Source organism: Mesorhizobium sp. WSM4308, from assembly GCF_002294905.1.
In the GTDB taxonomy this organism is placed as follows: Bacteria; Pseudomonadota; Alphaproteobacteria; order Rhizobiales; family Rhizobiaceae; genus Mesorhizobium.
Genome location: NZ_NSFW01000011.1, coordinates 56,102 through 112,603, shown reverse-complemented (window position 1 = coordinate 112,603; position 56,502 = coordinate 56,102). Strand labels below are relative to the sequence as shown.

Sequence of the window (56,502 nt, the reverse complement as noted above, 5' to 3'; positions counted from 1 at the left end):
CCATGCCTTTGCCTGGATCGCCGGCGATCTCAACCCGAACGGCGTGGTTGGCGACGCCGGCATCGCGACATCGGAAAAAGGCCGGCTGACGGCAGAGCATCAGGCCGACGGTTTCATCAGCCTGCTCAGGGATGTGCACAAGGCGAAGCTCGCCGACTGGCTGAGATAGCCGCTTTTAGCCGTCGATCTTCAGCGCGAACGGCGCGCCTTCGAAGGCGTCGGCGCCACGCCCGATCGACTGGATCGCCTCGATCATGCGGCCGTTGCGATCCAGCAGCGCGTCGGCCACCGCAATGAGCCGTGGATTGGGTGTCGCCGACGGCGACAGCGCCCGCAATGTCCGGGCCAGTTCGGCCTCGTCGCGTTTCGGCGCCAGAGCGGCTGCGATGATGTAGGCCGAAGCGGTCGAGCGGCTGATGCCGGCATAGCAATGCACGACCATGGGCTTCGCCCGATCCCAGCGGCGCGCGAAATCGAGCACGTCGCGGACATGCTCCTCGCCCGGCATCGTCATGCCCTCCTGCGCCACCGCTATGTCGTGCATGACCAGATGCAGATGGTTTTCCCGGGTGATCGAGGCCGGTCGCACCACCTCGGTTCCGGCGGCGAGCAGCGACAGCATGCGGTCGGCGCCGCTCCTTGCGACCGTTTCCTCGACCTTTGCCAGCGAGCAGACATGGATCATTGCTTCGAGCCCTTCGATTGATCCTCGCGCCGCGCCGCCCATTCGGCAAGGGCGGATTCGAGCCGCTCCCATTCCACCTCGCCCCCCGGCAGGCCGGCCCGCAACACAAACGGCCGGTCGTTGAAGTGGCGAAGCAGAATGCCCCTCGCGCCAAGTACCGAAAACAGGCCGGCGGCATCCGGAAGACCGATATAGCGAAATAGCGCGGTGCCGCCCACGACCGGCACGCCGAAACGGCCGAACAATGCGTCCAGCCGCGCGGCTGCCTCGGCGAGCGATGCCCGCATCGCGTCCTGCCAGCCAATATCGGCAAGCGCGCGAATGCCATAATCCAGCGCTGGACCGGCCACTGCCCACGGCCCGAATTGCCTTTGCAGCAATTCCACCGTTGGCCGATCGGAAAGCGCGAAGCCAAGCCGCAGCCCGGCCAGGCCAAAGAACTTGCCGAAGGAACGCAGCACGACGATGCCGCCCTGATCGACGTCGCCGGCGAGGCTGTGCTGGCGCGGGCCGACATCCATGAACGCCTCGTCGACGACCAGCAGCCCGCCTCCGGCGCGCAGCCCGGCGGCCAATGCCAGCAACCGGTCGCGCTCGACGACGCGCCCATCCGGGTTGTTCGGATTGACGATGATGGCAAGGTCGGCCTGCGCCAGCGCGGCAAAATCGCTGACTTCGCTCACCTGGTGCCCGGCGATCGCCGCGGCTCGCGCATGTTCGGCATAGGTAGGCCCCAGCACCAATGCCTTGCCGGGTCTCACCAGCGATGCCACGCGCGGCAGCAGGATCTGTGTGCCGGGCGCCGCGACGACGTTGGCCGGCGACGGCGCGCTATAGGTACTGGCCGCGATCTCCGTCAACTCCCGCGCCCGCCCCGCTTCCGGCAATCGCGACAGCGAGGTGGCGGGCAGGTTGAAAAGCGGGTAGGAGTGCGGATTGATACCGGTCGAAAGGTCGACGAACGGCAGAGGAGCGCTGGGGAAAAGCGCCCTCGCCCGGCCAAGACTCCCACCATGGTCCACCGCTCCATCAAGAAGCTTCATGTCAGTCCTGATCGCTTTCCTGTCACTGGCCGTCGAATTTGTCCTGGGTTACCCGGACTGGCTCTTCCGCGCCATCGGCCATCCGGTGACGTGGTTCGGCAGGCTGATATCCTTTCTCGACTTGAGGCTCAACCGCGCCACTGATCCCGACGCGTTGCGTCGCCAACGTGGCGTCCAGGCGCTGCTGGTCATCGTGCTGGTGCCGGCGGTGATCGGCCTTTGCGTGCAGCTTGTCCTGCTCTGGTTCGTTCCGCTGGGGTTTTTCATTGCCGCCCTTCTGGCGACATCGCTGCTGTCGCAGAAGAGCCTCCACGAACACGTCGAGGCCGTGGCTGACTCGCTCGAATCGGGCGGCCTCGCCATGGGCCGGGTCGCCGTCTCGCGCATAGTCGGCCGCGATCCCGAAGCGCTCGACCGCGCCGCCGTCTGCCGCGCGGCGATCGAGAGCCTGGCCGAGAATTTTTCCGACGGCATCGTCGCCCCCGCCTTCTGGACCGGTGTTGGCGGACTGGCCGGCGGCGCTGCCTACAAGGCTGCCAACACCGCCGATTCGATGATCGGCCACCGCACCCCACGCCACGAGGCTTTCGGCTGGGCGGCGGCGCGCTTCGACGACTGGATCAACCTGCCTGCCTCAAGGCTGACGGCGCTGCTGATCGTGTTGGCGGCTTTCCTGGTCAAGGACGCCGATCCCCGCAGTGCCTGGCAGGCGGTGTGGCGCGATGCGAAAAGGCACCGCTCGCCCAATGCCGGCTGGCCGGAAGCGGCCATGGCCGGCGCGCTTGGCCTGGCGCTTGCCGGGCCGCGCAGCTATGGCGGCATCGTGGTCGATGACGTCTTCATGGGCGAAGGGGGCCGCCGCGACGTCGACAGCGGCGACATCAGGCGGGCGCTGAAACTCTACCGCGTCGCCGATTATTTGCTGATCGCGTTGTTCGCCGTGGTTTCGGTCATCGCCGTTGTTGCGTTCTAGAACTCGATCCCCTGCTGCGCCTTCACGCCTGCCGAAAAGTGGTGCTTGGTCACGCCCATCTCGGTGACCAGATCGGCCGCCTCGACCAGCGCCGGCTTGGCGTTGCGGCCGGTGACGACGACATGCAGTCCCTCGCGGCGCGCCTTCAGCGCCGCAACTACCTTGTCGAGATCGAGATAATCATAGCGCAGCGCGATGTTGAGTTCGTCAAGCACGACAAGGCTGATCGAGGGATCGGCGATCAACTCCAGCGCCTTGGTCCAGGCAGCCTCGGCGGCAGCGATATCGCGCTTCAGATCCTGGGTCTCCCAGGTAAAGCCCTCGCCCATTGCGTGCCAGACGACGCGGTCGCCGAAAGCGGCAAACGCATCCTTCTCGCCGGTGTGCCATTTGCCCTTGATGAACTGCACGACGCCGACGCGCTTGCCGTAGCCAAGCATCCGCAGCGCCAGGCCGAAGGCAGCCGTGGTCTTGCCCTTGCCCGGACCGGTGTTGACGATCAGCAGGCCCTTTTCGACCGTCTTGCTCGCCACCTCGGCATCCTGCACCGCCTTGCGCTTGGCCATCTTGGCGCGATGGCGCTCTTCGTCCTTATTGTCGATGTCGGTCATGTCACTTCACCTTCAGCGGTAGCCCCGCCACCATCAGCAGCACCGTATCGGCGATCGCCGCGACCTGCTGGTTGAGCCGGCCGGCGTCATCGCGAAAACGGCGCGCCAGGGCATTGTCCGGCACGATGCCTTGGCCGACTTCGTTGGAGACCACGAACCATGGGCCGCGCGGCCGCGACAGCACATCCGCCAGCCGCCGGCACTCGGCGCCGACGTCGTGATCGGCCAGCATGTGATTGGTCAGCCACAGCGTCAGGCAATCGACCAGCACCGGCTGGTTGTCGGGCAAGGCCTCAAGGGCGCCGGAAAGGTCGAGCGGCGCGTCGATGGTCGTCCAGCCCGCGCCGCGCCGCGAGCGGTGCAGCGCGATGCGCTCGCGCATCTCGTCGTCATAGGCCTGCGCCGTGGCGATGTAGATCCATGGCGAAGGCAAGGCCGTCGCCAGGATTTCGGCGTGCGCGCTCTTGCCGGAGCGGGCACCGCCGATGATGAAGGTCAGCGAGCTTCGATCAGGCAAAGCTGTCGCGCAGGCTGGTCGCGGTGCCGGTGAAGCGTCCGCGCACAACGCCGACGACAGCGCCGAGCACCAGCCAGAACACTAGACGGGTGAGCGTTGAGGCCACGATGAACTGGTGATGCAAGCCTTCGGGGATTGGCGTCACGAAGCTATCGGGTTGCGGCGCGCCAACGATATGCGGCGCCACGATAAGAGCAATGCCAAGAAGGGCAAGAGGCAGTGACTTGCGGAACGCGATGAGCCCAAGGCCGGCGGCAGTCGCCACCACTGTCAAAGTCCACCAGATTTGGCGCTGCAAGAGATCGGCGTCAGGCATTGCCGGCAGTTTCGGCGGTAGGCCGAGCCCAGGTGCCAAAGTGAATATAGCGAAGCCAGCTAGGCCCCAGAAGACACCCTGCCGCCAGTTGCCGATACCGCCCATGAATTCGGAGACAGCGACCAGGATCAGCGCAAAACCGATACCGCTGACGATGTTGGCAAGGACATTGAAGGCGAAGCGCTCGAAACCGTCGGCCGGAGCCCAGCCTTCGTCCTCGACCGGGGCGGCCGCTTCCGCAGGAGCCGGGGCCGCGCCGCTCATGGCATTGTCAGCCGGAACGGCCGAGCTCATGGCGTTGTCGTTTGTGGTAACAGCGGCGTGGTCGTGGTGATGGCCGCCGCCGGCCTTTTCATAGACTTCCGCCTTCAGGATCAGTGGGTCGGTCGCGTAGGCTTGCATGCAGGCGAGCGCAATGCCCCCCACGAGCCCTGCGATCGCCGCGATGAACACGACGTTGCGAAACAAATTCATGATGTCAGGCCTTCGTCAGTGGCAGGGAAAACCCATCGAATGGCGATAGTCGTGAGCCGCATTGTGGACCGCATCGATATGCGAGAAGCCGACAAAGCCGATGATGAACGTGCCGAGCAGCGCGGCAAGCGCCAGCTGCATGAAGCGCGACTGCGAGGAGACGGAGGCGCCGAGGGAGACGGAAGCGGTATTCATATCTTGTCCTTTCACCCTCCACCCGAGGGCCTGTCAGTTTTGCCGTCGTCGGCAGGTCTCCTGGCTCACGGATCAGCGCCCTTCCCCACCTTCCCGAAGACGAATCTTCAGTGGCATATGGAGAGGACTACCGCACACAGTTGCGGGGGCAGCCACGGCATTGGGCAAGAATTTCGCCCGCACCGCATTCCCTCTTGGCTCCAAAACGGAACCGACGACTGCATGACTATAGGGAAAATCGCGACACGCGGCAAACCAAATTCCGCCGGCAAACAGCGCGATTGCGCCATGCCGTCTCCAGGCACGACAATTGACAATTCTCCTGACCGGGTGTCGGCTGGCCGCTTCACAGGAAGCCAGCCATGCAGCCCATTGCCGGTGAGCGCGCCCCTTACAATGGCCTGACCCAGGCCGAGCCGACCCTGCCCTCGTCGGCCTATTGGGACGGTGAGAGCTACCAGCGCGACCTCGACGCCATCTGGTACAAAAACTGGCTGCTCGTCTGCCGCGAGGCCGATCTGGCCCAGCCGCTGGCCTTCCGCAGGTTTCGCATCGGCACGCAGGACATCATCGTGCTGCGCGACGACACCGGCGCCCTGCGCGCCTTCCACAACACCTGCCGGCATCGCGGTTCGCAGCTTTGCCAGGAGAGCGAGGGCCGGCTGAAGGCGCGGCTGATCACCTGCCCCTATCATGCCTGGTCCTATTCGCTGCGCGGCGACCTCGTGCGCGTGCCGTCGAAATCGTTGCCGGACGGCTTCGACAAGGCCGACCATCCGCTCTACCGCGTCGCGCTCTCGGTGTGGCGCGGCTTCGTGTTCATCAATCTGCAGGAGGGTGCGGCGGACTCCGCGCAGGCATCCTTCGATCCTGCCTCCGGCAATCTCGGCAACTGGCCGCTGGAAACGCTGGTATCGGGCCATGTGCTGCGCAAGGTGATGCACTGCAACTGGAAGATCTTTTGGGAGAACTTCAACGAGTGCCTGCACTGCCCGGGCATCCACAAGGACCTGTCGCGCCTGGTGCCAATCTATGGCCGAGGTCTGATGAGCCGGCACGACGATCCCGAATGGACGCGCCACGCCGACAATGACGCGCCGGAGTTTTCCGGAGGCCTGCGTGCCGGCGCCGAGACCTGGTCGCGCGACGGCAAGACGCACGGGCCGGTCTTCTCCGGGTTGACGCCGGCCGAACGCGTCGCCGGCCAGACCTACGCCACCAGCCTGCCCTCAATGTTCATCGTCGGCCATGTCGACTATGTCAGGACGGTACGCCTGGTGCCGCTCGGTCCCGAACAGACGGAGCTTATCGCCGAATGGCTGTTCGCGCCCGAGGCGCTGGCCGCGACCGACATCGACAACATCGTCGCCTTCGGCACACAGGTGCTGGAAGAGGACGCCGCCATCTGCGAGGTCAACCAGAGGGGCCTGCGCTCGATGCGCCACCATGCCGGCGTGCTCATGCCCGAGGAGTATGACCTGCACCGTTTCCACAACTGGGTGCGCGAGCGCCACGCGGCACTTTGACCATGATCCTCACAGAGACTTCGGCAGGTAACGCCAAGTCACGAACCCGCAAACCGCCGCGAGCAGACCAAGCGTGACGAACACCGAGCCCAGCCCGAAGAAGGCGAGCACTACCGAATAGACAAGCGGCGGCGTCAGTTCGGAAAAATCGAGATAGGTGCGGTAGACCGCCGCCATCTGCGCCCGTTCATAGGAGCGCACCGAACGCATGAAGGCGGTCGAGCCCAGTGCGTCGAGCGCAATAGTGAAGAAGGCGCCGCACAGCAGGAAGACGCCGGTGAGCAGCGGCACGCTCTCTCCGACGACACCCGCCGCCAGAAGCATCGCCGACATGGCGAAATAAGCGAATGTCATGGTGCGCCGGCCGCCAAAGCGTTTTCCGGCCTTGCCCCAGAAGATCGCCATGAAGAGCAGTGCGTTGCCCCCCGAAACCAGCAGGCCGCCGGCCAGCTTGCCCTCGCCGGTGATCACCATGAACAGCGGCCCATAGACGAAGAACGTCGTCCAGAAGCAGGAGCGGCCGAAGGCGATCAGCCAGGCAAGCCTCAATCTGGGCTGCGCGACGAAGCGGCCGATATTGGCGAGCGGATTGGCTGGCCGTGTCTTGCCGGGCCGGATCGATGGGTTGTCGCCCAGGCGATAGGTCCAGAACAGCGCCAAGAGCGCCAGCGCGAACACCGCCACCGCACCATGCGCGGCATAGATGCCGAAGCGCGTGTAGAGGAAGATGCCGAGCGTCGGCCCACCGGTCCAGGCAAACATCGACCACGCCATGCGCAGCGATTCGGCCTGCATGAAGTCGGTCTTGCGGATGTGGTCCATGATGTAGAGGTTGAGCGTGATCGAAAGGGCGCTGGCGCCCATCACCCGGCAAAGCATGCCTGCCAATTGCCCGGCCAGCGTGTGGGTGACGAAGAACAGCGAGCCGATGGCGAGCAGGCAGGCGCCGGCGGTGTAGACCCAGCGCCGGGCAAAGCGGCGGATCAGCATCGGCATGAACAAGGTTACCGACAGGCCGAGCAGCGCCACGATGGTGTAGAGGATCGAGACGATCTGCTCATTGTGCAGGATCTCGTAGGCCTGGATCGGGATGACGCTCGACACCGTGGCGCGGGCAAAGGATTCGACCGCATAGAGCGAGGCGAAGGTGCGCGCATCCGCGGCCCTGAGGGCCGGGAGCCAGATTGGATGGCGCACATGGGTGGACATTGCTTCCCCAAAGCAGAATCACCGGCCAAATCTGCCTTGGCCGTTCCCGGACGATTAAGAGGAAACCGACGCATAGGCCGTGAAAAGCGAAGTCGGTCAACGACTTCCCGGCACTGGCCTAAAGCGTCGCTTGATCCAACGCCCCGGCTTCTTCTGTCCGGTCCAACCGTGATAGTTCTCACGCGGGGCTGAATCAGATCGCGAGACCATGACCATCCATACGCCGACCGCACCCGCTCCGGAGCCATCCAGGCGCATCGTCGCCATCGACATCGTGCGCGGCATCGCGCTGCTGGCCATGGCGAGCTACCATTTCACCTGGGACCTGGAATTCTTCGGCTATACCGATCCAGGCCTCACCGCCTTCGGCTGGTGGAAGATCTACGCGCGCTGCATCGCCTCGACCTTCCTGTTCCTGGTCGGCGTCAGCCTCTACCTCGCGCACGGCCAGCAAATTCGCTGGAACGGTTTCTGGAAGCGTTTCGCCATGGTCGCCGGAGCGGCGATCGCCATTTCGGTGGTAACCCGTATCGCGACGCCGGACGGATTCATCTTCTTCGGCATCCTGCACGAGATCGCGCTCGCCAGCCTGCTCGGCCTCGCCTTCCTGCGGCTGCCCGCCCTGCTGACCCTTGTCATTGCCGCGCTGGTCATCGCCGCGCCCGTCTATCTGCGCTTCGAAGCGCTGGACCATCCCTGGCTGTGGTGGATCGGCCTGTCGGCGATCAACCCACGCTCCAACGACTATGTGCCGCTGTTTCCGTGGTTCGGCGCGGTGCTTGTCGGCATCGGGGTAGCGAAACTCGCCTCAGCCTCCGGCCTGCGAGCCCGCCTGGCGAGCCTCATGCCGGGCCGCTGGGCCAATCCGCTGGTCTTCATCGGCCGCCACAGCCTCGCTTTCTACCTGATCCACCAGCCGCTGCTGATCGGCTGCGTCTGGCTGTTCTCGCAAGTCATGCCGGCTCAGGTCGAAACCGTGCAGGTCAATTTCCTGAAAACCTGCCAGCGTTCATGTGAGCAGACGCGCAACGCGACCTTCTGTTCGAGCTATTGCAGTTGCATGCTGACGACGCTCGAGGGCGAGGCCGCGCTTGATCGGCTCGAGAACAACGACCAGACTGCGGAATTCCGAGCGCATCTGGGCGATCTGGCCGCCAGCTGCACGGGCCAGACCGAGGACAAGATGAACGAGGGAGGAACGCAATGACCGGAACCCAGCCGAAGCCCGGCGTGATACCGTGGCCGCCGGTGATCTACGTCGCAGCAATCGCCATCAGCGTCATTCTCGGCCTGCTCTATCCGCTGCCCTGGATCGGCGATCTGCTGGGCGACCTGCTGTTCGCGGCCGGCTGGGTGGCACTATTCGCCGTCGCGGCGCTCTGGTTCACCGCCATTCGCACCATGGTCCGAGCCAGGACGACGCTCAACCCCAATGCAGTGCCGGACCACCTCGTCACCACAGGGCCATTCGGCGTCACCCGCAACCCGATGTATCTCGCCAACACGCTGCTACTAATCGGCGTCGCCTTTGTCACGGGGATCGTATGGTTCCTGCCGCTGGCGTTCATCGCGGCCTTCGCCACGCAGAAGGTCGCGATCGAGCGTGAGGAAAAGATCCTGGCGGCGAAGTTTGGGAAGAGATATCGCGATTACGCCAAAAGGGTGCGGCGCTGGATCTGAGCGGCGTTACGTATTGACGCCGAGCTCAACCAGCCGCTCGACGCAGGACTCCTCCGCCTGGTCGAGTTCGGCCAGCGTTTCCTCGAGGTCGCGGCGTTTTTGCCTGAGATCCTCGCGCTTTTCCTCGATGCGCTTGATCATCAGCTTCAGCTGCCCGACCTCGCCCGGCGGCTCCTTGTACATCTGGATGATTTCGCGGATCTCGTTGATCGAGAAACCGAGCCGCTTTCCGCGCATAATCTGCCGGATGAGATGGCGGTCGGACGGGCGAAACAGCCGCGTACGGCCACGCCGCACCGGCTGCACCAGCCCCTCGTCCTCATAGAAACGCAGCGTCCGCGTCGACACGTCGAATTCGCGGGTCAGTTCGGTGATCGAGTAATATTCCCGCATTGTCGCTCCATGCCCGAACCCCGGGGCAACGCCAGGCGGCGCTGCCTCCCGTCCCGAACCAAACCCTTGCCCGCCGGAATCGACATGGCCCCCGCACGAGCCTCGCACGGCATTTACGTAAAAGTCAATTGAGGCTACCTGACGCCGAACCACCAGCTTGCGAGGCCGAGGAAGGCGAAAAAGCCGACGCAGTCGGTGACGGTGGTGACGAAAACCGCCGACGCCACGGCCGGATCGATCTTGAATCGGTCGAGCATGAGCGGGATCAGGATACCGGCAAGGGCGGCCGCGAACATGTTGATGATCATCGCCGCGCCGATGATCCCGCCCAGATTGGCATCACGAAACCACAGGGCGGCGACGATGCCGATCAAAACGGCAAAGACAGCGCCATTGATGAAGCCCACACCCACTTCGCGGCGGATGATTCGGGCGGCGTTGTAGATGTCGAGATCCTTCGTCGCCAGCGCCCGCACGGTGACGGTCATGGTCTGCGAACCGGCATTGCCGCCCATGCCGGCGACGATCGGCATCAGCACGGCGAGCGCCACGATCCGCTCGATCGTGTGGTCGAACAGCCCGATCACCGATGCCGCCAGGAATGCCGTGACAAGGTTGACGAGCAGCCAGGGAACCCGCGAACGCGAGGTTGCAAACACCGTGTCGGAGAGTTCCTCGTCGCCGACGCCGCCCATGCGCAGCAGATCTTCCTCGGCTTCCTGCTGAATGACGTCAACGACATCGTCGATGGTCAGCACGCCGACCAGCCGTTCGTTCTCGTCAACGACGGCGGCCGACAAGAGGTCGTACTGCTCGAATTCGCGCGCCGCCTCTTCCTGATCCATGGTCGCCGGAATGGCGTGGCGCGTCTCATGCATGACATCCTCGACCTTGACCGCGCGCTTGGTGCGCAGGATCTGGTCGAGATCGATGGCGCCGACGAGCTTGAAGGTCGGATCGATGACGAAGATCTGGCTGAAACGGTCGGGAAGGTTCTTGTCCTCACGCATGTAGTCGATGGTCTGGCCGATGGTCCAGAACGGCGGCACCGCGACGAACTCCGTCTGCATGCGCCGCCCGGCGGTCTCTTCGGGATAGTCCAGCGAACGGCGCAGCCTGATCCGTTCGGTGAACGGCAGTTGCGACAGGATCTCGTCCTGGTCTTCCTTTTCAAGGTCTTCGAGAATGTAGACGGCGTCGTCGGAATCGAGTTCCTGCACCGCCTGCGCGATCTGCGCATTGGGCAGGTGATCGACGATCTCCATGCGGATCGCCTCGTCGACCTCGGTCAGCGCGGAGAAGTCGAAATCGGCGCCCAGCAGTTCGACCAGCGCGCGCCGCTGTTCGGGATGCAGCGCCTCGATCAGGTCGCCGAGTTCCGACTGGTGGAGATGGTCGACTTCATGCTTGAGGGTCAGCGTATCGCGGTCGGCGATCGCGGCGCCGATCTGGGCAAGGAAGGACGAAAGGACCGCACCGTCCTCGCCATAGATATCAGCGTGGATGTCGTCGGCCGCCTTGGCGGAGATCGTCTGCTTGTCCTCCAACAGCGCCTCCCGCCATTCCCGGAAAAATCGTGTCTCAGGTCTAGAGCATCGGACCTTAAAGCGGAAACCGGTTTCGCGAAAATTCGATGCACCTCGCCTGCAGACGCGATTCGATTTGAGAACTTATCGCTCTAAGGCATGGAATATCAAACGAAACGCTGGTTCCATGCCACGTGGTGAGCGTATCGCCGGATGTCTGCCCTGGCGGCGCCTGTCCCATCAGCAACCAGCGAATCGTGGCTTCAGACGGCGCGACAGCCGATGTCGCTGGGGAAAGAGCACCCCCGCGCGATTGGGGCAGAATTGTCATGGTGCGGGTCCAGGCCTGAAGCCTGACCTTTGAGTTGCGGCACAACCACCCCAGGACAAAAACGGCCCTTGAACAGCAAGCCCGGGAAAACGAGCAAGGCAATTGGCGACCGGCGCATGCGCATTGTCGTCGCCGAACGCAATCCATTCGTCATATCGGCGCTGCGCGAGATGCTCGAATGCGATGGCCGGTTCGACTTGTTGGGCAGCGTGCAGAGCGGCAAGCAATTCCTGGATCTGGCGGCGAAGGGCGGATTCGACGTCGCAATCATCGGCTGGAAGCTCGCCGACATGGACGGCGCGGATGTGCTGGCCGAGGTCCAGAGCCGCAAGCTCGACGTGCGCATCACCGTCTTTTCCAACGACCATGACATCGGCATCCTGAAGCAATGCGTACGGCTGGGAGCGCAGGGCTATTGTTTTCAGTTCGACGATCCGGCCATCATCTTCGACACGATCCTGGCAGTGGCGCATGGCCGCATCTGCATCCCCTATATCGACATCAACAAGGTCAACGACACGCCGCTCGCGCAGCTCACGGTGCGTGAGCGCGAGCTGCTGGCGGTGCTTTCCGACGGCTGGACCAATCTGCAGATCGCCACGCGCACCGGCATTTCCGAGAACACGGTGAAGTACCACCTGAAGAATCTCTACGACAAGCTCGACGTCCGCAACCGGGCGATGGCCGTCGCGCTCTATGCGCGCGAGAGGCGCACCCAGAAGCAGCCTTTCGGGTAGGCCAACCGGGTAGGCCCGCCCCACCCGCTCGCGGCGAGATCTTACCCGCCAAGGTGTTGTTGGCTTTAGCCGTCGAAACGAAACTCCCCCCACCGCTTTGCTGGATCAGGAGGAGTTCGCACCATGGCCGGTTTCACCCATCTCTTCATTCCCGGACCGACCAACATCCCCGAACAGGTCCGGCAGGCGATGAACCTCCCAATGGAGGACATGCGCGCCGCATCTTTCCCGGATCTGACTTTGCCGCTGTTCGAGGACATCAAGACAGTCTTCAGGAACGAGACCGGCCGCGTCTTCATCTACCCGTCCTCGGGCACCGGCGCCTGGGAAGCGGCGATGACCAACGTGCTCAGCCCCGGCGACCGCGTGCTGATGTCGCGCTTCGGCCAGTTCTCGCATCTGTGGGTCGACATGGCCGAGCGCCTCGGCTTCGAGGTCGATGTCATCGACTGCGAATGGGGCACCGGCGTGCCGCTCGAGCTCTATGCCGAGCGGCTGAAGGCGGACAAGGCGCACCGTATCAAGGCCGTCTTCTGCACGCAGAACGAGACGGCGACCGGCGTGACCAGCGATGTCGCCGGCTGCCGCGCCACGCTCGACGATGCCAACCACCCTGCCCTGCTCTTCGTCGACGGCGTGTCGTCGATCGGCTCGATCGATTTCCGCCAGGAGGAATGGGGCGTCGACTGCGCCGTCAGCGGCTCGCAGAAAGGTTTCATGCTGCCCGCCGGCCTCGGTTTCCTTTCCGTCAGCAAGAAGGCGCTTGTCGCTTCGCGAACCGCCACCCACCGGCGCTGCTTCTTCTCCTTCGAGGACATGATCCGCGCCAACGATGCCGGTTATTTCCCTTACACGCCGGCGACGCAGCTGCTGCGCGGCCTGCGCGCCTCGCTCGACCTGATCGCCGAGGAAGGGCTGGGCAACATCTTCGCCCGCCATCATCGCCTCGCCGAAGGCGTGCGCAAGGCGGTCGACGCCTGGGGCCTGAAACTCTGCGCCAAGGCGCCGAAATGGCACTCCGATACGGTCAGCGCCATTCTGGTGCCGGAAGGCATCGACAGCGCCGACATCGTCAAGCGCGCCTACCGTACCTACCAAACCTCGCTCGGCGGTGGCCTCAACAAGGTGATGGGCAAGGTCTTCCGCATCGGCCATCTCGGCTGGCTGAACGAGGTGATGGTGCTCGCCTCGCTGTCGGCGGCCGAAATGGCGCTGCTCGATTGCGGCGTCAGGCTGGCGCCGGGCTCCGGCGTCGGCGCCGCCATCCAGCATTTCCGCGCCTCGGCCGCCGTGCCGGTCGCCGAAGCCGCCTGAGGGAGCCGACGATGAGCCACACCATCAACCATTTGAAGAAATTGCGGCTGCAGCGCAGCGAGCTGGCGGTTCCCGGCTCCAGCCCGGAAATGATCGACAAGGCAGCCAACAGCGCCGCCGACTTCGTCTTCCTCGACATCGAGGACGCGGTCGCCCCGCCCGACAAGGAACGCGCCCGCAAGAACATCATCCAGGCGCTCAACGACATCGACTGGCGCGCCAAGGGCAAGACCGTCTCGGTGCGCATCAACGGGCTGGATACGCACTACATGTACCGCGACGTGGTCGACGTCATGGAACAGGCCGGCGACCGCCTGGACACCATCCTGGTGCCGAAGGTCGGCGTGCCGGCCGACCTCTACATGGTCGAGGCCATGGTCAACCAGATCGAGATGGCCAAGGGTTTCAAGACCCGCGTCGGCCTCGAAGCGCTGATCGAGACGGCGCTCGGTATGGCCAATGTCGAGGCGATCGCCGCGACGCCCGGCCGGCTGGAAGCCATGCATTTCGGTGTCGCCGACTATGCCGCAAGCTGCAAGGCGCGCACCGTCAACATTGGCGGCCTCAACCCCGACTATCCCGGCGACCAGTGGCATTTCGCCCTGTCGCGCATGACGGTTGCCTGCAGGGCCTATGGCCTGCGCGCCATTGACGGGCCGTTCGGCGATTTCTCCGATCCCGAGGGCTACATCGCCGGGGCCAAACGCGCCGCGGCGCTGGGCATCGAAGGCAAATGGGCGATCCACCCCTCGCAGATCGCGCTCGCCAACGACGTCTTCTCGCCGCCGGAAAAGGAGGTCGCGCGGGCCAGGCGCATCCTTGAGGTGCTCAAGGAAGCCGAGGCTCTGGGCAAAGGCGCCGCCGCACTCGACGGCAAGATGATCGACGCCGCGTCGGAGCGCATGGCGAGGAACGTTCTGGTGGTCAACGAAGCCATCGAACGCGCCGGCCAACTTAACCAACGGGAGCCGCGCGTCGCCGCGCATTGAAAGTTACGGGAGGACAACAATGGACATCCACGAATATCAGGCCAAGGAACTGCTCGCTCGCCACGGCGTGCATGTGCCGCGCGGCGGGCTGGCCTACAGCCCCGAACAGGCGACCTACCGGGCGCGCGAGATCGGCGGCGGCAAATGGGTCTTGAAGGCGCAGGTTCATTCCGGCGCGCGCGGCAAGGCCGGCGGCATCAAGCTGTGCGCCAATGACGAGGAAATCTCCAGCGCCGCCGAAGCCATGCTCGGGCGCAAGCTGGTGACGCAGCAGACCGGACCGCGCGGCAAGCTGATCTCCAGGCTCTACCTCGAGGAGGCCGTCGATATCGCGCAGGAACTCTATGTCGGCTTCGTGCTCGATCGCAAGGAAGAGCGCGTCATGATCGTTGCGTCGGCCGCCGGCGGCATGGAGATCGAGGACATCGTCGAGAAGGCCCCCGATTCCATCCTGCGCACCACGGTCGATCCCGGCGTCGGCATGCAGCGTTTCCAGGCCCGCGAGATCGCCTTCGGGCTCGGCCTCGACCACGACCTGATCGGCAAGGCCACCGAGACCATCTTCAGCTGCTACCAAGTGTTCCGCGACTACGACGCCTCGATGCTCGAGATCAATCCGCTGGTGGTGACCCGCGACGGCAATCTCGTGGCGCTCGACGCCAAGATGTCGTTCGACGAGAACGCCCTGTTCCGGCGGCCGGAAATCTCCGAACTGCGCGACAAGAGCCAGGAAGACCCGCGCGAAACCTTCGCCAGCGACCGTGGCCTCTCCTATGTCGGCCTGGACGGCAATATAGGCTGCATCATCAACGGCGCCGGTCTCGCCATGGCGACGATGGACATGATCAAGATCGCCGGCGGCGAGCCGGCCAACTTCCTCGACATTGGCGGCGGCGCCTCGCCCGAGCGGGTGGCGAAATCCTTCCGGGCAGTGCTGGGCGACAAGAATGTCGAGACCATCCTGGTCAACATCTTCGCCGGCATCAACCGCTGCGACTGGGTCGCCGAGGGCGTTGTCAAGGCGATCCGCGAGGTCGGCGTCACCGTGCCGCTGGTGGTGCGGCTCTCCGGCACCAAGGCCGAGGAAGGACGCCGCATCCTGGCCGATTCCGGCGAGGCGGTGATCGTCGCCGACACGCTGGCCGAAGCCGCCGAAAAAGCCGTCGCCGCCTGGCGCGCGGCCGCCAAGAAAAAAGCAGCCTGAGGGAGGTCGAGAAAATGGCAATCCTGCTCAACCGCAGCACCCGCGTCATCGTCCAGGGTTTCACCGGCAAGATCGGCAGCTTCCATGCCGAGGACATGAAACGCTACGGCACCAAGCTGGTCGGTGGCGTCACCCCCGGCAAGGGCGGCCAGACGCATCTCGGCCTGCCCGTCTTCAACACGGTCAAGGGCGCGGTGCGCGAGACCCGCGCGGAGGCGAGCATCGTCTTCGTGCCGCCGCCCTTCGCCGCCGATTCGATCATGGAAGCCGCGGATGCCGGCATAAAACTCTGCGTCTGCATCACCGACGGCATCCCCTCGCAGGACATGATGCAGGTCAAGCGCTACATGCGCCGCTACCGCTACGAGGACCGCATGCGGCTGATCGGCCCGAACTGCGCCGGCATGATTACCCCTGGACAGGCGCTGATGGGCATTATGCCCGGCAACATCTACTTGCCCGGCCGCGTCGGCATTGTCGGCCGCTCCGGCACGCTTGGCTACGAAGCCGCCTCGCAGATGAAGGCGCTCGGCATCGGCGTGTCCACCAGCGTCGGCATCGGCGGCGACCCGATCAACGGCTCCTCCTTCAAGGACATGCTGAAACTGTTCGAGCAGGACGACGAGACCGACGCCGTGGTGATGATCGGCGAGATCGGCGGACCGCAAGAGGCGGAAGCCGCGATTTGGGCACGCGACAACATGCGCAAGCCCCTGATCGCGTACATCGCCGGCCTCTCCGCCCCGAAAGGCCGCCGCATGGGCCACGCCGGCGCCATCATCTCCGCCTTCGGCGAGTCGGCGCAAGAGAAGGTCGAAATCCTGAAGGAGGCAGGCGTCATTATCGTGCCGACGCCGTCGTCGTTTGGCGAGGTGGTTGCCGATACGCTGGCGCGGATGAAGAAGGCGGCATAACCTCCACCAACACTCGGCCCTGCGGGCCGTTGCCGGGCACGGGGCGGGACCGGAATACGCCGCCCAATGGTCTCTTCCAAACATTCGAGCGGCCTACAGGAGCCAAGATCAGGCCAAGATTGCGCAACAAGACTTAACATCACTTCACGCATGCAGCCATTTTCACCTGAAATAGTCCGGATCATCGGGGGCTCTTACTGCCTCTCTGCTCTGGAGCATGCATGTTCAAAATGGTTTCTAGACTCTTCGCCGGCCGGGCCTCTCTCGCGGCGATGGCAATCCTGTTTTCAACGCAGTCGCAGATCGCGCAGGCGGCGGACGCCATCGCCGTCGACACCGAGGATCTGACCCCGCCGCCCGATCCTTCGCGTTTCGGGCGCTTCGAACAGAAACTGGCCGACTGGCATGTCGTGCTGGGCGGCGGCGCCATCATCGTCCCCAAATATGAGGGCAGCAACGAGTTCAAGGTCATGCCGGTGCCTTTCATATCGGCGACATTCCTCGACACGGTGAGAATCGATCCGACGGGCGCCAACATCGCCCTCTATCAACACGGGCCGTTCGAACTCGGCGCGCGGCTTGGGTACGACATGGGCCGCAAGGAGGACGTTGCCGATCATCTGCGCGGCCTGGGGGATGTCGACATGGGCGCGGTCGTCGGCGCCAAGGCGGCGGTGAAATTCGGTCCAGCGGAAATCTTCGCGCAACTGGACAAGACCATCGGCGGCAGCGACGGCGTGCAGGGCACGCTTGGCATCGAGGTGACGCGGCCGCTCTCCCAATCGTTGATTGTCGGCGCCGGCGCATCGGTCATCTTCGCCGACGAGAAATACATGCAGGCCTATTTCGGCGTCACGCCGGAGCAGTCGGCTCGCTCAGGGCTGGCGCGTTATGATGCCGGCGCCGGGTTGAAGCGCGCCGATTTTTCGATTTCCGCCACATATATGCTCAATCGGAACTGGATGGTGCGTGGCCAGGCGGGGGTCGGCATTCTTATGGGGGACGCTGTCGACAGCCCTGTTGTCGCCGACAAGGTCCAGCCCTCGGGGATGCTTCTCGTCGGATATCGGTTTTGATGGCCACACATAATACAATGCAGGCCGCGCTAGGCTCCAGCCGGATCGATCTGGACGCCGAGTTCAAATCGCCGAGGCAAGGCCCGTATATCCTCATTGTCGAAGACGATATCGAGATCGCCCGCATGCTCGGCGAGACGCTGACGGAAAACGGCATGATCGTGGAAATCGCCGCCAACGGCGTCCGCATGAACGCCGCGCTTCGCAACCAGAAATTCGATCTCATCGTGCTCGACATCATGCTGCCTGGCGAGAACGGTCTCAGCATCTGCCGCCGGCTTCGTGCGCAAACGAACGTTCCGATCCTGATGCTGACGGCGCTTGGCGAGGAAATCGACCGCATCTTCGGACTGGAAATCGGCGCCGACGATTACGTGACCAAACCGTTCAGCGCGCGCGAACTGACGGCAAGGATAAGGGCGTTGCTGCGCCGCACGGCTTACGCTCCCGACGAACGCGACCGCACAAAGGTGCTTCGCTTCAACGGCTGGCGCCTCGATCCCGTTCGCCGGCAACTGCATGATCCCAGCAATGCGCGGGTTGCGACCACGACGCATGAATTCGACCTGCTGCTGGCGTTCTGCCGCAATGCGGGCCGGGTTCTGTCGCGCGAGGAGCTTCTCAGCGTCACCCATGCCGGGCTTGCCGGCCCGATCGAGCGAAGCGTCGACGTCCATGTCAGCCGGATCCGCCAGAAGATCGAAAAGGACGCGCGCGATCCGGTTCTTCTCAAGACTGTACGGCTGGGTGGCTACATCTTCACCGCCACGGTGGAGGAAGCGTGAGGCGCTTGGTCCGCCGTTTCCTGCCGCAGTCGGTGCGTGGGCAGTTCGCGGCGATCATTTTCATCGCGGTGATCGCGATCATGTCCGTCGGATCGGTCGTCGAGGGTTTGATAGCGAATATCGACCTTCCTGTCGTTGAAGATAGCGCCAGGCGGGCTGCGGTTGTCGCTGCCTTGTTGCGCGAAACGCCAGCCGAAGCCCGCGGCGCCGTTCTGGCCGCGGCGACACGCGCGGGCTTTGATTTCAAGATCCTGCCCAGGCAACAGATCAGCGATATTCCAGATTCCTATCTGCAATGGCGAAGCATCGGATGGCTTCTCCAGATCGAGAGCGGCTCGATCCCTGGGCGCTGGAAAAGGATCGGCGGCCAATACGCGTTTGTCATCGATCTGGACCGGCAAAGCGTCCTGGCGCATTTCGGCATGCCCGATTCCTGGCGGACATCAGGCTTCGTCCGTGTCTCGTTCTACAGGTTCATGGCTTTCATCGCCTTGCCCGTGCTGATCTGGCTGTTTGCGGTCTGGGCCGTGACGGAGCCGTTGAAGCGCATCTCGAACGCAGTGGGGGAAGCCGAGATCGAGAATGGCAACGAGCTTTTCGCCGAGCGCGGCTCCATCGAAATGGTCGGCCTGGCGCGCGCGCTGAACAGGATGCGAACGCGCATCCGCACCATGATCGAAAACCGCACCCGCATGCTGCGCAGCGTCAGTCATGATCTGCGCACGCCGTTGACCCGGCTGCGGCTTCGCGCCGAGCGCATGGATGACGGCCCCGTTCGAACCGGCATATTGTCCGACGTTCAGCACATCGAAGATCTGATCGACGAAACCCTGACCTATCTGCGCAACGACGTCTCGATGGAAAAGCTGCAGCGGGCCGACATTGCCAGCGTGCTGCAAACCGTCTGCGCCGAATTCTCTGATGTCGGGTTTTCGGTTTCCTATTCCGGGCCGGACAGGCTTCTGGGCTGGTGCAAACCAAATGCGCTGGCGCGCGCCATCACCAATTTGTGCGACAACGGGGTCAAATTCGCCGGCAACGTCACCGTCGCATTGACGCAGACCGACACGGCAGCGCGCATCGCGGTGGGCGACGATGGGCCTGGCATCTCGATGACGGCGCGCTCCCGCGTTTTCGAACCCTTCTTCAAGGAGGACATGTCGCGCGGCGTCGCGTCGAAACACGGTTTTGGTCTGGGTCTCTCGATCGTGGCTGACATCATCCAGGGCCATGGCGGCAAGATCGAGTTGCGCGACAATCAGCCAAGCGGCCTCGTCGTGACCGTCGATCTGCCGAATGGGCCAGAGGTCCGGCCCTTATAGGAAGGGCGGCGCGCCCTATTCAGGGTCTGATGATCCCAGATTGCCGGAGGTTATCTCAAGGCGTCCGAAGGCTTGCTTCAGGAAATTTGGTGCGGTCGAGAAGACTCGAACTTCCACGGGTTGCCCCACAGCGACCTCAACGCTGCGCGTCTACCAATTCCGCCACGACCGCACGTGGTAGGAGCCGGAACCGACCGGCTCGCGGCGTGTAGCAAATCGTCTCCGGCGAAACAAGTGCGCGATGCGCAATAATCTCAACCGATTGGCATATCGGCCCACAGGATCGGAATGAGCATGCGGAACTGGACGTTTGCACCCGATATCGCCATATGGAAGGCGGATGCATGTTGCCCAAAAGTGCGAGGCGGTTTTGGGATCGCGGCACGCACGAACAAAAACGAAGACCCATGACAGAACGCAGCCAGATCGCCACGTCGTTCCTGCCTCTCCCCGGATCGGCGCCGGTCGAGTGGCGCATCGAGCCAGGCCTGACCGCCTACCCCGATGCGCTGGCCTTCATGGAAGCGCGGGCCGAGGCGATCCGCAGCGGGGCCGCCGGCGAAATGGTCTGGCTGGTCGAGCATCCCCCGCTCTACACCGCAGGCACCAGCGCCCGCATCGAGGACCTGATCGAGCCCGATCGCTTTCCGGTCTTTGCCGCCGGGCGTGGCGGCGAATACACCTATCATGGGCCAGGCCAGCGGGTCGCCTATGTCATGCTCGACCTGAAACGGCGGCGCGAGGACGTGCGCGCCTTCGTTGCCGCGCTCGAGCAGTGGATCATCGGCACGCTCACCGCTTTCAACGTGCGCGGCGAACGCCGCGAGGACCGGGTTGGCGTCTGGGTGGTGCGGCGCGATCGCCCTGCCCTGCCGGACGGCTCGCCGGCGGAGGACAAGATCGCGGCAATCGGCATAAGGCTGCGGCGCTGGGTGAGCTTTCACGGCATCGCCATCAATGTCGAACCGGAGCTCGAGCATTTCGGCGGCATCGTGCCATGCGGGGTTCAGGACCACGGGGTCACCAGCCTCGTCGACCTCGGCCTGCCCGTCGGCATGGCCGATCTGGACCTGGCGCTGAAATCAGCCTTCGAGGATGTTTTTGGTCCCGTGGCGGCTTTGCCGGCCAAGGCTGCCCGCAAGACGGGTTGATGCTTTCGGGCCCAACCAGTTCAGAGCAACTGCGCCGACGCCCACAGAACGCCGCAGCCATGGATGACGAACACCGCCAGCAGCGCGCCGGCGATGGCGAAGCGGTCGAAGGTACTGATAGGCTTCAGCTCGTAACGCGGCTTTACCCCGCTGCCCATCGTCAGCAGGCTGAGGATTGAAAAGACCGCTCCGGTCGCCAGCAGGAAGCCGGAGGAAAAGCCGGCCTGCCAGCCCACCGCCAGGAACGCCGAGAGCAGGAAGAACGAGGCCAGCGCCAGCACGACCGGCCCCGGGCAGATCTGGCGCAGCACCTGGCCGCCGTCGAACTTCCACACCGGCACCAGATTGGCGATGTTGAACAGGGCCGCACAGCCTGCCAGCGCCGCCAGCAGCGCTGCAGCGCCCTTATGCCCCTCGCTGCCGGCCAGCGCGCTGGCGGCGATGACGATCGGCACCAGGAAGGCGGAAAAACCCGCCCCCATCAGCGCCACGAAGGCCACTTCGAAACGGCTGTTGTAGGGCCGGCCGCCAATGGCGATGCCGCCGAGCAACGGGATGAAGATCATCCGCGCCTTGCGGTGGCCCATCAGTCGGAATGCCGCCATGTGGCCGAGTTCGTGCAGGGCCACGACGGACGTCAGGATGGCGGCCAGCGCTAGCCCGCCGAGATGGAGGCCGAAGAACGGCCACAGGATCAGTGCCGACAGCACGGCAAAGCCGACCTGGCTCAGCGGATGCTCGAACCAGCCGCCCTTGCGGTACTGCCCGGTCATCGCCCAACATTGCAACTTGGACAGTTCGCGGCGCATGGCGAAGTAGCGGAACACCAGAAAGGCAACGCCGCGGTAACGATCCGTCCGGCCAAGCGTCACCCGCGTGCCACTGCCTTCGGAAACCAGCTCTGCGGTTTCGCGATAGTCTTTCCAGAACGAGGCATCGAGCGCGGTATCCTCGAGCACGCGCATCGAGAAGCGGCTGCCCTCGACGACATCGTCAAACCGCGCCCTGCGCTCGATCGGCTCGCCGTCGCGGCCTTCCCACGACAGCATGATGCGGGACACACCCTCCCCGTCCAGCGGCTCGGCCGACAGGATCTCGCCGGACCAGCCGGCATCGCTGCCAAGCGGCCACAGCGCCTGCCAGAGGCGCTGGCGGTCCATCGCAATCAACCGGCTTACCCTGACCGTGCGCAAACCAAGCGGCACGGTCATCAAGAGAAAGATCAGCCCGAGATTGCTGGCCACAAGAATGGCCGTGACGATGGGCGACACCTGAATGTTGCTCCCTGCCTGAGTGGCGCACCTTAGCGCCGCGGCGGCAAGAAAGGCTTAACGGGGAAGCGGGTTTCACCCGCCAGGAACCACGGCGGCGAGAGCCGCCAGATCACATGGCGCCGATCCAGATCGCCATGGAAATGAGGAAAGTGCTCATGCAAACCAGTGAGATGACATCCTGAACCAGATCGGTCATAACTCTCTCCTGTTGTTGATATGTTCGCAATTTGTTCTAATTTTGTTTCAATGTCAACGCGCAGAATCCGGCCTCGCCCAGAATCTCCGGGCGATCGGATTGGCAAGGTTAAGGAAAGGTTGACGGCGCGGCGCTTATCAACAGGCCACGACAATGCGTGACGACAGGCCCTCGGCGAGGTTCGACAAACCTGATGAAATTCGTCGAACCTATCTTCGCTGAATCGCCGCTAGATCTGTCGATCTTCCGGTCCGTTCGCCTGAATGTCGGCACAGCCTAAAGCGGAACGACCTTGCCGTCGGCGAGGGTGACGCGCCGGTCCATGCGTGATGCCAGCTCGTGATTGTGGGTGGCGATCAGCGCCGCGAGGCCCGATTGCTTGACCAGCGCGCCCAGCGCCTCGAAGACATAGGAAGCGGTGACCGGGTCGAGATTGCCGGTCGGCTCGTCAGCCAGCAGCACCAGCGGGGCGTTGGCGACGGCGCGGGCAATGGCTACGCGCTGCTGTTCGCCGCCCGAGAGTTCGGACGGCCGGTGCGTGGCGCGCTTGCCGATCTGCATATAGTCGAGCAGTTGCGCGGCGCGCTCGGCCGCTTCCTTGCGTGGCAGACCCTTGATCAGTTGCGGCATCATGATGTTTTCCAGCGCGGAAAACTCCGGGAGCAGATGATGGAACTGGTAGACGAAGCCGACATCGTTGCGGCGGATCGCTGTGCGTTCGTCGTCGGAGAGCCGCCCGCAGGCGCGGCCGGCCAGGATCACATCGCCGGCGTCAGGGCGTTCCAGCAGGCCGGCCGTGTGCAGCAGCGTCGACTTGCCGGTGCCGGACGGCGCCACCAGCGCCACCATCTCGCCGCGCTTCAGCGAGAAATCCGCGCCGTTCAGGATGGTGAGCTTGCGCGGCCCCTGGACATAGTGCCGCTCGACGCTCTTCAGCTCGATAATGACCTCGGCCACTACTCGTACCTCAAGGCTTCGACCGGATCGAGGCGAGCCGCCCGCCATGCCGGAAACACCGTTGCCAGGAAGGACAGGCCAAGCGCCATGATGATGACATAGGTCGTCTCGCGCGGATCCATCTTCGCCGGCAGCTGGCTGAGGAAATAGAGTTCCGGGTTGAACAGCACCTTGCCTGTCATCCAGGAGAAGAACTGGCGGATCGATTCGATGTTGGTGCAGATGACGACGCCGAGCAGCACGCCGGCAAGCGTGCCGGTGACGCCGATCGCAGCCCCCGTCATCAGGAAGATGCGCAGGATGGCGCCGCGCGAGGCGCCCATGGTGCGCAGGATGGCGATGTCGTGCCCCTTGTCCTTCACCAGCATGATCAGTCCCGAAATGATGTTGAGCGCCGCCACCAGCACGATCAGCGTCAGGATCATGAACATGACGTTGCGCTCGACCTGCAGGGCGGAAAAGAAGGTCTCGTTGCGCTGGCGCCAGTCGACCATCTCGATGGGCCGTTGCGCCGCCTCTTCCACCTTCGGTTTCAGCGCGTCGACATTGTCGGGATTGTCGACATAGATCTCGATCGTCTGTGCGCGGCCATCCATGTTGAAATAGAGCTGCGCTTCGGAGAACGGCATGTAGACGATGGACGTGTCATATTCCGACATGCCGACTTCGAAGATCGCCGCGATCTTGTAGCCTTTCATGCGCGGCGTCGTGCCGATCGGCGTCACGTCGCCATCGGGCGAGATGAGCGTAATGGTGTCGCCCAGCGTCAGGCCGAGATTCTCGGCCATGCGCTTGCCGATGGCAACGCCCTCGCCCGAATCGAAACCGGCGAGCGAGCCCTGCTTGATGTTGTTGGCGACGATGGCGATCTTGCCGAGATCTTCGCCGCGTATGCCGCGCACCAGCGCGCCGGTGCCGCCGCCGACATTGCCTTGCGCCAGCACCTGGCCGTCGATCAGGGGAATGGCGTATTTGACGCCGGGCACGCCATTGATGCGGCCGGCGACCTGGGCGTAGTCCTCAAGCGGCGAATCGAGCGGCTGCACGATCAGATGGCCGTTGACGCCAAGGATGCGCGTCAACAGTTCGGCGCGGAACCCGTTCATCACGGCCATGACGACGATCAACGTCGCCACCCCCAGCATGATGCCGAGGAAGGAGATCGAGGCGATGACCGAGATCACCGTCTCCTTGCGCCGCGAGCGCAAATAGCGCCAGGCAACCGTGCGCTCGAAGAAGGAGAACGGGCCAGCGCCCGCCGATCTTGCCGCCGCCGCCTCGCTCATGCGGCGACACCGAAGCGTTTTTTCGCATCGGCGATCGGCAGCGTCTCGCGCTCGCCGGTCCTGCGATTCTTGATCTCGACCTCGCCGGCGGCCACGCCGCGCGGTCCGACGATCACCTGCCAGGGCAGGCCGATCAGGTCGGCGGTGGCGAACTTGCCGCCCGGCCGCTGGTCGGTGTCGTCGTAGAGCACATCCTTGCCGGCGGCGGTGAAGGCGGCATTCAGCTCATCGCTGACACGGTCGCAGTCGGCGTCGCCCACCTTCATGTTGATCAGGCCGATGTCGAACGGCGCTACGGCGTCGGGCCAGATGATGCCGTTCTCGTCATGGCTGGCTTCGATGATCGCCGCGACCAGGCGCGACGGGCCGATGCCGTAGGAGCCGCCGGAAGCGAAATGGTCCTTGCCGTCCGGGCCGGTCACCTTGGCGCCCATCGGCTTGGAATACTTTTCACCGAAATGGAAGATGTGGCCGACCTCGATGCCGCGTGCCGAAACCTTGTCGCCCTCGGGGACCTTTTCCCAGGCGGCCTCGTCATGCATCTCGTCGGTGGCGGCGTAGGGCGTCGTCCACGTCTTGACGATGTCTGATATCTCGCCGTCATTGGCGAAGTCGGTGTCGGCGCCCGGCACGGCAAGCGAAAGATAGTCGCGATGGCAGAAAACCTGGCTTTCGCCGGTATCCGCCAGGATGATGAATTCATGGCTGAGGTCGCCGCCGATCGGCCCGGTGTCGGCGCGCATCGGAATCGCCTGCAGGCCCATGCGCGTAAACGTCCTGAGGTAGGAGACGAACATCCTGTTGTAGGCAGCCCTCGCGCCCTCGAAGTCGAGGTCGAAGGAATAGGCGTCCTTCATCAGGAACTCGCGCGAACGCATGACGCCGAAGCGCGGCCGCACCTCGTCGCGGAATTTCCACTGGATGTGGTAGAGGTTGAGCGGCAGATCCTTGTAGGACTTCACATAGGCGCGGAAGATCTCGGTGACCATTTCCTCGTTGGTCGGACCGTAGAGCATGTCGCGGTCCTGGCGGTCCTTGATGCGCAGCATCTCCTTGCCATAGTCATTGTAGCGGCCGCTTTCGCGCCACAGATCGGCCGACTGGATGGTCGGCATCAGGATCTCCAGCGCGCCGGCGCGGTTCTGCTCCTCGCGGATGATCTGGCAGACCTTGTCCAACACCCGCTTGCCGAGCGGCAGCCAGGAAAAACTGCCCTGCCCCTGCTGGCGGATCATGCCGGCACGCAGCATCAGCCGGTGCGAGACGATCTCGGCTTCGCGCGGATTTTCTTTGAGGATAGGCAGGAAATAGCGCGACAAACGCATGGACTGGTCCGTGAATGAGAACGGCCACGCCAGAATCGGCGCGACGCAGGCTTGCTTGCCCCGGCTTCATAGCCATTTCATGACGGAATGGAAACCCGGGCATGGCGGCACATCAGCGCGCCACGGCCCGGAATCCTCCGGTTTCCGGACCAGGCCGTGCCGGCATTCGGCGTGCCGAACCTCTTCGGTTTTGGCCGTCAATTCTTTGCGCGCGTCAATCCGGAACATGCCGCAAAGGCTCCGTCGAGCCTTGCTGGTCGTTTCCCAAGCAATGCATGCCATACTATTGTGCAGTGCAGCACGAGAATGCCTGTTTCGAGGCAAAATTCTTCGTGACATTTTCATTCGGCTTGGGCTAGTGTGCCGCGATAACCGAGAGGGCGGAGAAAAATCTGCTCTCCTACGCGGTCAAAGTCTTGGGAGGATGCGATCTAGGCGCGGTTACTCGCTGCCGCCGGAAACCGGAAACAGATCGGACGCGTTTAATTGCAAGGCCTCGTGCCTTGCATTTTTTTTGTGCAATCATCTGGTTAGCGCGGCGTGCTGCAAGGTCACATGACCCAGCGTCAGCAAGCGGTCAGTCGTGAAATATGGCGGCATCTCGATCCGCGTCAGTGGCGCATCGACGTCGTCGCGGCACTCTTGCCGGGCGATCTATTTCGCCGGGGTCTGGCCGAAATCCGGCACGATATGCGGGATGTCGTTGAGGCTGTAGCCGAGCCCGTGCGTCAGCCCATAGAAAATGCCCATGAGGATCGCCGTGGCGATGGTGGTGCGGATCACCGCGCGCAGCATGTGCGGCCCGCGCGGCGCGCTTGGAACCGTGCCCAGTGTCACGTCATGATCGTCGTCCTGCGTCCTGACGCTGAACGGCAGTACGGCGAACAGCACCACCCACCAAGTCGCGAAAAACAGGGCGGTGAACGAAACCCAGCTCATGATTGCTCCAGTTCGATCAGCGTGCCGAAGAAATCCTTCGGATGCAGGAACAGCACCGGCTTGCCATGCGCGCCGGTTTTCGGATTTCCGTCGCCCAGCACGCGCGCGCCGGCGGCCTTGAGCTGGTCGCGCGCGGCCAGGATGTCGTCGACCTCGTAGCAGAGATGATGCATGCCGCCTGACGGGTTCTTCGCCAGGAACGCGGCGATCGGCGAGCCCTCGCCCAACGGTTCCAGCAATTCGATCTTGGTGTTGCCGACATTGACGAACACCACCGTGACGCCATGCTCCGGCAAAGCCTGCGGCTCCGTCACTTCGGCGCCAAGCGTGTTGCGGTAGGCGGCAACGGCAGTAGTCAGATCCGGCACCGCAAGCGCGACATGGTTCAGCCGTCCGAGCATGAGCGAGCTATCTCTCTTCTGTCACTGGCTGGCGTCATACGTCAAATCAGCTGAGATCAACAGCCATTCACGAGGCGCGCACTGTCGCACGTTGGTGAACATTCTGACGAATCACGATCGAGGCTATTCCGGCCCGCAACCGCAAAGTACAAACGGCAATGTCTTACATCCGCCCTGCCCGCGCCCGCGTTTTCACCTTCGATCTCGGCTCATTCAAGATTGCCGCCTTGCTCGACGCTGTCGATGTTCGCGACAACCTCGCGGCAGCGTTCGCGGCCAGACAGCCGCCAACCGCGGTGCATCAACTCGCGGTCTCGAACTTCATCGACCGGGATCGATTCGAACATTGTTTCATCCCGACGCTGATCGACACCGGATCCGAAAGGATCCTGTTCGACACCGGATGCGGCGATGAGGGCAGTTCACTCCTGGACTGCTTGAAGGACCTTGGACTCGGGCCTGATGATATCGACGTGGTGGTCATCACCCACGGGCATCCGGACCACATCGGTGGGCTTGTCAGCAACGGCAAACCCGTTTTCGGCCGGGCACGCTATGTGTTCGGCAAAGCTGAATTCGCTTTCTGGACCGAGGCAAGAGCGGTGCGCCCGGCCAGGTTGGCCAACCGTGATCTGTTCCGGCGGATTTGCACCGGACTGGCCGACCGGGCAACGTTCATAGCGCCTGGAGATGAGGTGCTGCCGGGCATTACCGCCGTCGACGCGTCAGGCCATTCCCCCGGCCTGCTGGCATTTCTCGTCGAAAGCGGCGGCCAGCGATTGCTGATCTGGTCGGATGCGTTCCTGCACTATGTCGTGTCCATCCAGCATCCGGAGTGGCATGCGGATTTCGATGATGACAAGGAACGGGCGATCGACACCCGCAAACGTTTGCTGAAGATGGCGGCGGAACAGCGCCTGCTGGTCGCCGGCCATCACATGCCGTTTCCTGGCTTGGGCTACATCGAATCGGTGAACGGCTCTTGTCGCTGGCTTCCGGTCAGCTACCAACTGAACGTCTAGACCAGCGAACCGACGCTACCGTCATCTGGTGACAAACACCGTTACCAGCGGTTTCTTGCCCCAGGCTTCGTTGGCGGCGCCACGCACCGCGCGCCGCACCGCTTCCTGAACCAGGTCGAGGTCCTTTCGCCGCTGGCGGGGAATCGAGTCCACCGCGCCGACAGCCGCATCGATCATCAAATCCTCCAGCGGCTCGCCGCTGGCGTCGGCCTCGGCGACGCCGATGGCGACCAGATCGGGATCACCGGCCAGTTCATATTTGTCGTCGAGCACCACATTGACCGCGACATGGCCGGCAAAGGACAGTTTGCGCCGGTCGCGAATGCCCATCGCCTGGTCGGTGCCGATCAGATTGCCGTCCTTGTAGATGCGGCCGAACGGCACCTGGTCGATAATGGTGGCGGGGCCGGGAGCGAGCCGCAGCATGTCGCCGTCGCGCACCTGCGCCACCTGGCCGATGCCGGAGGTCGACATCAGCGAGCCCTGCGCCACCAGATGCGCCGCCTCGCCATGCACGGGAACGCCGATCCGCGGGCGCACCCATTCATACATCTTGCGCAATTCGCTGCGCCGGGGATGGCCGGAGACATGCACCAGCGCGTCGCCGTCCTCGATGATCTTGATGCCGAGATCGATCAGGCGGTTCTTGATCTCGAGGATCGCCTTCTCATTGCCGGGGATGGTGCGCGAGGAAAACACCACCGTATCGCCCGCCGTCAGCGAAACCGATTTCATCTCGTCGCGCGACAGTTTCGCCAGCGCCGCCAGCGGCTCGCCCTGGCTGCCGGTGCAGATGATGACCAGGTTTTCGCGCGGGATGAAGCCGAAATCCTCCTCGGCAATGAATTCCGGCAGGCCGTCCATATAGCCAAGCTCGTCCGCCACGTCGATGACGCGCTTCAGCGAGCGGCCGAGCACCAGGCACTGGCGGCCGGCATCGCGCGCCGCCTTGGCGATGGAGACGATACGCCCGACATTGGAGGAGAAGGTCGTCACGGCGACCCGACCGACGGCACTCTGGATGACGCCCTTGAGCCCCTCGCCAACCGCCACTTCCGACGGCGATTCCCCTTCCCGCAGCGCATTGGTCGAATCGCAGATCAGCGCCAGCACGCCCTTGTCGCCATAGGCACGGAAACGTGCCTCGTCGGTCTTCGGCCCGATCGTCGGTTCCGGATCGATCTTCCAGTCGCCGGTGTGGATGACGGTGCCGGCCGGCGTGGTGATGGCAAGCGACATCGGCTCCGGGATCGAGTGCGCCACCGGAATGGCTTCTATCTCGAAGGGGCCGACGGTGAATTTCTCCCCGGCCCGGTAGATCGTCAGGGGAATCTTCGGCGCCCCCTGCTCGCCCTGCCGCTTGGCTTCCAGCAGCCCGGCACTGAACGGCGTCATCCACACTGGCGCTTTCAGCCTCGGCCAGATATCGAGCAGCGCGCCATAATGGTCCTCATGCGCGTGAGTGATGACGATGCCGCGCAGATTGGCGAGGTTTTCCTCGATGAAGCGCGTGTCGGGCAGGATCAGGTCGACGCCCGGATGCGCCGCGTCGGGAAAGGTGACGCCGACATCGATGACGATCCATTCGCGCGCGCTCGGCGGGCCGTAGCCGTAGAGGGCGAAGTTCATGCCGATCTCGCCGACGCCGCCGAGCGGCACGAAGACGAGTTCGGCGTTTTCCGCTTTCGCCATGATTTTTCCCTTCCTGGCCCTCAGGCCAAGCCGTTAAAGCAATTCCAGGAAACGTGTCTAACGGTTTTCCGTCCGGAATTGCGCAGAAATAAACTATACTTGAGCGGACGCGACCGCGCCGAAATGCACGTCGCCAGCCGCGATTGTCAGCACCGACCCCTCATCGTCGCGGATCACGAAACGGCAGTCCTCGTCAATGGTCTCGAACACCCCACGCACCACATTACCGTCAATTCTGACGGCTACCTCGCCGCCAAGCCCCGCCGCGCGCGCCAGCCAGCGCCGCCTGACAGTGGCGAGGCCGCGGCCTTCATCCCACAGCCGGGCATTCTCGCTCCAGGCATCGGATAGCGCCAGGAACAGCGTTTCGGCATCGCATGTCGCGCCCAGAGCTTGCAGCGATGTCGCGGGATAAGGCAAATCCGCGGGGTGCGCCACGACATTGACGCCGATGCCGACCGCCACCGCGAAGCGGCCGCCCTCCAGTATAGCCGACTCCAGCAGGATGCCGGCAAGCTTCGCGCCCGAAGCAAGCACATCGTTCGGCCATTTCAACTCGAAACGGTTTTGGCCCTGGCCCGCGCCATCGAGTCCCACGGCAATGCGGCCCTTCGGGACCACGGCATCCAGTGCGTCAGCAAGCGACAGGCCGGCGACGAAACCCAGAGTCGCGGCAAGGCGTAGTTCACCACCGGTGATGACGAGCAAGGTCGCCGCCAGGTTGCCATCGGGCGACACCCAGGCGCGGCCGCGCCGGCCACGCCCGCTTTCCTGCTTCTTGGAAACGACCCACAGCCTGCCCGGGTCACCGGCCCGGGCGTGATCCAGCGCCACCGTGTTGGTGGAGCCGACGCTGTCATGGGCCTCGAGCCGGAACCCTTCCGACGCCGAGGTTGGGGCCAGCCGAAATGCCATCCCGTCAGAAAAATGTCTTGGCGGCGGCTTCGGCATAGGTGCCGATCGGTCCGCCGATCAGCACATAGAACAGCACGAAGGCGCCGCAGACGCCGAGCACGACACGCAATTCGCTGGCCATCGGCACGAAGCCGCCGACCGGTTCGTCGAACCACATGATCTTGATGATGCGCAGATAGTAATAGGCGCCCACCACCGACGCCAGCACGCCGATGATCGCCAGCGCGTAGAGGTTGGCGTTGATGGCGGCGAGGAAGACGTACCACTTCCCCCAGAAGCCGGCGAGCGGCGGAATGCCGGCCAGCGAGAACATCAGGATGGTGAGGATGGTCGCCATGATCGGGTTGGTCGAGGAGAGCCCGGCCAGGTCGCTGATCTGCTCGACATTGCCCTCCTTGCGCCGCATGGCGAGGATGAAGGCGAAGGTGCCGAGCGTCATCACCAGATAGATCAGCATATAAATGGCGACACCGCGCACGCCGGCCTGGCTGTTGGCGGCAAGGCCGACCAGCGCGTAGCCCATATGGCCGATCGAGGAATAGGCCATCAGGCGCTTGATGTTGGTCTGGCCGATGGCGGCAAAGGCGCCGAGCGCCATCGAGGCGATCGAGATGAAGACGATGATCTGCTGCCAGTCGGCGGCGATCGGCTTGAACGCGCCCATGGTGACGCGCACGATCAATGCCATCGCCGCCATCTTGGGAGCCGCCGCCAGGAAGGCCGTCACCGGCGTCGGTGCGCCTTCATAGACGTCGGGCGTCCACATATGGAACGGCACCGCCGAGATCTTGAAGGCGAGGCCGGCCAGCACGAAGACCAGGCCGAAAACAAGGCCGAGCTGCCGCCCGCCGCTGCCGAGCGCCGAGGCAATTTCCTGGAAGCCGGTGTTGCCGGTGTAGCCGTAGACCAGGCTGATGCCGTAGAGCAGCATGCCCGACGACAGCGCGCCGAGGACGAAGTATTTCAGCCCCGCCTCGGTCGAACGCAGATTGTCGCGGTTGATCGCCGCCAGCACGTAGATCGCCAACGACTGCAGTTCGAGGCCGAGATAGAGCCCGATCATGCCGTTGGCCGAAATCATCAGCATCATGCCGAGCGTACACAGCAGGATGAGCACCGGATATTCGAACTTGTCGAAACGCTCCGCCTTGGCAAAGCGCATCGACATGACGAGCGTCACAGCCGAGCCGACCAGCGCCAGCACCTTCATGAAACGGGAGAATGGATCCTGGATGAAGGCGTTGCCATAGGCGCTGCCCTGCCCCGTGGAGAGGATCAGCCAGACGCCGGCGATCACCAGCACCGCGACGGCAAGCCCGGTCACGGTATTGGCGGTGTTGGCGCGCGAATAGGCTCCGACCATCAGCAGCGCGAGCGCGCCGAAGGCAAGGATCAGCTCGGGCGTCGAGAGCGACAGGCTAGAGAGAAGGTCCGGCGTCATGGTTCGCAAAACCCCTGGGTCAGTTCGCCGCCGCGGTCTGCGCGGCGCCGATGGATGCGGTGACATTGGTGACGAGCGATTTGACCGACTGGGCCGTCGCGTCGAAGACGGGAGCGGGATAAACGCCGAAGAAGATGACCAGCGCGACCAGCGGGTAGATGATCACCTTTTCGCGCAGCGACAGGTCGAGCAGCCCTTTCAGGCTGTCCTTGGTCAGCGCGCCGAAGATCACCCTGCGGTAGAGCCAGAGCGCGTAGGCGGCCGACAGGATGACGCCGGTGGCGGCGAAGAACGCCACCCAGGTGTTGACCCGGAAGACGCCGAGCATGGTCAGGAACTCGCCGACGAAGCCACTGGTGCCGGGCAGGCCGACATTGGCCATGGTGAAGACCATGAACACGGTGGCATATTTCGGCATGTTGTTGACCAGGCCGCCATAGGCAGCGATCTCACGCGTGTGCATGCGGTCGTAGATGACGCCGACGCACAGGAACAGCGCGCCCGAGACGAGGCCGTGGCTGAGCATCTGGAAGATCGCGCCCTGCACACCTTCCTGGTTCATGGCGAAGATGCCCATGGTGACGAAGCCCATATGGGCGACCGAGGAATAGGCGATCAGCTTCTTCATGTCCTCCTGCATCAGCGCCACCAGCGAGGTGTAGATGATGGCGACGACCGACAGCGTGAAGACCAGCGGCGCGAACATCTCCGACGCCAGCGGGAACATCGGCAGCGAGAAGCGAAGGAAGCCGTATCCGCCCATCTTGAGCAGGATTGCGGCCAGGATCACCGAACCCGCCGTCGGCGCCTCGACGTGCGCGTCGGGCAGCCAGGTGTGCACCGGCCACATCGGCATCTTCACCGCGAAGGAGGCGAAGAAGGCGAGCCACAGCCAGGTCTGCATGTTGGCCGGGAAGCTGTGCGTCAGAAGCGTCGGTATGTCGGTCGTGCCGGACTGGAAGAACATCGCCATGATGGCGAGCAGCATCAGCACCGAACCGGCGAGCGTATAGAGGAAAAACTTGAACGAGGCATACACGCGCCGCTTGCCGCCCCACACGCCGATGATGATGAACATCGGGATCAGGCCGGCTTCGAAGAAGACGTAGAACAGCACGATATCCAGCGCGCAGAACACGCCGATCATCAGCGTCTCGAGCAGCAGGAAGGCGATCATGTAGGCCTTGACGCGCTTGTCGATCGCTTCCCACGACGCCAGGATGCAGAGCGGCATCAGGAACGTCGTCAGGATGACGAACAGCATGGAAATGCCGTCGACGCCCATATGGTAGGAAATGCCGGAGTCGAGCCAGGCGAATTTTTCGACGAACTGGAAGCCGGCCTGCGAATTGTCGAAGCCGGTCCAGATGAACAGCGAGACGATGAAGGTGAACGTCGTCGTCAGCAGCGCGATGGCGCGGATGTTGCGGCGCGCGTTTTCGCTGTCATCCCTGATGAACAGGATCAGCAGCGCACCAACCAGCGGCAGGAAGGTGACCAGCGAGAGGATTGGCCAGGCGGTCATCAGAGCATCATCCAGGTGACGAGTGCGGCAACGCCGATCAGCATGGCGAAGGCATAATGGTAGAGGTAGCCGGTCTGCAGCTTGACGACGCGGTTTGTGACATCGACGACGCGCGCCGAAATGCCATCCGGCCCGAGACCGTCGATGACGGTGCCGTCACCGATCTTCCACAGGAAATGGCCGAGACGCTTGGCGGGCCGCACGAACAGGAAGTCGTAGAGCTCGTCGAAATACCACTTGTTGAGCAGGAAAGCGTAGAGCAAGCGATGGTTCGCGGCGACGCTCGGGGGCAATTCCGGTGAGCGGATGTAGAACTTCCAGGCCACCGCGAAGCCGATCAGCATCGCGACGAATGGCGACAGTTCGACCCACAGCGGCAGTTCGTGGATTTCGTGCAGGATGTGATTGTCCGGCAGCGTGAACAGCGACGCCTTCCAGAACTCGGCATAGCCTTCGCCGATGAAGGAATTGTGGAAGATGATGCCGGCGAACAGCGCTCCGGCGGCCAGCACGAACAGCGGCACCAGCATCACTGGCGGCGATTCATGCACATGGTGCATCACCTCATGGCTCGCCCGCGGCTTGCCGTGGAAGGTCATGAAGATCAGCCGCCAGGAGTAGAAGGAGGTGAAGCAGGCGGCGATGACCAGCAGCACGAAGGCGAGGCCGGCAACCGAATTGTGGCTGGCAAAGGCGCTTTCGATGATGGCGTCCTTGGAGAAGAAGCCTGCGGTGCCGATGACAGTCACGGGAATGCCAACGCCGGTCAGCGCCAGCGTGCCGATCACCATCATCCAGTAGGTGCTCGGGATCAGCTTTCTGAGGCCGCCCATCTTGCGCATGTCCTGCTCGTCGGAGACGGCATGGATGACCGAGCCCGAGCCGAGGAACAGCAGCGCCTTGAAGAAGGCATGCGTGAACAGATGGAAGATCGCCGCGCCATAGGCGCCGACGCCGAGCGCCACGAACATGTAGCCGAGCTGCGAGCAGGTCGAATAGGCGATGACGCGCTTGATGTCGTTCTGGACGAGGCCGACGGTGGCCGCGAAGAAGGCGGTGAAGGCGCCGATGAAGGTCACCACGGTCAGCGCCGAATGCGACAGTTCGAACAGCGGCGACAGCCGCGCCAGCATGAACACGCCCGCCGTCACCATGGTGGCGGCATGGATGAGCGCTGAGACCGGCGTCGGGCCTTCCATGGCGTCCGGCAGCCAGGTGTGCAGCGGCACCTGCGCCGACTTGCCCATGGCGCCCATGAACAGCAGCAGGCAGACGACGGTCATGGCCGCCTGCTTGTCCAGCGCATGGCCGAGGAAGGTCAGCACGGCAGCACCTTGCGGCGCGCCTTCGGCCGGAACGAACGTCGCCGCATTGGCGAAGATGGTGCCGAGATTGACCGAGCCGAACAGCACGAACACGCCGAAAATGCCGAGCGCGAAGCCGAAATCGCCGACGCGGTTCACGACGAAGGCCTTGATAGCCGCAGCATTGGCCGACGGCTTCTTGTACCAGAAGCCGATCAGCAGGTACGAGGCGAGACCGACGCCTTCCCAGCCGAAGAACATCTGCACGAGGTTGTCGGCGGTCACAAGCATCAGCATGGCGAAAGTGAAGAGCGACAGATAGGCGAAGAAGCGCGGCCGGTTCGGATCGTGGTGCATGTAGCCGATCGAATAGATATGGACCAGCGCCGACACGGTGTTGACCACCACCAGCATCACCACCGTCAGCGTGTCGATGCGCAGCGCCCAGGACGCTTCGAGCCCGCCCGACTGGATCCAGCGCAGCACCGGCACGGTGAACACCTCGCCGTGGCCGAAGCCGACGGTGAAGAAGGCGACCCACGACAGTATCGCGGCGATCACCAGGAAGCCTGAGGTGATGTATTCGGACGCCTTGGCGCCGAGCGCCGTGCCGAACAGGCCGACGATCAGGAAGCCGAGCAGGGGAAGGAAGACGATGGCCTGATACATGGTGGTTCCGTCAACCCTTCATCATGTTCACGTCTTCGACCGCGATCGAGCCGCGGTTGCGGAAGAAGACGACGAGAATGGCAAGTCCGATTGCCGCTTCAGCCGCCGCGACCGTCAGCACGAACAGCGCGAACACCTGGCCGACCAGATCGCCGAGCGCCGCCGAAAAAGCGACGAAGTTGATGTTGACCGCAAGCAGGATCAGCTCGACCGACATCAGGATGACGATGACGTTCTTGCGGTTCAGGAAGATGCCGAACACGCCGAGCGTGAACAGAACAGCCGATACGGTCAGATAATGTGCGATACCGACGACCATCTCAGACTCCTTCGCCCGACTTGACCTTGCGGATTTCCATGCCGGTGGCTGGCGTGCGGCCGACCTGGGCTGCGATCGACTGCCGCTTGATCCCTTCCTTGTGGCGCAGCGTCAGCACGATGGCGCCGATCATGGCAACCAGCAGGATGAGGCCCGAAATCTGGAAGTAGTAGAGGTAGTCGGTATAGAGGATGTCGCCGAGCGCGGCCGTGTTCGAGCGCGTGGCGAGATCGGGAATGGGCTTCGACACCGTCGCGGCCAGCTTCGGCGCGAATGTGTAGCCGCCGAGCACGACAATCAGCTCCGCCGCCAAGATCAGCCCGACCAGCGCGCCGATCGGCGCGTATTGCAGCGCGCCCTCTTTCATTTCAGCGAAGTCGACGTCGAGCATCATGACGACGAACAGGAACAGCACCATGACCGCGCCGACATAGACGACGAGCAGGATCATCGCCAGGAACTCGGCGCCGGTCAGCATGAACAGGCCGGCGGCGTTGAAGAAGGTCAGGATCAGGAACAGCACCGAATGCACGGGGTTGCGCGATGAAATGACCATGAACGCCGACGCCACGGCGACAAAGGCGAAGAGGTAGAAAAAGGCCGCCTCTAGTCCACTCAGCATTGGGGTTCCCCCGGGTTCCTATCCCAAACAGGACGTTCGTCCTGTTTGATTTTTGCGACCGCCTCCGGCCGGCAAGTTTCGTTGTGTCCTTAGACGAGGGCCCTCGCCTCGTCCATGCGTCAAATATCAGCGGTACGGCGCATCCAATGAGATATTGCGCGCGAGTTCGCGCTCCCACCGGTCGCCATTCGCCAGCAGCTTGTCCTTGTCGTAGTAGAGCTCCTCGCGCGTTTCCGTCGCGAATTCGAAATTCGGCCCCTCGACGATGGCGTCGACCGGGCAGGCTTCCTGGCAGAAGCCGCAATAGATGCACTTTACCATGTCGATGTCGTAGCGCACCGTGCGGCGCGTGCCGTCATTGCGGCGCGGGCCGGCCTCGATGGTAATTGCCTGCGCCGGGCAGATGGCCTCGCACAATTTGCAGGCGATGCAGCGTTCCTCGCCATTGGGATAGCGGCGCAGCGCATGCTCGCCCCGGAAGCGCGGGCTGACCGGCCCCTTCTCGTGCGGATAGTTGATCGTCTCCTTCGGCGCGAAGAACTGGCGCATGGACAGGAAGAACGCGCTGACGAAATCTTGCAGCAGCAGCGATTTTGCGGCCTGGGACAAAGCGGACATCACGCAAACCCCGTGATCTTGAGGAAGGCTGCGGTGGCGACCACCATGAACAGCGAGATCGGCAGGAACACTTTCCAGCCCAGCCGCATCAGCTGGTCGTAGCGATAGCGCGGCACGAAGGCCTTCACCATCGAGATGCCGAAGAACACGAAGCAGACCTTCAGCACGAACCAGATGACGCCGGGCACCCAGGTGAAGGGCGCGAAGTCGAAGGGTGGCAGCCAGCCGCCGAGGAACAGGACGGTGGCCAGCGCGCACATCAACACGATCGCGACATATTCGCCGAGGAAGAACAGCAGGAACGGCGTCGACGAATATTCGACCATGTGGCCGGCGACCAGCTCCGATTCGGCTTCGACCAGGTCGAAAGGCGGCCGGTTCGTCTCGGCCAGCGCCGAGATGAAGAAGATGATGAACATTGGGAACAGCGCCAGCCAGTTCCAGTCGAGGAAGGTGTTGGGCAGGCCAAGCCTGGTGCCAAGCCCACCCTGCTGCGACAGCACGATATCGCTGAGGTTGAGCGAGCCGGCGGTGAGCAGCACGGTGACGATGACGAAGCCGATCGAGACTTCGTAGGACACCATCTGTGCCGCCGAACGCAGCGCGCCGAGGAAAGGATATTTCGAGTTCGACGCCCAGCCGCCCATGATCACGCCGTAGACTTCGAGCGAAGAGATGGCGAAGACATAGAGGATGCCGACATTGACGTTGGCGATCGCCCAGCCCTGGTTGACCGGAATGACCGCCCAGGCCGAGATCGCCAGCACCGCCGACACCAGCGGCGCCAGAAGGAACACGCCCTTGTTGGCGCCGGATGGGATGACCGGCTCCTTGAAGACGAATTTCAACAGATCGGCAAAGGCCTGCAGCGTGCCCCAGGGGCCGACGACGTTCGGACCGCGGCGCAGTTGCACCGCCGCCCAGATCTTGCGGTCGGCGTAGAGGATGTAGGCCACGAAGATCAGCAGCACCACGATCAGCACGACCGACTTCAAAAGGATCAGCAGCGCCGGCAGCACGTAGAAGGAGAAAAAGGTGTCCATGCTTATTCCGCCGCCTGCTTGAAGCCGCTCTTGGCCAGTGCCGAGCATTCCGCCATCACGGCCGATGCCCGCGCGATCGGGTTGGTCAGGTAGAAATCCTTGACCGGCGAGGTGAAGGTGCCCTTGTTCAGCCGCCCGCCGAGCTTCGCCACGCCGCCGATGTCCTCGGCATTGCCGGCCGCGACCTGATCGATGCGGGCCAGATGCGGGTACTCGCCATAGAGTTTGGCGCGCAGCTGCGGCAGCGAATCGAACGGCAGTTTCTTGCCCAGCACATCGGACAGGGCCCTGAGGATCGCCCAGTCCTCGCGCGCATCGCCAGGCGCGAAGCCGGCGCGGTTGGTCTGCTGCACACGCCCTTCGGTGTTGACGTAGGTGCCCGACTTTTCCGTGTAGGCAGCCGCCGGCAGGATGACATTGGCGCGGTGCGCGCCGTGGTCGCCATGGGTGCCGATATAGACGACGAAGGCGCCGCCGGTCTTGCCCATGTCGATCTCGTCGGCGCCGAGCAGGAACAGCACGTCCGTTTCGCCCAGCATGGCGGCGACGTCCTTGCCGCCCTCACCCGGCACGAAACCGAGATCGAGGCCGCCGACGCGCGCCGCCGCATTGTGCAGCACGGCAAAGCCGTTCCAGTCGGCGCGAGCGGCATTGACGGCAGCGGCGAGCTTCGCCGCCTGGCCGAGCACGGCCGCGCCGTCGCCCCGCGCCAGCGCGCCCTGGCCGATAATGATCAGCGGATGCGTCGCCTTCTTCAGCGTCTGGAAGAACTTGCCATTGCCGTCGGCCAGATCCTTCAGCGAATCCGGCCCGGCACCGAGCAATTCATACTCGTAGCGCGTGTCGCCGATATCGCCGATGACGCCGACCGGCAGATTGCCGACCCGCCAGCGCTTGCGGATGCGCGCATTGAGTACCGAGGCCTCGAAGCGCGGATTGGCGCCGATGATCAGCACCGCGTCGGCCTGCTCGATGCCTTCGATGGTCGGGTTGAAAATGTAGCTGGCACGTCCGAGCGCCGGATCAAGCGCGGCGCCATCCTGGCGGCAGTCGACATTCTTGGAACCCAGCGAAGCCATCAGCAGCTTCAGCGCGTAGATTTCCTCGACGGCAGCGAGATCGCCTGCAATGGCGCCGATCTTCTCGGGCGAGGTCTTCGACACCGCGTCCTTGATCGTCGCGAAGGCTTCGGCCCAGCTTGCCGCAACCAGTCTGCCGTCCTTGCGCACATAGGGGCGGTCGAGGCGCTGCGTGCGCAATCCGTCCCAGATGAAGCGGGTCTTGTCGGAAATCCACTCCTCGTTCACCTGCTCGTTGACGCGCGGCAGGATACGCATCACTTCACGGCCACGGCTGTCGATACGGATCGCCGAGCCGACCGCATCCATCACGTCGATGGATTCGGTCTTGGTCAGTTCCCAGGGCCGCGCCTGGAAGGCGAAGGGCTTGGAGGTCAGCGCACCGACCGGGCACAGATCGATGACATTGCCCTGCAGTTCCGAGGTCATCGCCTGTTCGAGATAGGTGGTGATCTCGGCGTCCTCGCCGCGGCCGATCAGGCCGAGTTCGGAAATGCCGGCGACTTCCGTGGTGAAGCGGACGCAGCGAGTGCAATGGATGCAGCGGTTCATCACCGTCTTGACCAGCGGCCCGATATACTTGTCTTCGACCGCCCGCTTGTTCTCATGATAGCGCGAGGAATCGACGCCGAAGGCCATGGCCTGGTCCTGCAGGTCGCACTCGCCGCCCTGGTCGCAGATCGGGCAATCCAGCGGATGGTTGATCAGCAGGAACTCCATCACGCCTTCCCGGGCCTTCTTGACCATCGGCGTGTTGGTGAAGATTTCCGGCGGCTCGCCATTGGGGCCGGGGCGCAAATCGCGCACACCCATGGCGCAGGACGCCTGCGGCTTGGGCGGCCCGCCCTTCACCTCGATCAGGCACATGCGGCAATTGCCGGCGATCGACAGCCGCTCATGGAAGCAGAAGCGCGGCACTTCCGCGCCCGCGTCTTCCGCCGCCTGCAGCAGCGTGTAATGGTCGGGTACAGTGATCTCTTTCCCGTCGACCTTGAGCTTTGCCATTCGCTTCAAACCCCTGCGGATTTCCCGCAATCTCATTTCCCGGGCGCGACAGACGCGGCGCCCGGCATTGCATTCACTTCTTCGCGGCCAGCACAGCCGCCTGCGCAGTCCAGTCGTCACGGCCGATTCGGCCGTTGAACGACAGATAGTCGTCGACCCAGGCGATCTCCTGCGGCGACCAGACGGCGATCTGGGCATAGGTCCAGATGCCGAGCCCGTTCAGCACCTTTTCCAGCTTCGGGCCGATGCCAGATATCGCCTTGAGGTCGGACGGTTTCGCCGGCTTGTCGATCGCCTTGGGCTGCCTGAAATCCTCGGGCAGCAGCACATCCGCGGTCTCGCCGGCCGCCGGAGCGACATTCACCGCCGGCGCCGTGGTCGCGGCTTCCTTGGCGGCGATGTCGGTGACCTCCTGCGCGAAGGACTGCGCCTCGGCAATCATGGTCTTGGCCGTCGCCCGCGCCCTGACGGACGACGAACTCGCGTCCTCGAATTGCTCGACGCGTGCCTCGAAATCCTCGATCAGCGGCTGCATGAGGCGCTGTGATGCCTCGGCGGCGCCCGAAAGCGCGCCCAGCCAGACGCCGAACGCATGATTGGCAAACCCAATGCCAAGTGCCGACATCGCCGCCGCGCCCGCGACAGGGTGCACGAAAAGGTTGATGGCGCTGGCCATCTCCTTCGGCATCATCCTGGTCAGGTCCTGGTTCATCTTCTCGATCTGGTCCAAATTGGGCATCAATGGGTAGGGTGTCGAATACGGCGCCATAGAGTTCTCCCGGTCGTTTCTTCGTTCGCCCCGCCCCGTTATTCCAGCATTCAAAAATCTACTATTCCGCCGCCACCATCACCGGTTCGGCCCGATGCGCGTTGCGCGAAAACTCGTCGATACGCCGCTCCACCTCGCCGCGGAAGTGCCGCATCAGGCCCTGGATCGGCCATGCCGCCGCGTCGCCCAGCGCGCAGATCGTGTGGCCCTCTACCTGCTTGGTGACGTCGAGCAGCATGTCGATCTCGCGCTTCTGCGCCTCGCCGCGCACCAGCCGCTCCATCACCCGCCACATCCAGCCGGTGCCTTCGCGGCACGGCGTGCACTGGCCGCAGCTCTCATGCTTGTAGAAGTAGGACAGCCGCGCGATCGCCTTCACGATATCGGTCGACTTGTCCATGACGATGACGGCGGCCGTGCCCAGGCCGGATTTGAGGTCGCGCAGCGCGTCGAAATCCATCGGCGTGTCGATGATCTGCTCGGCCGGCACCAGCGGCACCGAGGCGCCGCCGGGAATGACCGCCAGCAGATTGTCCCAGCCGCCGCGAATGCCGCCGCAATGCGTCTCGATCAGCTCGCGGAACGGGATCGACATCGCCTCCTCGACGGTGCACGGATTGTTGACGTGGCCGGAGACGCAGAACAGCTTGGTGCCGACATTGTTGGGCCGGCCGAAGGACGAGAACCAGGCAGCCCCACGGCGCAGGATGGTTGGCGCCACCGCGATCGATTCGACATTGTTGACCGTGGTCGGGCAGCCATAGAGGCCGACATTGGCCGGGAATGGCGGCTTCAGCCTGGGCTGGCCCTTCTTGCCCTCAAGACTTTCGAGCAACGCGGTCTCTTCACCGCAGATATAGGCGCCGGCGCCGTGATGCATGTAGACGTCGAAATCATAGCCGGACGTGTTGCCCTTGCCGATCAGCTTGGCCTCATAGGCCTCGTCGATGGCGCGCTGCAGCGCCTCGCGCTCCCTGATGAACTCGCCGCGCACATAGATGTAGGCGGCGATCGCGCCCATGGCGAAGCCGGCGAGCAGCGCTCCTTCGACCAGCGTGTGCGGATCGTTGCGCAGGATGTCGCGGTCCTTGCAGGTGCCAGGCTCGGATTCATCGGCGTTGATGACGAGGTAGCTTGGCCTGCCGTCGCTCTGCTTAGGCATGAACGACCATTTGAGGCCCGTCGGGAAGCCGGCGCCGCCGCGACCGCGCAGGCCGGACGCCTTCATCTCGTTGACGATCCATTCGCGGCCCTTGGCGACGATGCCGGGCGTGTTGTCCCAGGCGCCGCGCGCCATCGCGCCGGCCAGTGACTTGTCGAAGAGGCCGTAAATGTTGGTGAAGATGCGGTCTTTATCCTGAAGCATTTTTCGTCCCTCAGACCGGCTTCTTGCCGAAGACGCGGATGTATTCGGCGACGCCGCCCTTGGCGAGCGCCTTGGCCTGCTTGACCCAGTCGTCGCGCTCGATACGGCCCTGGAAGGAGAGATAGCCGTCCACCCACTCGCGCTCGGCCTTCTTCCAGGAAGCGACCTGCGCGAACGTGAAGATGCCCAGCGTATGCAGGACGCCCTCTATCTTCGGGCCGACGCCGGAGATCAGCTTGAGATCGTCCACCGCGGTCGGCCTGTCGATCCCGGCCGGGCGGTTCTTGTCTTCCAGCGACGGTTTCGTCGGCTTGGCGGCCGGCGCCTTGGCTTCCGGCGCCTTGAAGGCAGCGGCCGGTTCGGCCTTGGATCTGGGCCCGTTGCGCTGCTTGGAGACCTTCTCGACTTCCGGCGCTGCCTTATTGGCATTGGCGGCCGAATGCAGCGGCGCCGAAACGCTCGCCGCCTTTTCCGCCGCCGGTGCCACCTTGGTCTTTGAGGGTGTCTTCAGCGCCGGGCTGGTCTCGAGCGCGTCGGTCTTCGGCTTGCTGGCTTTGGACGGCGCGACCGGAGCGGCAGCGGGCGCCGGAACGGGCGCGGCGATGATCGCGTCGGGTGCCGCCTTGGCGGCCTTGGCTGCTTCCCTGGCCTCGCGGTCGCGGGTCGACTTGAGGATCGCCTTTTCGCTTTTCAGCGTCGTCAGGCCGGAGGCCGGCTCCGAGCCGGTGCGGCCGTTCTGCGGTCCTGGCGCCACCGAAGCGCCCTTGCCCGCATCATAGAGATCGATGATTTCGGCCAGCCGTTCCGGCGTCAGGTCCTCGAACGTATCCTTGAAGATCATCACCATCGGCGCGTTGACGCAGGCGCCGAGGCACTCGACCTCTTCCCACGACAAGGTGCCCTTGTCATTGGTGTGGAACTGGTCGTGATGGATTTTCGAGCGGCACATATCCATCAGCGCTTCCGAGCCGCGCAGCATGCAGGGCGTGGTGCCGCAGACCTGGATGTGCGCGCGGGTGCCAACGGGATTGAGCTGGTACTGCGTGTAGAAGGTCGCGACCTCGAGCCCGCGAATCCTGGGCATGCCGAGCATGTCCGAAATCGTCTCGATCGCCGCCTTGGTGACCCAGCCTTCCTGCTCCTGCGCCAGCATCAGCAGCGGAATGATCGCCGACTGCTCGCGGCCCTTCGGGTACTTCTTGATCCATTGCTTTGCCGCTGCCGCGTTCGCCCGGTTGAAGGCGAAGGATGCTGGCTGGACGCTGGCTTCTGCGAGACGGCGGACTGACATTTAGCGATCGACCTCACCAAACACGATGTCGAGGGAGCCAAGAACGGCGGTGACGTCGGCCAGCATGTGGCCGCGGCAGAGGAAATCCATGGCCTGAAGATGCGCGAAACCGGGCGCGCGCAGCTTGCAACGGTACGGTTTGTTGGTGCCGTCGGAAACGAGATAGACGCCGAACTCGCCCTTCGGCGCCTCGACGGCCGCATAGACCTCGCCGGCCGGCACGCGATAGCCCTCGGTGTAGAGCTTGAAGTGGTGGATCAGCGCTTCCATCGAGCGCTTCATCGCCTGCCGCTTGGGCGGCACGACCTTGCCGTCGAGGTTCGACACTGGGCCGGTGCTTTCCTTGCCGAGCAAGAGATCGACGCATTGCCGCATGATCCTGGCCGACTGGCGCATTTCTTCCATGCGCACGAGATAACGGTCGTAGCAGTCGCCGTTCTTGCCGATCGGAATGTCGAAATCCATTTCCGAATAGCATTCGTAGGGCTGCGACTTGCGCAGGTCCCAGGCCGCGCCGGAACCACGCACCATGACGCCCGAAAAACCCCAGGCCCAGGCATCGGCCAGCGAAACAGTACCGATATCGACATTGCGCTGCTTGAAGATGCGGTTGCCGGTCAGCAGACGATCGAGGTCATCGATCGATTTCAGGAACGGGTCGATCCACTTGCCGATGTCCTCGACCAGCTGGCGTGGCAGGTCCTGGTGGACACCGCCGGGGCGGAAATAGGCGGCATGCATGCGCGAACCGCTGGCGCGCTCATAGAACACCATCAGCTTCTCGCGCTCGACGAAGCCCCATAGCGGCGGGGTCAGCGCGCCGACGTCCATCGCCTGCGTCGTCACATTGAGGATGTGCGACATGATGCGGCCGATCTCGCAGTAGAGCACGCGGATCAGTTGGCCGCGCTTCGGCACCTCGATGCCGAGCAGGCGCTCGGCGGCCAGCGCGAAGGCGTGCTCCTGGTTCATCGGCGCGCAATAGTCGAGCCGGTCGAGATAAGGGATGGCCTGCAGATAGGTTTTTGCCTCGATCAGCTTTTCCGTGCCGCGGTGCAGCAGCCCGATATGCGGATCGACGCGATCGACGACCTCGCCATCGAGCTCCAGCACAAGGCGCAAAACGCCATGCGCCGCAGGGTGTTGCGGGCCGAAGTTGATGTTGAAATTGCGGACGGAGGTTTCAGCCATTCTGGCGCCTCAATTCGTCTTGGCTTTTTCATCGCCCGGCAGGACGTAATCCGTCCCTTCCCATGGCGAGAGAAAATCAAAATTGCGGAATTCCTGCTTGAGTTCGACCGGCTCGTAGATGACGCGCTTGGCTTCGTCGTCGTAACGCACTTCGACAAAACCGGTCAGCGGAAAATCCTTGCGCAGCGGATGGCCTTCGAAACCATAGTCGGTCAAAAGGCGGCGCAGGTCGGGATGACCGGAGAACAGCACGCCATAGAGGTCGTAGGTCTCGCGCTCGAACCAGTCGGCTCCGGGATAAACGCCGGTGATCGAGGGCACCATCGTCTCCTCGTCGGCCTGCACCTTGACGCGGATGCGCACATTCTGTTTCGGCGACAACAAGTGATAGACGACGTCGAAGCGCTTGGCCCGCGACGGATAGTCGGCGCCGCAGACATCGATGATCGAGATGAACTGGCAGCGCGCATCGTCGCGCAGGAAGGTCACGACTTCGATGAGGTCGCGCGGCTCGACATGGATGGTCAGCTCGCCATAGGCGAGCACCGCGTCATTGACGCGACCAATCAGCCTTTCGCCGAGATAGGTCGACAGTTCGCTAAGGGATGCGGCCATGGATTTACCGTTCGATCGTGCCGGTGCGGCGGATTTTCTTCTGCAGGAGAAGAATGCCGTAGAGCAAAGCTTCGGCGCTCGGCGGGCAGCCGGGCACATAGATGTCGACCGGCACGACGCGGTCGCAGCCGCGCACCACCGAATAGGAATAGTGGTAGTAGCCGCCGCCATTGGCGCAGGAGCCCATCGAGATGACGTAGCGCGGCTCGGGCATCTGGTCGTAGACCTTGCGCAGCGCCGGCGCCATCTTGTTGGTCAGCGTGCCGGCGACGATCATGATGTCGGACTGGCGCGGCGACGCGCGCGGCGCGACACCGAAGCGCTCCGAGTCATAGCGCGGCATCGAGGTGTGGATCATCTCGACTGCGCAGCATGCCAGACCGAAGGTCATGAACATCAGCGAGCCGCTGCGCGCCCAGGTGATCAGCGCCTCGGTCGAGGTGACCAGGAACCCCTTGTCGGCGAGCTCATTGTTGATTTCGAGGAAGAAGGGATCGTCCTCCCCCACCGGCCGACCGGTGTTGGGATCGATGATGCCCTTCGGCTTCGGCGCGACGAGGGTGCCTGAACTGTCGTTCAATCCCATTCCAGCGCTCCTTTTTTCCATTCATAGGCAAAGCCGATGGTCAGCACTGCCAAAAACACCATCATCGACCAGAAACCGAGCATGCCGATCTTCGAGAAGGACACGGCCCAGGGAAACAGGAAGGCCACCTCCAGATCGAAGATGATGAACAGGATCGACACCAGGTAGAAGCGGATGTCGAATTTCATGCGGGCATCGTCGAACGAGTTGAAACCGCACTCGTAGGCGGAAAGCTTTTCGGGATCGGGATTGCGGTAGGCCACCAGGAACGGTGCGGCCAGCAGCGCCAGGCCGACGACCAGCGCCACGCCGATGAACAGGACGATGGGCAGGTACGAACTGAGAAGTGCGTTCATGCAGCGGCTTTCCGTTGGCGCCAATCCACTTTGATTACAGCACCGGACCTTAATGCGGAAGCGTGACAGATTAACCGCTGAACCGTTTTAAGGGGCCTATGCTGCAACGCGGCGAGGGTTAGCGCAGCACTTCCAGCGAAGCAAGTCAAACCTTGTTCAAAACGCCGGCCTGGACGGCATATCCGGAGAAACTGGTCCGATCCCCTCCTGTTTGATTTCCTTCGCCTTTTACTCCACTTTTCTCTCCTGACAGGGTTGCCGCAAAAACCCTGCTAGCATGGGCTGGAATCACCCGTCGGACCTCGGTCGAAACGCCCCTAGAGTGACAGTTGCATGAAGGAAAAGATCTCGCTTGCCGCCGCCCGGCGTATTGCGCTCGCCGCACAGGGATTTCTCGATCCCCGCCCAAATGGCACACCCGATCGCCGCCACTTTGCCCGTGTGCTCGCCCGCACCGGCCTGCTGCAGATCGATTCCGTCAGCGCGGTGGTACGCGCGCATTACATGCCGCTCTATTCGCGGCTCGGCCCCTACCCACTCGCTCTACTCGACAATGCCGCCGTGACGCGCAAGCGCACGGTCTTCGAATACTGGGCGCATGAGGCCTCGTTCCTGCCGGTCGAGACCTACCCGCTGATGCGCTGGCGCATGCAGCGCGCCGAGCAGGGCGACGAGATGTATCTGGGCCTGGCCAAATGGGGCCGCGAGCATGCCGCCTACATAGAAGAGATCTACCGCGAGGTCGTCGCGCGCGGCCCGATCGCGGCTTCGGCGCTGGAAGGCCAGAAAGGTTCGGGCGGCTGGTGGGGCTGGAGCCATGCCAAGCACGCCTTCGAATGGCTGTTCTGGGCCGGCCGCATCACCACGGCGCACCGCCGCGGCTTCGAGCGCTTCTATGATCTGCCCGAGCGCGTGCTGCCGCAGGCGATCCTCGACCTGCCCGTGCCGCCAGCCGAGGACGCGCACCGCGAATTGCTGCGCATTTCCGCCCGCGCCCATGGGGTGGCGACATCGGGCGATTTGCGCGACTATTTTCGGCTGTCGCCGGCCGACATGAAGGGCCGGCTGGAGGAACTGGTCGAGTTAGGTGAACTGCTGCCGGTGCGCGTCGAAGGCTGGGACAAGCCGGCCTACCTTCATAAGGACGCCCGCCTGCCCCGGAAGATCGAGGCCCGCGCCGTGCTGGCGCCGTTCGACCCGGTCGTCTTCGAGCGCTCGCGCTCGGAGCGGCTGTTCGATTTCCACTATCGCATCGAGATCTATACGCCGGCCGAGAAGCGCCAATACGGCTACTACGTCCTGCCTTTCCTGCTCGGCGACAGGATCGTCGCGCGCGTCGACCTCAAGGCCGACCGGCCTGCCAGCGTCCTGCGCGTCCACGCCGCCTACGCCGAGCCCAAGGCACCGCCCGAGACCGCCGCGCAGCTCTCCGAGGAACTGAAGCAGATGCAAGGCTGGCTCGGCCTCGAACGCATGGAAGTGACGCCTGCCGGCGATTTGGGCCTGGCGCTTGCCGACATCGCCATGTCGTAGCCGTGCGTTGACACCGCTGCCTGCAAAAGCCTAAATCCGCTCCAGACGGTCCCTTGCCCGCAACGGCAGGGGCTAAGAGGGAATGCGGTGAGAGGTGAAAAATCTCAAATCCGCGGCTGTCCCCGCAACTGTAAGCGACGAGCCAAGGCCGAAAGCCACTGGGATGTTCCCGGGAAGGCGGCACCCAAGGCGATAACCCGCGAGCCAGGAGACCTGCCGTCTGCGACAAAAGAATCCGATCGCCCGGCGGGTTTCCGGGCAAGGAGCCCGGTTTTTTGGACCAGAACGGCAGTTTTTCGGCTGGCACAGAGGACAATTCGTCCGCCGACGGCGAAGCCTTGGCCGGCGTCACGGTGATCGTCTGCGCCTCGTGCCGCGACGAGACTGGCTCCGACGCCCATCCCCGCGCCGGCGAACTCTTGGCTGACGACACACGCCGCGCCGCATCTGATGGAAACATCCGCATCCACACGGTCGAATGTCTCGGCAATTGCAAGCGCCGGCTGAGCGCCGCGATCCTGCGCGACGGCTGCTGGAGCTACGTCTTCGGCGACCTGACCGTGACCAGCGGCGCCGACCTCGTCGCCGGCGCCAAACTCTTCGCCACCTCGACGGACGGCCTCATTCCATGGCGCGGCCGGCCTGCTTCTCTTAAGCGCGGCCTCGTTGCCCGCATTCCTCCCCTCGACTTGTTGAAGGACTGATCATGAGCGCTTCCGTCACCCGCGTCCCCTGCACCGTCGTCACCGGCTTCCTCGGCGCCGGCAAGACGACGCTGGTTCGCCATCTCCTGGAGAACGCCGGCGGCAAGCGCATTGCGATCATCGTCAACGAGTTCGGCGACATCGGCATCGACGGCGAGATTTTGAAGGGCTGCGGCATCGACACCTGCCCGGAGGAAAACATCGTCGAACTGGCCAATGGCTGCATCTGCTGCACCGTGGCCGACGATTTCGTGCCCGCGCTCGACCAGATCCTGTCGCTGACGCCGAAGGTCGATCACATCCTGATCGAGACTTCGGGCCTCGCCCTGCCCAAGCCGCTGGTCCAGGCGTTCCAGTGGCCGACGGTGAAAAGCCGCGTGACCGTCGACGGCGTGATCGCTGTGGTCGATGGTCCCGCACTTGCCGAAGGCCGTGTCGCCAACGACATGGACGCCTTGCAGGCGCAGCGTGCGCAAGATGACAGCCTCGATCATGACGACCCGGTCGAGGAACTGTTCGAGGACCAGATCGCCTGCGCCGACCTGATCATCCTGTCGAAAAGCGATCTGATGGACGCCGCCGGCTCGGCCCGCGCCAACGCCATCATCGGCGAACACTCCGCCCGTGCCGTGAAGATTGTGCCGACCTCGCATGGCAAGGTCGATCCCTCCGTGCTGCTCGGGCTCGGTCTCGCCGTCGAGGACGACATCGAGAACCGTAAGTCGCATCATGACGGCGCGTTCGACCATGAGCATGACGACTTCGACACCTTCATCGTCGACATCCCCTCGATCGCCAATCCGGATGAGCTGGCACAGCGCGTCGCCGCCGCCGCCGAACAGGAAAACGTGCTGCGCGTGAAGGGCTTCGTCGAGGTCGGCGGCAAGCCGATGCGGCTCTTGCTGCAGGCGGTCGGCCCGCGCGTCAATCATTACTACGACCGCGCCTGGACCGCCGAGGACGACCGCCGTTCGCGCCTGGTCGTCATCGGCCTCAAGGGGCTGAACCGCCCGGCAATCGAGCGTATACTCGCCGGCTGATTTCAGACACGGGCCGCGATGCATATCCTCACCACGACCTCCGCCTCGCTCGACGATCTCGCCGAGCCGGTCGATCTGCGGCAGACGCCCGCGGATATCGTGGCCTTGTCCTTCACCGACAGCGACCTCGCGGGACTGGCGGCGGCCTGGAAGGCGGATGCCGCCCGCCTACCCTCGATGCGGCTGGCCGCCCTGCGCGACCTGCGCCACCCGATGTCCGTCGACCTCTGGATCGACAGCGTCGCCCGCCACGCCAAGATCATCCTGGTGCGCATCCTCGGCGGCTACGACTGGTGGCGCTATGGCTGCGACCAGCTGGCCTCGACCGCCCGCGAGCGCGGCATCAAGCTGGCGCTGCTGCCGGGCGAAAGCCATGACGAGGATATCAGGCTGATCGAAGCCTCGACGCTGCAGCGCCGGGAATTGGACGCCCTGCTCGGCTATTTCCGCGAGGGCGGCCCGGCCAATATGGGCGCGCTGGTCCAGAGGTTGGCCAGGCTGGCTGGGCAGGACGCGGCTGTGGTTGAGCCGGTGGCGGTGCCGAAGGCCGGCTACTACGAGCCAGGCCGCGGCGTCGTCCCCCTCCCCCTCGAGGGCGAGGGAAAGGTCGTGTCCATTCTCTTCTACCGCTCGATGCTTCTCGCCGCCGACGTCGCTCCGATCGACGCGCTTTTTGAAGCGCTGAGCGCGCGCGGCATAACCCCGGTTCCCATCTTCGTCTCCAGCTTGAAGGACCGGGCGTCACTCGCCTTCGTCGAAACCGCGCTGGCCTCTCTGAAACCCGCCGCCATCATCACCGCGACCGCCTTCGCCTCCGGTGCCGAACCCGGCATCGAAACCCTGTTCGACCGCGCCGGCGTGCCGGTCCTCCAGGTCATCGTCGCCACCACCCGCCGCGACGTCTGGGAAAGCAACCAGCGCGGCCTGGCACCCGCCGACCTCGCAATGCATGTCGTCCTGCCAGAGTTGGACGGCCGCATCCTCGCCGGCGCGATTTCCTTCAAGGGCGAAAGCGATGTCGATCCCGCGCTTGGCCACCGCGCCTTCGCCAACCGGCCGGAACCGGATCGTGTCGCGCAGGTGGCTGACCGCGTGGCAGCCTTTATCAAGTTGCAATACACGCCCCGCGCCGAACGCAAGCTGGCCATTCTGATCCCGGATTACCCAAGCGCTCCCGGCCGTACCGGCTATGCTGTCGGCCTCGACGTGCCGTCGAGCGTGTTGGCGATGCTGCATGACCTGAAGGAACAGGGCTATGCGGTTGAAGGGATCCCGCAATCGCCGCGCGAACTGCTGGATTTGCTGGAGCGGGGCGATGATGGGTTGGGGGTGGATGAGTATCTCGACCTTTCACGAGACCTGCCTGTCGAGGCAATGACTGCTGTTGAGGCGGCGTGGGGGAAAGCGGAAGACAAGACAGGTTTGCACGAGGCGCCCCCCTCTGTCCTGCCGGACATCTCCCCCACAAGGGGGGAGATTGAGCTGTTATCCGCGCTTTCGCCAATCTCAAACGTTGTAGAAAGGCTGCCGGCGCCGGAACTGCCGATCTCCCCCCAAGTGGGGGAGATGTCCGGCAGGACAGAGGGGGGCGCCTCGCGCCAACCTTCACAAACGACCTCAGCAAGCTTCCCCTTCCGCGCCGCCGCCTTCGGCAACATTACGGTCGCCCTCGCCCCAGACCGCGGCCGCTCCGCCGATCGCCGCGCCGACTACCACGATCCAACGCTGCCGCCGCGCCACGCCCTGATCGCCTTCGGCCTCTGGCTGCGCGAATCGCTGGGTGTGCATGCCCTGATTCATGTCGGCGCTCATGGCACGCTGGAATGGCTGCCGGGCAAGACCGTTGCGCTGTCGCAAAGCTGCTTCCCCGAGATCGTCACTGGCGCCCTGCCCGTGATCTATCCCTTCATCGTCTCCAATCCCGGCGAGGCAGCACAAGCCAAGCGACGCATTGCCGCCGTGACCCTCGGCCATCTGCCGCCGCCGCTGACCGGCGCCGGGCTGGACGAGGATCAGCACAGGCTCGAACGCCTGGTCGACGAATACGCCCAAGCCGACGGCCTCGACCGCCGCCGCCGCGACCGCCTGGCCAAGCTGATCGTCGACACGGCGCAAAAGACCGGCCTCGCCGCAGAAGCCGGTGTCGCCGGGACCGACGCACCCGACGAGGCGCTGCGCCGCATCGATGCCTGGCTCTGCGACCTCAAGGACTTCGCCATCAAGGACGGGTTGCATATCTACGGCCGCGCGCCCGACGATGAGGCCGACGCCAAGCGCCGCCAAAGTGCCGAGGCTGAAAGGTCAGCGCTGGTTGCCGCGCTGGACGGCCGCCACGTCAAGGCCGGCCCGGCCGGCGCGCCGACGCGTGGCCGCTCCGACGTGCTGCCCACCGGCCGCAATCTGTTCACGTCGGATCCCCGCACCATGCCGACGCCGACCGCCTATGATCTGGGCAAGGCGGCGGCCGAAGAAGTGGTGCGCGGCTATCTGCAATCGCATGGCGACTGGCCGCGTTCGCTGGTCATCGATCTCTGGGGCTCGGCCTCGCTGCGCACCGGCGGCGAGGAGATCGCACAAGGCCTGGCGCTGATGGGTTGCCGGCCGCAATGGGATGCCGCCACCGGCCGCATCACCGGCATCGAAGTGCTGCCGCCGGCCACGCTCGGCCGCCCGCGCGTCGACGTCACCTGGCGCATATCGGGCCTGTTCCGTGACATGTTCCCGACCCAGATCGCGCTGATCGACGCCGCTGCCAACGCCGTCGCCGCCCGCGACGAGGACGATTCGGAAAACCCGCTCGCGGCCCGGACCCGAGCGGACGGCAGGATTAGCCCGCGCATTTTCGGCACCTCGCCCGGCACCTATGGCGCTGGCGTCGAGGATCTCCTGTCCAGCGGCGACTGGGCAGCGCGCGAAGAGATCGGCCGCGCCTATCTCGACGCCACCTCGCATGCCTATGGCGGCGCCGGCGGCGAAGGCATCTCGGCGCCGGGCGCGTTTGAAACCCGCATCGCCGAAGCCGATCTTCTGGTCCACACCGGCGACGACCCCGGCCGCGACATTCTCGAAGGCTCCGCCGACGTCGCCTTCATCGGCGGTTTTTCGGCCGCGCTTGCCGCCCTTGGCCGGAATGCCGATGTCATCGTGCTCGACACGACGGACCCGCAAAAGCCGAAGCCGCGGTCGGTCGGTGAGGCCGTATCTCGCGTGGTGCGCGCCCGCGCCGTCAATGCGCGCTTCATATCAGGCCAGATGCGGCACGGCCCGCGCGGCGCCTCCGAATTCGCCGAGACGGTCGACCGGCTGGTCGGCTTCGCCGAAACCACGCATGCCATTTCAGGCGCGCTGATCGAGGCCGTGCACGATGCCTATGTCGACGACGCGGAAGTCCGCGCCTTTATCCTTCGGGAAAACCCGGCGGCCGCGAAACTCATTGCCGAGCGTTTTCTCTCGGCGCGCCGGCGCGGCCTCTGGCATCCCTTGCGCAATTCCATCGACGACGATCTCGCCGCGCTGATTGCCGAGGCCGAAGCGCTGGGAGTGGCGGCATGAACGCCTTCTCACGTCGCGGCGCCTGTCCGGCCCTGTCGGCGCCGATGCAGACCGGCGATGGGCTGCTGGTGCGGCTCAACCCGGTTGCCGGAGGCCGATCTTCTGAAGGATTGTCGCCGAAGCTGTTGATCGGTCTGGCCGAATCCGCCCTGCGGCATGGCAACGGTGTCATGGAAGTGACAGCGCGTGGCAGCTTGCAGATACGTGGCTTGACGGAGGACAGCGCAACGCTGCTGGCAGCGGAAGTCGATGCGCTGGGCATTGCGGTGCGGACCGGCGTGCCGGTCGAGACGGGGCCGCTGGCGGGGATCGACCCGCAGGAGATCGCCGATCCGCAACCGCTGGCTGAGCGGGTCAGGGCGGCGATCGAGGATGCTGGGCTGACGCCAAGGCTGGGACCGAAAGTGTCTGTCGTGGTGGACGGCGGCGGGCAGCTGACGCTGGATGCGGTGACGGCCGATGCGCGGCTGAAGGCGGTGCGGAATGGTGCCGAGGTTCGGTGGCAGGTGTCTGTTGCGGGTGATGGGCAGAATGCGAAGCTGCTCGCCACCGTAAGCGACGACGCGGCGCGCGACATTGCCGTTGCAGTGCTGAGGATGGTCGCAGAGAAAGGCCGCGAGGCTCACGCAAGAGACTTGTCGGAAAGGCAGTTGGTGTCTCTTGCGGATTGGCTATGCTTGCCAAGTTTGCGCGAGGCGCCCTCCTCTGTCCTGCCGGACATCTCCCCCTCGCGCAAACCTATCGGCCGTTTCCCATTAGCCGGCGACACTTTCAGCCTCGGCATTGCCCTTCCCTACGGCAGCATGCCTGCCGACAAAATCATCGTTCTCACCCAAAGCGCCGTCACCCTCGGCACCACCGAAATCCGCCTCGCCCCAGGCCGCGCGATGCTCTTCCTCGGCCAACCCTCGGACACCGATCCGTCTCTCCAAGCCACTGCCGCCAGCCTCGGCTTCGTCACCTCCCCCGCCGACCCGCGCACGCGCATCGCCGCCTGCCCCGGCACGCCGGCCTGCGCCTCCGGCCGCATCGCCACCCGTGACATCGCCGAGACGATCGCCGCCGAAAACGCCGACATCCTCGACTTCACCATGCACGTTTCCGGCTGCGCCAAGGGCTGCGCGCATCCCGGCCCGGCGGCGCTCACAATCGTCGGCGGCGAAAATGGAGCCGGACTTGTCGTGAACGCGACGGCAAAGGCTCTTCCTGCCGGCTACAGGCCGGGCTATGACGCCGCGCGCGGCATCGGTCGCGTCGCGGCGGTGATCCGCAGCGCACGATTTCAGGGCGAGACCGCCGCTGCTTGCCTGACAAGGCTCGGGCCGGCGGCCATCGCCGAGATTTACCGACAGGCCCAAACTAAAAAAACGGAAATGAGCATGGCCGCCTACGACTACATCCACGACGGCACGGCGATCTACGAGCGCTCCTTCGCCATCATCCGCGACGAGGCGAACCTTTCGCGCTTCTCCGAAGCCGAGGCCGATGTCGCCATCCGCATGATCCATGCCTGCGGCCAGGTCGAAGCATCGAGCCATTTCGTTTTCTCGCCTGACTTCGTCACCGCCGCGCGCAGCGCTCTTGCCGCCGCCGCGCCGATCTTCTGCGATGCGGAAATGGTTTCGCACGGTGTCACCCGCGCCCGGTTGCCGGCCGGCAACGAGGTGATCTGCACACTGCGCGACCCGCGCACGCACGACATTGCCAAAGCCATCGGCAACACCCGCTCCGCCGCCGCGATCGACCTGTGGGGCGAACGCATGGCCGGCTCCGTCGTCGCCATCGGCAATGCGCCGACCGCACTCTTCTATCTCCTGGAGAAACTGCGCGACGGCGCACCGAAGCCGGCGGCCATCATCGGCATGCCCGTGGGCTTCGTCGGCGCCGCCGAATCGAAGGATGCGCTGGCCGAGAATTCCTACGGCGTGCCCTATGCCATCGTGCGCGGCAGGCTCGGCGGCAGTGCCATGACCGCCGCCGCGCTCAATTCCCTGGCGAGGCCCGGCCTGTGAACGCGCTTCCCAAAGGCAAGCTCGTTGGCGTCGGCACCGGTCCCGGCGACCCCGAACTGTTGACTCTGAAGGCCGCGCGGGCCCTGGCCGAAGCCGATGTCGTGGCGTACTTCGCCAAGCGCGGCAACAACAGCAATGCGCGGGCCATCGTCGAGGCGCGCTTCCGCCCGGATATGCTGGAACTGCCGCTGCTCTATCCCGTCACCACCGAGATCGACAAGGATCACGACGACTATCGCTCGCAGATTACCGGTTTCTACGAGGAGTCGGCGCAAAAGGTCGCCGAACATCTCGAAGCAGGCCGAATGGTTGCCGTCCTGTCCGAAGGCGACCCGCTGTTCTACGGCTCCTACATGCATCTGCATGTGCGTCTCGCCCATCGTTTCCCGACCGAGGTCATTCCCGGCGTCACCGCTATGTCCGGCTGCTGGTCGCAGACCGGTGTTCCGATCGTCCAGGGCGATGACGTGCTGACCGTGCTGCCCGGCACGATGAGCGAATTCGAGTTGACCCGTCGGCTGGCCGACACCGATGCCGCCGTCATCATGAAGGTCGGCCGCAATCTGCCCAAGATCAGGCGTGCGCTGGAAGCCACCGGCAAGCTGACCCGCGCCGTCTATGTCGAGCGCGGCACCATGGCCGGCAGCGTCTCGATGAAGCTCGCCGACAAACGGGACGACAAGGCGCCCTATTTCGCCATCATATTGGTCGCCGGCTGGTCCGGCCGGCCCGGGGCGTTGGGAGCGCAGGCATGAGCGGCCGTCTCACCGTCATCGGTCTCGGGCCCGGCAATGCCGACCAGGTCACCCCTGAAGCCAGCCGCGCCGTGGCCGAAGCGAAGTTCTTCTATGGCTACAAGCCCTATCTCGACCGGCTCGAACTGC

The 56,502-nt window shown here is 64.1% G+C and carries 54 protein-coding genes, 1 tRNA gene, 1 pseudogene and 2 riboswitches (2 of these 58 only partly in view); of the genes and pseudogenes, 23 read left to right on the top strand and 33 right to left on the bottom strand.

Going from position 1 to position 56,502, the window contains the following annotated elements:
* Positions 1-169 carry the 3' portion of a creatininase family protein gene (locus CK227_RS21095; RefSeq protein WP_095772988.1) on the top strand. The gene continues 635 nt to the left of window position 1, outside the view, so the window shows 169 of its 804 coding nt (coding positions 636-804); its start codon lies beyond the left edge, outside the window; it ends in the stop codon at positions 167-169.
* 6 nt (positions 170-175) lie between these two features.
* Here CK227_RS21095 and CK227_RS21090 read toward each other — a convergent pair whose 3' ends face one another.
* Both CK227_RS21090 and cobD read right to left on the bottom strand, forming a co-directional pair.
* Positions 176-685: a tyrosine phosphatase family protein gene (locus tag CK227_RS21090; RefSeq protein ID WP_095772989.1), complete on the bottom strand. Its 510-nt coding sequence runs from the start codon at positions 683-685 to the stop codon at positions 176-178.
* Positions 682-1,728 carry a threonine-phosphate decarboxylase CobD gene (cobD, locus tag CK227_RS21085; protein WP_095772990.1) on the bottom strand — a complete coding sequence of 349 codons (1,047 nt, stop codon included), beginning with the start codon at positions 1,726-1,728 and terminating at the stop codon, positions 682-684. Before cobD ends, CK227_RS21090 begins: the two co-directional genes overlap by 4 nt.
* Between cobD and cbiB the strand changes: the two genes are divergently transcribed.
* A complete protein-coding gene (cbiB, locus tag CK227_RS21080; RefSeq protein ID WP_095772991.1) occupies positions 1,727-2,701 on the top strand; it encodes an adenosylcobinamide-phosphate synthase CbiB in 975 nt (324 codons plus the stop codon). The genes cobD and cbiB overlap by 2 nt on opposite strands.
* Here the strand turns inward: cbiB and cobO are convergent.
* The 4 genes from cobO to CK227_RS21060 are packed head-to-tail and all read right to left on the bottom strand — an operon-like array spanning position 2,698 to position 4,814.
* Positions 2,698-3,312, bottom strand: coding sequence for a cob(I)yrinic acid a,c-diamide adenosyltransferase (gene cobO / locus CK227_RS21075; RefSeq protein ID WP_095772992.1), 615 nt, complete (start codon positions 3,310-3,312; stop codon positions 2,698-2,700). The genes cbiB and cobO overlap by 4 nt on opposite strands.
* Before the next feature lies 1 nt (position 3,313).
* A complete protein-coding gene (gene cobU, locus CK227_RS21070) occupies positions 3,314-3,829 on the bottom strand; it encodes a bifunctional adenosylcobinamide kinase/adenosylcobinamide-phosphate guanylyltransferase (protein WP_095772993.1) in 516 nt (171 codons plus the stop codon).
* On the bottom strand, positions 3,822-4,619 hold the full coding sequence (locus CK227_RS21065; protein WP_095772994.1) for a CbtA family protein: 798 nt from the start codon (positions 4,617-4,619) through the stop codon (positions 3,822-3,824). Before CK227_RS21065 ends, cobU begins: the two co-directional genes overlap by 8 nt.
* Positions 4,620-4,634: 15 nt before the next feature.
* Entirely contained in the window at positions 4,635-4,814 is a 180-nt protein-coding gene (locus CK227_RS21060; RefSeq protein WP_095772995.1) for a CbtB domain-containing protein, read from the bottom strand.
* 32 nt (positions 4,815-4,846) lie between these two features.
* A riboswitch (cobalamin riboswitch) is annotated at positions 4,847-5,045 on the bottom strand.
* A gap of 131 nt (positions 5,046-5,176) precedes the next feature.
* Here CK227_RS21060 and CK227_RS21055 point away from each other — a divergent pair.
* Positions 5,177-6,340, top strand: a complete 1,164-nt coding sequence (locus CK227_RS21055) for an aromatic ring-hydroxylating dioxygenase subunit alpha (protein ID WP_095772996.1) — start codon at positions 5,177-5,179, stop codon at positions 6,338-6,340.
* Positions 6,341-6,349: 9 nt separating this feature from the next.
* On the opposite strand, the gene CK227_RS21050 is transcribed toward CK227_RS21055, so the two are convergent.
* The gene (locus CK227_RS21050; RefSeq protein ID WP_095772997.1) at positions 6,350-7,549 is read right to left on the bottom strand and encodes an MFS transporter; all 1,200 of its coding nucleotides are present in this window, start codon (positions 7,547-7,549) and stop codon (positions 6,350-6,352) included.
* Positions 7,550-7,757: 208 nt separating this feature from the next.
* Here CK227_RS21050 and CK227_RS21045 point away from each other — a divergent pair, with 208 nt between their 5' ends.
* Complete coding sequence (locus CK227_RS21045) at positions 7,758-8,756, top strand: DUF1624 domain-containing protein (RefSeq protein WP_095772998.1); 999 nt, start codon at positions 7,758-7,760, stop codon at positions 8,754-8,756.
* Positions 8,753-9,229, top strand: coding sequence for an isoprenylcysteine carboxylmethyltransferase family protein (locus CK227_RS21040; protein WP_095772999.1), 477 nt, complete (start codon positions 8,753-8,755; stop codon positions 9,227-9,229). The genes CK227_RS21045 and CK227_RS21040 overlap by 4 nt, the downstream gene beginning before the upstream one ends.
* A 6-nt stretch (positions 9,230-9,235) precedes the next feature.
* Here CK227_RS21040 and CK227_RS21035 read toward each other — a convergent pair whose 3' ends face one another.
* A complete protein-coding gene (locus tag CK227_RS21035; RefSeq protein ID WP_006203215.1) occupies positions 9,236-9,622 on the bottom strand; it encodes a MerR family DNA-binding transcriptional regulator in 387 nt (128 codons plus the stop codon).
* Between the two features lie 134 nt (positions 9,623-9,756).
* Positions 9,757-11,169: a magnesium transporter gene (gene mgtE / locus CK227_RS21030; protein ID WP_095773000.1), complete on the bottom strand. Its 1,413-nt coding sequence runs from the start codon at positions 11,167-11,169 to the stop codon at positions 9,757-9,759.
* A 426-nt stretch (positions 11,170-11,595) separates the two neighbouring features.
* Between mgtE and CK227_RS21025 the strand changes: the two genes are divergently transcribed.
* The 8 genes from CK227_RS21025 (at position 11,596) to CK227_RS20990 (ending at position 19,820) form a co-directional block, all read left to right on the top strand.
* A complete protein-coding gene (locus tag CK227_RS21025; protein ID WP_095773001.1) occupies positions 11,596-12,216 on the top strand; it encodes a response regulator transcription factor in 621 nt (206 codons plus the stop codon).
* A gap of 123 nt (positions 12,217-12,339) precedes the next feature.
* Positions 12,340-13,530: an aminotransferase class V-fold PLP-dependent enzyme gene (locus CK227_RS21020; protein WP_095773002.1), complete on the top strand. Its 1,191-nt coding sequence runs from the start codon at positions 12,340-12,342 to the stop codon at positions 13,528-13,530.
* Positions 13,531-13,541: 11 nt separating this feature from the next.
* The gene (locus CK227_RS21015; protein WP_095773003.1) at positions 13,542-14,519 is read left to right on the top strand and encodes a CoA ester lyase; all 978 of its coding nucleotides are present in this window, start codon (positions 13,542-13,544) and stop codon (positions 14,517-14,519) included.
* Positions 14,520-14,538: 19 nt separating this feature from the next.
* Positions 14,539-15,723, top strand: a complete 1,185-nt coding sequence (locus CK227_RS21010; protein ID WP_095773004.1) for a malate--CoA ligase subunit beta — start codon at positions 14,539-14,541, stop codon at positions 15,721-15,723.
* A 14-nt stretch (positions 15,724-15,737) separates the two neighbouring features.
* Positions 15,738-16,637 carry a succinate--CoA ligase subunit alpha gene (gene sucD / locus CK227_RS21005; RefSeq protein WP_095773005.1) on the top strand — a complete coding sequence of 300 codons (900 nt, stop codon included), beginning with the start codon at positions 15,738-15,740 and terminating at the stop codon, positions 16,635-16,637.
* Positions 16,638-16,858: 221 nt separating this feature from the next.
* Complete coding sequence (locus tag CK227_RS21000) at positions 16,859-17,713, top strand: MipA/OmpV family protein (RefSeq protein WP_095773006.1); 855 nt, start codon at positions 16,859-16,861, stop codon at positions 17,711-17,713.
* Between the two features lie 17 nt (positions 17,714-17,730).
* The gene (locus tag CK227_RS20995) at positions 17,731-18,498 is read left to right on the top strand and encodes a response regulator transcription factor (RefSeq protein WP_179296438.1); all 768 of its coding nucleotides are present in this window, start codon (positions 17,731-17,733) and stop codon (positions 18,496-18,498) included.
* Positions 18,495-19,820 carry a HAMP domain-containing sensor histidine kinase gene (locus CK227_RS20990; RefSeq protein ID WP_095773007.1) on the top strand — a complete coding sequence of 442 codons (1,326 nt, stop codon included), beginning with the start codon at positions 18,495-18,497 and terminating at the stop codon, positions 19,818-19,820. The genes CK227_RS20995 and CK227_RS20990 overlap by 4 nt, the downstream gene beginning before the upstream one ends.
* 87 nt (positions 19,821-19,907) lie before the next feature.
* On the opposite strand, the gene CK227_RS20985 is transcribed toward CK227_RS20990, so the two are convergent.
* A tRNA-Leu gene (locus tag CK227_RS20985) sits at positions 19,908-19,992 on the bottom strand.
* Between the two features lie 235 nt (positions 19,993-20,227).
* Here CK227_RS20985 and lipB point away from each other — a divergent pair.
* The gene (gene lipB, locus CK227_RS20980) at positions 20,228-20,971 is read left to right on the top strand and encodes a lipoyl(octanoyl) transferase LipB (RefSeq protein ID WP_095773008.1); all 744 of its coding nucleotides are present in this window, start codon (positions 20,228-20,230) and stop codon (positions 20,969-20,971) included.
* Between the two features lie 20 nt (positions 20,972-20,991).
* Here the strand turns inward: lipB and CK227_RS20975 are convergent, their stop codons facing one another.
* From CK227_RS20975 to mce, 6 genes are all read right to left on the bottom strand, one after another.
* Positions 20,992-22,242 carry a site-2 protease family protein gene (locus CK227_RS20975; RefSeq protein WP_095773009.1) on the bottom strand — a complete coding sequence of 417 codons (1,251 nt, stop codon included), beginning with the start codon at positions 22,240-22,242 and terminating at the stop codon, positions 20,992-20,994.
* 475 nt (positions 22,243-22,717) lie between these two features.
* Entirely contained in the window at positions 22,718-23,446 is a 729-nt protein-coding gene (locus CK227_RS20970) for an ABC transporter ATP-binding protein (protein ID WP_179296434.1), read from the bottom strand.
* Complete coding sequence (locus tag CK227_RS20965) at positions 23,398-24,684, bottom strand: lipoprotein-releasing ABC transporter permease subunit (protein ID WP_095773011.1); 1,287 nt, start codon at positions 24,682-24,684, stop codon at positions 23,398-23,400. The genes CK227_RS20970 and CK227_RS20965 overlap by 49 nt, the downstream gene beginning before the upstream one ends.
* Positions 24,681-26,009, bottom strand: a complete 1,329-nt coding sequence (gene proS, locus CK227_RS20960; protein ID WP_095773012.1) for a proline--tRNA ligase — start codon at positions 26,007-26,009, stop codon at positions 24,681-24,683. The genes CK227_RS20965 and proS overlap by 4 nt, the downstream gene beginning before the upstream one ends.
* 654 nt (positions 26,010-26,663) lie before the next feature.
* Entirely contained in the window at positions 26,664-26,948 is a 285-nt protein-coding gene (locus tag CK227_RS20955) for a DUF1467 family protein (RefSeq protein WP_010910093.1), read from the bottom strand.
* On the bottom strand, positions 26,945-27,349 hold the full coding sequence (gene mce, locus CK227_RS20950) for a methylmalonyl-CoA epimerase (protein ID WP_095773013.1): 405 nt from the start codon (positions 27,347-27,349) through the stop codon (positions 26,945-26,947). Before mce ends, CK227_RS20955 begins: the two co-directional genes overlap by 4 nt.
* Before the next feature lie 227 nt (positions 27,350-27,576).
* On the opposite strand from mce, the gene CK227_RS20945 reads away from it, so the two are divergent.
* Positions 27,577-28,371 carry an MBL fold metallo-hydrolase gene (locus tag CK227_RS20945; protein WP_245318127.1) on the top strand — a complete coding sequence of 265 codons (795 nt, stop codon included), beginning with the start codon at positions 27,577-27,579 and terminating at the stop codon, positions 28,369-28,371.
* Positions 28,372-28,392: 21 nt separating this feature from the next.
* Here CK227_RS20945 and CK227_RS20940 read toward each other — a convergent pair whose 3' ends face one another.
* From CK227_RS20940 to CK227_RS20860, 17 genes are all read right to left on the bottom strand, one after another.
* Positions 28,393-30,063: a ribonuclease J gene (locus CK227_RS20940; protein ID WP_095773015.1), complete on the bottom strand. Its 1,671-nt coding sequence runs from the start codon at positions 30,061-30,063 to the stop codon at positions 28,393-28,395.
* Positions 30,064-30,156: 93 nt separating this feature from the next.
* Complete coding sequence (locus CK227_RS20935; RefSeq protein ID WP_095773016.1) at positions 30,157-30,978, bottom strand: biotin--[acetyl-CoA-carboxylase] ligase; 822 nt, start codon at positions 30,976-30,978, stop codon at positions 30,157-30,159.
* Between the two features lie 4 nt (positions 30,979-30,982).
* On the bottom strand, positions 30,983-32,419 hold the full coding sequence (gene nuoN / locus CK227_RS20930; RefSeq protein WP_095773017.1) for an NADH-quinone oxidoreductase subunit NuoN: 1,437 nt from the start codon (positions 32,417-32,419) through the stop codon (positions 30,983-30,985).
* A gap of 19 nt (positions 32,420-32,438) precedes the next feature.
* Positions 32,439-33,944 carry an NADH-quinone oxidoreductase subunit M gene (locus CK227_RS20925; protein ID WP_095773018.1) on the bottom strand — a complete coding sequence of 502 codons (1,506 nt, stop codon included), beginning with the start codon at positions 33,942-33,944 and terminating at the stop codon, positions 32,439-32,441.
* Positions 33,944-35,917 carry an NADH-quinone oxidoreductase subunit L gene (gene nuoL, locus CK227_RS20920; protein WP_095773019.1) on the bottom strand — a complete coding sequence of 658 codons (1,974 nt, stop codon included), beginning with the start codon at positions 35,915-35,917 and terminating at the stop codon, positions 33,944-33,946. Before nuoL ends, CK227_RS20925 begins: the two co-directional genes overlap by 1 nt.
* 10 nt (positions 35,918-35,927) lie before the next feature.
* On the bottom strand, positions 35,928-36,236 hold the full coding sequence (gene nuoK / locus CK227_RS20915; protein ID WP_010910101.1) for an NADH-quinone oxidoreductase subunit NuoK: 309 nt from the start codon (positions 36,234-36,236) through the stop codon (positions 35,928-35,930).
* Position 36,237: 1 nt separating this feature from the next.
* Entirely contained in the window at positions 36,238-36,858 is a 621-nt protein-coding gene (locus CK227_RS20910; protein ID WP_019858932.1) for an NADH-quinone oxidoreductase subunit J, read from the bottom strand.
* 126 nt (positions 36,859-36,984) lie between these two features.
* On the bottom strand, positions 36,985-37,476 hold the full coding sequence (gene nuoI / locus CK227_RS20905; protein ID WP_032930717.1) for an NADH-quinone oxidoreductase subunit NuoI: 492 nt from the start codon (positions 37,474-37,476) through the stop codon (positions 36,985-36,987).
* Positions 37,476-38,519: an NADH-quinone oxidoreductase subunit NuoH gene (nuoH, locus tag CK227_RS20900; protein ID WP_095773020.1), complete on the bottom strand. Its 1,044-nt coding sequence runs from the start codon at positions 38,517-38,519 to the stop codon at positions 37,476-37,478. The genes nuoI and nuoH overlap by 1 nt, the downstream gene beginning before the upstream one ends.
* Before the next feature lie 2 nt (positions 38,520-38,521).
* Positions 38,522-40,603, bottom strand: coding sequence for an NADH-quinone oxidoreductase subunit NuoG (gene nuoG, locus CK227_RS20895; RefSeq protein WP_095773021.1), 2,082 nt, complete (start codon positions 40,601-40,603; stop codon positions 38,522-38,524).
* Positions 40,604-40,676: 73 nt separating this feature from the next.
* On the bottom strand, positions 40,677-41,372 hold the full coding sequence (locus tag CK227_RS20890; protein WP_095773022.1) for an NADH-ubiquinone dehydrogenase: 696 nt from the start codon (positions 41,370-41,372) through the stop codon (positions 40,677-40,679).
* Between the two features lie 61 nt (positions 41,373-41,433).
* A complete protein-coding gene (gene nuoF, locus CK227_RS20885; protein WP_095773023.1) occupies positions 41,434-42,738 on the bottom strand; it encodes an NADH-quinone oxidoreductase subunit NuoF in 1,305 nt (434 codons plus the stop codon).
* A gap of 10 nt (positions 42,739-42,748) precedes the next feature.
* Positions 42,749-44,029: an NADH-quinone oxidoreductase subunit E gene (locus CK227_RS20880; protein WP_095773024.1), complete on the bottom strand. Its 1,281-nt coding sequence runs from the start codon at positions 44,027-44,029 to the stop codon at positions 42,749-42,751.
* Positions 44,030-45,220 (bottom strand): NADH-quinone oxidoreductase subunit D, encoded by a 1,191-nt coding sequence (locus CK227_RS20875; RefSeq protein WP_095773025.1) that lies wholly within the window; start codon positions 45,218-45,220, stop codon positions 44,030-44,032. It lies immediately after the preceding gene.
* Positions 45,221-45,229: 9 nt separating this feature from the next.
* Positions 45,230-45,835 (bottom strand): NADH-quinone oxidoreductase subunit C, encoded by a 606-nt coding sequence (locus tag CK227_RS20870; RefSeq protein WP_095773026.1) that lies wholly within the window; start codon positions 45,833-45,835, stop codon positions 45,230-45,232.
* A gap of 4 nt (positions 45,836-45,839) precedes the next feature.
* A complete protein-coding gene (locus tag CK227_RS20865; RefSeq protein WP_015317338.1) occupies positions 45,840-46,421 on the bottom strand; it encodes an NADH-quinone oxidoreductase subunit B in 582 nt (193 codons plus the stop codon).
* Positions 46,412-46,777: an NADH-quinone oxidoreductase subunit A gene (locus CK227_RS20860; protein ID WP_010910112.1), complete on the bottom strand. Its 366-nt coding sequence runs from the start codon at positions 46,775-46,777 to the stop codon at positions 46,412-46,414. The genes CK227_RS20865 and CK227_RS20860 overlap by 10 nt, the downstream gene beginning before the upstream one ends.
* Before the next feature lie 333 nt (positions 46,778-47,110).
* Here CK227_RS20860 and CK227_RS20855 point away from each other — a divergent pair, with 333 nt between their 5' ends.
* The 8 genes and pseudogenes from CK227_RS20855 to CK227_RS20820 all read left to right on the top strand — a co-directional run.
* Positions 47,111-48,310: a winged helix-turn-helix domain-containing protein gene (locus CK227_RS20855; RefSeq protein ID WP_095773027.1), complete on the top strand. Its 1,200-nt coding sequence runs from the start codon at positions 47,111-47,113 to the stop codon at positions 48,308-48,310.
* Between the two features lie 29 nt (positions 48,311-48,339).
* Positions 48,340-48,546, top strand: a riboswitch (cobalamin riboswitch).
* A gap of 39 nt (positions 48,547-48,585) precedes the next feature.
* Positions 48,586-49,014: a DUF1636 family protein gene (locus CK227_RS20850; RefSeq protein WP_095773119.1), complete on the top strand. Its 429-nt coding sequence runs from the start codon at positions 48,586-48,588 to the stop codon at positions 49,012-49,014.
* Positions 49,015-49,016: 2 nt separating this feature from the next.
* Positions 49,017-50,054, top strand: a complete 1,038-nt coding sequence (cobW, locus tag CK227_RS20845; RefSeq protein WP_095773028.1) for a cobalamin biosynthesis protein CobW — start codon at positions 49,017-49,019, stop codon at positions 50,052-50,054.
* An 18-nt stretch (positions 50,055-50,072) separates the two neighbouring features.
* Positions 50,073-53,606, top strand: coding sequence for a cobaltochelatase subunit CobN (locus CK227_RS20840; RefSeq protein ID WP_095773029.1), 3,534 nt, complete (start codon positions 50,073-50,075; stop codon positions 53,604-53,606).
* Positions 53,603-54,979 (top strand): annotated as a pseudogene (gene cobG, locus CK227_RS20835) (precorrin-3B synthase); the annotation flags it as partial. The gene CK227_RS20840 and the pseudogene cobG, both read left to right, overlap by 4 nt.
* A gap of 6 nt (positions 54,980-54,985) precedes the next feature.
* The gene (locus CK227_RS20830) at positions 54,986-55,618 is read left to right on the top strand and encodes a precorrin-8X methylmutase (RefSeq protein ID WP_095773120.1); all 633 of its coding nucleotides are present in this window, start codon (positions 54,986-54,988) and stop codon (positions 55,616-55,618) included.
* A complete protein-coding gene (locus CK227_RS20825) occupies positions 55,615-56,373 on the top strand; it encodes a precorrin-2 C(20)-methyltransferase (protein WP_095773030.1) in 759 nt (252 codons plus the stop codon). Before CK227_RS20830 ends, CK227_RS20825 begins: the two co-directional genes overlap by 4 nt.
* Positions 56,370-56,502: the start of a precorrin-3B C(17)-methyltransferase gene (locus tag CK227_RS20820; RefSeq protein ID WP_095773031.1), read on the top strand. 632 nt of this gene lie beyond the right edge of the window; 133 of the gene's 765 nt are visible here — the first part of the coding sequence; the start codon lies at positions 56,370-56,372; the stop codon falls past the right edge of the window. Before CK227_RS20825 ends, CK227_RS20820 begins: the two co-directional genes overlap by 4 nt.

Bases quoted from the DNA above. Each gene is read 5' to 3' on its own strand.
- CK227_RS21090 (WP_095772989.1), bottom strand. From the start codon at position 685: ATGATCCATGTCTGCTCGCTGGCAAAGGTCGAGGAAACGGTCGCAAGG.
- cbiB (WP_095772991.1), top strand. From the start codon at position 1,727: ATGTCAGTCCTGATCGCTTTCCTGTCACTGGCCGTCGAATTTGTCCTG.
- cobD (WP_095772990.1), bottom strand. From the start codon at position 1,728: ATGAAGCTTCTTGATGGAGCGGTGGACCATGGTGGGAGTCTTGGCCGG.
- cobO (WP_095772992.1), bottom strand. From the start codon at position 3,312: ATGACCGACATCGACAATAAGGACGAAGAGCGCCATCGCGCCAAGATG.
- CK227_RS21065 (WP_095772994.1), bottom strand. From the start codon at position 4,619: ATGAATTTGTTTCGCAACGTCGTGTTCATCGCGGCGATCGCAGGGCTC.
- CK227_RS21060 (WP_095772995.1), bottom strand. From the start codon at position 4,814: ATGAATACCGCTTCCGTCTCCCTCGGCGCCTCCGTCTCCTCGCAGTCG.
- CK227_RS21055 (WP_095772996.1), top strand. From the start codon at position 5,177: ATGCAGCCCATTGCCGGTGAGCGCGCCCCTTACAATGGCCTGACCCAG.
- CK227_RS21050 (WP_095772997.1), bottom strand. From the start codon at position 7,549: ATGTCCACCCATGTGCGCCATCCAATCTGGCTCCCGGCCCTCAGGGCC.
- CK227_RS21045 (WP_095772998.1), top strand. From the start codon at position 7,758: ATGACCATCCATACGCCGACCGCACCCGCTCCGGAGCCATCCAGGCGC.
- CK227_RS21040 (WP_095772999.1), top strand. From the start codon at position 8,753: ATGACCGGAACCCAGCCGAAGCCCGGCGTGATACCGTGGCCGCCGGTG.
- CK227_RS21035 (WP_006203215.1), bottom strand. From the start codon at position 9,622: ATGCGGGAATATTACTCGATCACCGAACTGACCCGCGAATTCGACGTG.
- CK227_RS21025 (WP_095773001.1), top strand. From the start codon at position 11,596: ATGCGCATTGTCGTCGCCGAACGCAATCCATTCGTCATATCGGCGCTG.
- CK227_RS21020 (WP_095773002.1), top strand. From the start codon at position 12,340: ATGGCCGGTTTCACCCATCTCTTCATTCCCGGACCGACCAACATCCCC.
- CK227_RS21015 (WP_095773003.1), top strand. From the start codon at position 13,542: ATGAGCCACACCATCAACCATTTGAAGAAATTGCGGCTGCAGCGCAGC.
- CK227_RS21010 (WP_095773004.1), top strand. From the start codon at position 14,539: ATGGACATCCACGAATATCAGGCCAAGGAACTGCTCGCTCGCCACGGC.
- sucD (WP_095773005.1), top strand. From the start codon at position 15,738: ATGGCAATCCTGCTCAACCGCAGCACCCGCGTCATCGTCCAGGGTTTC.
- CK227_RS21000 (WP_095773006.1), top strand. From the start codon at position 16,859: ATGTTCAAAATGGTTTCTAGACTCTTCGCCGGCCGGGCCTCTCTCGCG.
- CK227_RS20995 (WP_179296438.1), top strand. From the start codon at position 17,731: ATGCAGGCCGCGCTAGGCTCCAGCCGGATCGATCTGGACGCCGAGTTC.
- lipB (WP_095773008.1), top strand. From the start codon at position 20,228: ATGACAGAACGCAGCCAGATCGCCACGTCGTTCCTGCCTCTCCCCGGA.
- CK227_RS20970 (WP_179296434.1), bottom strand. From the start codon at position 23,446: ATGGCGGGCGGCTCGCCTCGATCCGGTCGAAGCCTTGAGGTACGAGTA.
- CK227_RS20965 (WP_095773011.1), bottom strand. From the start codon at position 24,684: ATGAGCGAGGCGGCGGCGGCAAGATCGGCGGGCGCTGGCCCGTTCTCC.
- proS (WP_095773012.1), bottom strand. From the start codon at position 26,009: ATGCGTTTGTCGCGCTATTTCCTGCCTATCCTCAAAGAAAATCCGCGC.
- CK227_RS20955 (WP_010910093.1), bottom strand. From the start codon at position 26,948: ATGAGCTGGGTTTCGTTCACCGCCCTGTTTTTCGCGACTTGGTGGGTG.
- mce (WP_095773013.1), bottom strand. From the start codon at position 27,349: ATGCTCGGACGGCTGAACCATGTCGCGCTTGCGGTGCCGGATCTGACT.
- CK227_RS20940 (WP_095773015.1), bottom strand. From the start codon at position 30,063: ATGGCGAAAGCGGAAAACGCCGAACTCGTCTTCGTGCCGCTCGGCGGC.
- CK227_RS20935 (WP_095773016.1), bottom strand. From the start codon at position 30,978: ATGGCATTTCGGCTGGCCCCAACCTCGGCGTCGGAAGGGTTCCGGCTC.
- nuoN (WP_095773017.1), bottom strand. From the start codon at position 32,419: ATGACGCCGGACCTTCTCTCTAGCCTGTCGCTCTCGACGCCCGAGCTG.
- CK227_RS20925 (WP_095773018.1), bottom strand. From the start codon at position 33,944: ATGACCGCCTGGCCAATCCTCTCGCTGGTCACCTTCCTGCCGCTGGTT.
- nuoL (WP_095773019.1), bottom strand. From the start codon at position 35,917: ATGTATCAGGCCATCGTCTTCCTTCCCCTGCTCGGCTTCCTGATCGTC.
- nuoK (WP_010910101.1), bottom strand. From the start codon at position 36,236: ATGGTCGTCGGTATCGCACATTATCTGACCGTATCGGCTGTTCTGTTC.
- CK227_RS20910 (WP_019858932.1), bottom strand. From the start codon at position 36,858: ATGCTGAGTGGACTAGAGGCGGCCTTTTTCTACCTCTTCGCCTTTGTC.
- nuoI (WP_032930717.1), bottom strand. From the start codon at position 37,476: ATGTCCGCTTTGTCCCAGGCCGCAAAATCGCTGCTGCTGCAAGATTTC.
- nuoH (WP_095773020.1), bottom strand. From the start codon at position 38,519: ATGGACACCTTTTTCTCCTTCTACGTGCTGCCGGCGCTGCTGATCCTT.
- nuoG (WP_095773021.1), bottom strand. From the start codon at position 40,603: ATGGCAAAGCTCAAGGTCGACGGGAAAGAGATCACTGTACCCGACCAT.
- CK227_RS20890 (WP_095773022.1), bottom strand. From the start codon at position 41,372: ATGGCGCCGTATTCGACACCCTACCCATTGATGCCCAATTTGGACCAG.
- nuoF (WP_095773023.1), bottom strand. From the start codon at position 42,738: ATGCTTCAGGATAAAGACCGCATCTTCACCAACATTTACGGCCTCTTC.
- CK227_RS20880 (WP_095773024.1), bottom strand. From the start codon at position 44,029: ATGTCAGTCCGCCGTCTCGCAGAAGCCAGCGTCCAGCCAGCATCCTTC.
- CK227_RS20875 (WP_095773025.1), bottom strand. From the start codon at position 45,220: ATGGCTGAAACCTCCGTCCGCAATTTCAACATCAACTTCGGCCCGCAA.
- CK227_RS20870 (WP_095773026.1), bottom strand. From the start codon at position 45,835: ATGGCCGCATCCCTTAGCGAACTGTCGACCTATCTCGGCGAAAGGCTG.
- CK227_RS20865 (WP_015317338.1), bottom strand. From the start codon at position 46,421: ATGGGATTGAACGACAGTTCAGGCACCCTCGTCGCGCCGAAGCCGAAG.
- CK227_RS20860 (WP_010910112.1), bottom strand. From the start codon at position 46,777: ATGAACGCACTTCTCAGTTCGTACCTGCCCATCGTCCTGTTCATCGGC.
- CK227_RS20855 (WP_095773027.1), top strand. From the start codon at position 47,111: ATGAAGGAAAAGATCTCGCTTGCCGCCGCCCGGCGTATTGCGCTCGCC.
- cobW (WP_095773028.1), top strand. From the start codon at position 49,017: ATGAGCGCTTCCGTCACCCGCGTCCCCTGCACCGTCGTCACCGGCTTC.
- CK227_RS20840 (WP_095773029.1), top strand. From the start codon at position 50,073: ATGCATATCCTCACCACGACCTCCGCCTCGCTCGACGATCTCGCCGAG.
- CK227_RS20830 (WP_095773120.1), top strand. From the start codon at position 54,986: ATGGCCGCCTACGACTACATCCACGACGGCACGGCGATCTACGAGCGC.